The sequence below is a fragment of the Variovorax sp. 10L426 genome, from assembly GCF_056395305.1.
In genome coordinates this window covers 1-53,884 of record NZ_JBFTJF010000018.1, presented here as the reverse complement: position 1 = coordinate 53,884, position 53,884 = coordinate 1, and the positions used below count along the sequence as shown (strand labels likewise).

At 66.7% G+C, this 53,884-nt stretch carries 57 protein-coding genes and 1 pseudogene (1 of these 58 cut by a window edge); 32 read left to right on the top strand and 26 right to left on the bottom strand.

Annotated features, from left to right (window positions below; genetic code table 11):
* Together AC1DHL_RS23630 and AC1DHL_RS23625 are read left to right on the top strand one after the other, a co-directional pair.
* A protein-coding gene (locus tag AC1DHL_RS23630) for a YgiQ family radical SAM protein (protein WP_478163562.1) crosses the window boundary here: on the top strand, positions 1–1,131 show its end. It extends 1,218 nt beyond the left edge of the window; 1,131 of the gene's 2,349 nt are visible here — the last part of the coding sequence; its start codon lies off the left edge, out of view; its stop codon occupies positions 1,129–1,131.
* A gap of 38 nt (positions 1,132–1,169) precedes the next feature.
* Positions 1,170–2,072, top strand: a complete 903-nt coding sequence (locus AC1DHL_RS23625; RefSeq protein ID WP_478163561.1) for a hypothetical protein — start codon at positions 1,170–1,172, stop codon at positions 2,070–2,072.
* Here AC1DHL_RS23625 and AC1DHL_RS23620 read toward each other — a convergent pair.
* Positions 2,069–2,518, bottom strand: a complete 450-nt coding sequence (locus tag AC1DHL_RS23620; protein WP_478103770.1) for a universal stress protein — start codon at positions 2,516–2,518, stop codon at positions 2,069–2,071. The genes AC1DHL_RS23625 and AC1DHL_RS23620 overlap by 4 nt on opposite strands.
* A 273-nt stretch (positions 2,519–2,791) precedes the next feature.
* Between AC1DHL_RS23620 and AC1DHL_RS23615 the strand changes: the two genes are divergently transcribed.
* The 3 genes from AC1DHL_RS23615 to AC1DHL_RS23605 are packed head-to-tail and all read left to right on the top strand — an operon-like array spanning position 2,792 to position 6,127.
* Positions 2,792–3,811, top strand: a complete 1,020-nt coding sequence (locus AC1DHL_RS23615) for an aromatic ring-hydroxylating dioxygenase subunit alpha (RefSeq protein ID WP_478103769.1) — start codon at positions 2,792–2,794, stop codon at positions 3,809–3,811.
* A gap of 55 nt (positions 3,812–3,866) precedes the next feature.
* The gene (locus tag AC1DHL_RS23610; RefSeq protein ID WP_478163560.1) at positions 3,867–5,072 is read left to right on the top strand and encodes an ABC transporter substrate-binding protein; all 1,206 of its coding nucleotides are present in this window, start codon (positions 3,867–3,869) and stop codon (positions 5,070–5,072) included.
* Positions 5,069–6,127 carry a sugar phosphate isomerase/epimerase family protein gene (locus AC1DHL_RS23605; protein ID WP_478163559.1) on the top strand — a complete coding sequence of 353 codons (1,059 nt, stop codon included), beginning with the start codon at positions 5,069–5,071 and terminating at the stop codon, positions 6,125–6,127. Before AC1DHL_RS23610 ends, AC1DHL_RS23605 begins: the two co-directional genes overlap by 4 nt.
* Here the strand turns inward: AC1DHL_RS23605 and AC1DHL_RS23600 are convergent, their stop codons facing one another.
* Entirely contained in the window at positions 6,128–6,919 is a 792-nt protein-coding gene (locus AC1DHL_RS23600; RefSeq protein ID WP_478163558.1) for a TetR/AcrR family transcriptional regulator, read from the bottom strand.
* 217 nt (positions 6,920–7,136) lie between these two features.
* Between AC1DHL_RS23600 and AC1DHL_RS23595 the strand changes: the two genes are divergently transcribed.
* The gene (locus tag AC1DHL_RS23595; RefSeq protein ID WP_478103764.1) at positions 7,137–7,850 is read left to right on the top strand and encodes a hemerythrin domain-containing protein; all 714 of its coding nucleotides are present in this window, start codon (positions 7,137–7,139) and stop codon (positions 7,848–7,850) included.
* 3 nt (positions 7,851–7,853) lie between these two features.
* Here AC1DHL_RS23595 and AC1DHL_RS23590 read toward each other — a convergent pair whose 3' ends face one another.
* From AC1DHL_RS23590 to AC1DHL_RS23580, 3 genes are all read right to left on the bottom strand, one after another.
* Positions 7,854–9,215: a GAF domain-containing protein gene (locus AC1DHL_RS23590; protein ID WP_478163557.1), complete on the bottom strand. Its 1,362-nt coding sequence runs from the start codon at positions 9,213–9,215 to the stop codon at positions 7,854–7,856.
* 61 nt (positions 9,216–9,276) lie between these two features.
* Positions 9,277–9,783, bottom strand: coding sequence for a hypothetical protein (locus AC1DHL_RS23585; RefSeq protein ID WP_478163556.1), 507 nt, complete (start codon positions 9,781–9,783; stop codon positions 9,277–9,279).
* Between the two features lie 131 nt (positions 9,784–9,914).
* Positions 9,915–10,307: a LysR family transcriptional regulator gene (locus AC1DHL_RS23580; RefSeq protein ID WP_478163555.1), complete on the bottom strand. Its 393-nt coding sequence runs from the start codon at positions 10,305–10,307 to the stop codon at positions 9,915–9,917.
* 246 nt (positions 10,308–10,553) lie between these two features.
* Between AC1DHL_RS23580 and AC1DHL_RS23575 the strand changes: the two genes are divergently transcribed.
* The 4 genes from AC1DHL_RS23575 to AC1DHL_RS23560 all read left to right on the top strand — a co-directional run bounded on the left by AC1DHL_RS23575 (position 10,554) and on the right by AC1DHL_RS23560 (position 14,036).
* The gene (locus AC1DHL_RS23575) at positions 10,554–11,300 is read left to right on the top strand and encodes an NADPH-dependent F420 reductase (RefSeq protein WP_478163554.1); all 747 of its coding nucleotides are present in this window, start codon (positions 10,554–10,556) and stop codon (positions 11,298–11,300) included.
* Positions 11,297–12,589 (top strand): NTP/NDP exchange transporter, encoded by a 1,293-nt coding sequence (locus tag AC1DHL_RS23570; protein ID WP_478163553.1) that lies wholly within the window; start codon positions 11,297–11,299, stop codon positions 12,587–12,589. Before AC1DHL_RS23575 ends, AC1DHL_RS23570 begins: the two co-directional genes overlap by 4 nt.
* On the top strand, positions 12,586–13,485 hold the full coding sequence (locus AC1DHL_RS23565) for an aldo/keto reductase (protein WP_478163552.1): 900 nt from the start codon (positions 12,586–12,588) through the stop codon (positions 13,483–13,485). The genes AC1DHL_RS23570 and AC1DHL_RS23565 overlap by 4 nt, the downstream gene beginning before the upstream one ends.
* A gap of 65 nt (positions 13,486–13,550) precedes the next feature.
* Complete coding sequence (locus tag AC1DHL_RS23560; protein WP_478103754.1) at positions 13,551–14,036, top strand: hypothetical protein; 486 nt, start codon at positions 13,551–13,553, stop codon at positions 14,034–14,036.
* On the opposite strand, the gene AC1DHL_RS23555 is transcribed toward AC1DHL_RS23560, so the two are convergent.
* The 5 genes from AC1DHL_RS23555 to AC1DHL_RS23535 all read right to left on the bottom strand — a co-directional run bounded on the left by AC1DHL_RS23555 (position 14,037) and on the right by AC1DHL_RS23535 (position 19,038).
* Positions 14,037–14,630, bottom strand: coding sequence for a DUF2894 domain-containing protein (locus AC1DHL_RS23555; RefSeq protein ID WP_478163602.1), 594 nt, complete (start codon positions 14,628–14,630; stop codon positions 14,037–14,039).
* Between the two features lie 14 nt (positions 14,631–14,644).
* Positions 14,645–15,289, bottom strand: coding sequence for an OmpA family protein (locus AC1DHL_RS23550; RefSeq protein ID WP_478163551.1), 645 nt, complete (start codon positions 15,287–15,289; stop codon positions 14,645–14,647).
* Positions 15,289–17,379: a DUF802 domain-containing protein gene (locus AC1DHL_RS23545; RefSeq protein ID WP_478163550.1), complete on the bottom strand. Its 2,091-nt coding sequence runs from the start codon at positions 17,377–17,379 to the stop codon at positions 15,289–15,291. The genes AC1DHL_RS23550 and AC1DHL_RS23545 overlap by 1 nt, the downstream gene beginning before the upstream one ends.
* A 10-nt stretch (positions 17,380–17,389) precedes the next feature.
* A complete protein-coding gene (locus AC1DHL_RS23540; RefSeq protein WP_478163549.1) occupies positions 17,390–18,061 on the bottom strand; it encodes a DUF3348 domain-containing protein in 672 nt (223 codons plus the stop codon).
* 95 nt (positions 18,062–18,156) lie between these two features.
* Positions 18,157–19,038 carry a CoA transferase gene (locus AC1DHL_RS23535; RefSeq protein WP_478103748.1) on the bottom strand — a complete coding sequence of 294 codons (882 nt, stop codon included), beginning with the start codon at positions 19,036–19,038 and terminating at the stop codon, positions 18,157–18,159.
* Between the two features lie 101 nt (positions 19,039–19,139).
* Between AC1DHL_RS23535 and AC1DHL_RS23530 the strand changes: the two genes are divergently transcribed.
* The 4 genes from AC1DHL_RS23530 (at position 19,140) to AC1DHL_RS23515 (ending at position 22,944) form a co-directional block, all read left to right on the top strand.
* A complete protein-coding gene (locus tag AC1DHL_RS23530; protein WP_478103747.1) occupies positions 19,140–20,042 on the top strand; it encodes an SDR family oxidoreductase in 903 nt (300 codons plus the stop codon).
* A gap of 271 nt (positions 20,043–20,313) precedes the next feature.
* Positions 20,314–21,291, top strand: coding sequence for a hypothetical protein (locus AC1DHL_RS23525; RefSeq protein WP_478103746.1), 978 nt, complete (start codon positions 20,314–20,316; stop codon positions 21,289–21,291).
* A gap of 2 nt (positions 21,292–21,293) precedes the next feature.
* The gene (locus AC1DHL_RS23520; RefSeq protein WP_478103744.1) at positions 21,294–22,322 is read left to right on the top strand and encodes a hypothetical protein; all 1,029 of its coding nucleotides are present in this window, start codon (positions 21,294–21,296) and stop codon (positions 22,320–22,322) included.
* Between the two features lie 52 nt (positions 22,323–22,374).
* The gene (locus AC1DHL_RS23515; RefSeq protein ID WP_478103743.1) at positions 22,375–22,944 is read left to right on the top strand and encodes a hypothetical protein; all 570 of its coding nucleotides are present in this window, start codon (positions 22,375–22,377) and stop codon (positions 22,942–22,944) included.
* A gap of 35 nt (positions 22,945–22,979) precedes the next feature.
* Here AC1DHL_RS23515 and AC1DHL_RS23510 read toward each other — a convergent pair whose 3' ends face one another.
* The 5 genes from AC1DHL_RS23510 to AC1DHL_RS23490 are packed head-to-tail and all read right to left on the bottom strand — an operon-like array spanning position 22,980 to position 28,054.
* Positions 22,980–23,906, bottom strand: coding sequence for an EamA family transporter (locus AC1DHL_RS23510; protein WP_478103742.1), 927 nt, complete (start codon positions 23,904–23,906; stop codon positions 22,980–22,982).
* The gene (locus tag AC1DHL_RS23505) at positions 23,903–24,907 is read right to left on the bottom strand and encodes an SDR family oxidoreductase (protein WP_478103741.1); all 1,005 of its coding nucleotides are present in this window, start codon (positions 24,905–24,907) and stop codon (positions 23,903–23,905) included. Before AC1DHL_RS23505 ends, AC1DHL_RS23510 begins: the two co-directional genes overlap by 4 nt.
* A gap of 7 nt (positions 24,908–24,914) precedes the next feature.
* Complete coding sequence (locus AC1DHL_RS23500) at positions 24,915–25,835, bottom strand: bile acid:sodium symporter family protein (protein WP_478103739.1); 921 nt, start codon at positions 25,833–25,835, stop codon at positions 24,915–24,917.
* Between the two features lie 16 nt (positions 25,836–25,851).
* Positions 25,852–27,171, bottom strand: coding sequence for a flavin-containing monooxygenase (locus tag AC1DHL_RS23495; protein WP_478163548.1), 1,320 nt, complete (start codon positions 27,169–27,171; stop codon positions 25,852–25,854).
* Between the two features lie 43 nt (positions 27,172–27,214).
* Positions 27,215–28,054, bottom strand: coding sequence for an SDR family oxidoreductase (locus AC1DHL_RS23490; RefSeq protein WP_478103737.1), 840 nt, complete (start codon positions 28,052–28,054; stop codon positions 27,215–27,217).
* A 90-nt stretch (positions 28,055–28,144) separates the two neighbouring features.
* On the opposite strand from AC1DHL_RS23490, the gene AC1DHL_RS23485 reads away from it, so the two are divergent.
* The gene (locus tag AC1DHL_RS23485) at positions 28,145–28,933 is read left to right on the top strand and encodes an IclR family transcriptional regulator (RefSeq protein ID WP_478163547.1); all 789 of its coding nucleotides are present in this window, start codon (positions 28,145–28,147) and stop codon (positions 28,931–28,933) included.
* A gap of 22 nt (positions 28,934–28,955) precedes the next feature.
* Here AC1DHL_RS23485 and AC1DHL_RS23480 read toward each other — a convergent pair whose 3' ends face one another.
* Both AC1DHL_RS23480 and AC1DHL_RS23475 read right to left on the bottom strand, forming a co-directional pair.
* Positions 28,956–29,354, bottom strand: coding sequence for a DUF488 domain-containing protein (locus AC1DHL_RS23480; protein ID WP_478163546.1), 399 nt, complete (start codon positions 29,352–29,354; stop codon positions 28,956–28,958).
* Positions 29,355–29,390: 36 nt separating this feature from the next.
* The gene (locus tag AC1DHL_RS23475) at positions 29,391–31,229 is read right to left on the bottom strand and encodes a PhoX family protein (RefSeq protein ID WP_478163545.1); all 1,839 of its coding nucleotides are present in this window, start codon (positions 31,227–31,229) and stop codon (positions 29,391–29,393) included.
* Positions 31,230–31,305: 76 nt separating this feature from the next.
* Here AC1DHL_RS23475 and AC1DHL_RS23470 point away from each other — a divergent pair, with 76 nt between their 5' ends.
* From AC1DHL_RS23470 to AC1DHL_RS23395, 16 genes are all read left to right on the top strand, one after another.
* Positions 31,306–32,136, top strand: coding sequence for a crotonase/enoyl-CoA hydratase family protein (locus AC1DHL_RS23470; protein WP_478103732.1), 831 nt, complete (start codon positions 31,306–31,308; stop codon positions 32,134–32,136).
* Positions 32,137–32,183: 47 nt separating this feature from the next.
* Positions 32,184–32,402 (top strand): hypothetical protein, encoded by a 219-nt coding sequence (locus AC1DHL_RS23465; RefSeq protein WP_478103731.1) that lies wholly within the window; start codon positions 32,184–32,186, stop codon positions 32,400–32,402.
* 105 nt (positions 32,403–32,507) lie between these two features.
* A complete protein-coding gene (locus tag AC1DHL_RS23460) occupies positions 32,508–33,299 on the top strand; it encodes a GntR family transcriptional regulator (protein ID WP_478103729.1) in 792 nt (263 codons plus the stop codon).
* A 16-nt stretch (positions 33,300–33,315) separates the two neighbouring features.
* A complete protein-coding gene (locus AC1DHL_RS23455; protein ID WP_478103728.1) occupies positions 33,316–34,521 on the top strand; it encodes an ABC transporter substrate-binding protein in 1,206 nt (401 codons plus the stop codon).
* 18 nt (positions 34,522–34,539) lie between these two features.
* A complete protein-coding gene (locus tag AC1DHL_RS23450; protein ID WP_478103727.1) occupies positions 34,540–35,412 on the top strand; it encodes a branched-chain amino acid ABC transporter permease in 873 nt (290 codons plus the stop codon).
* A complete protein-coding gene (locus tag AC1DHL_RS23445; RefSeq protein WP_478103726.1) occupies positions 35,409–36,407 on the top strand; it encodes a branched-chain amino acid ABC transporter permease in 999 nt (332 codons plus the stop codon). The genes AC1DHL_RS23450 and AC1DHL_RS23445 overlap by 4 nt, the downstream gene beginning before the upstream one ends.
* Positions 36,400–37,179: an ABC transporter ATP-binding protein gene (locus AC1DHL_RS23440; RefSeq protein ID WP_478103724.1), complete on the top strand. Its 780-nt coding sequence runs from the start codon at positions 36,400–36,402 to the stop codon at positions 37,177–37,179. The genes AC1DHL_RS23445 and AC1DHL_RS23440 overlap by 8 nt, the downstream gene beginning before the upstream one ends.
* The gene (locus AC1DHL_RS23435; RefSeq protein WP_478103723.1) at positions 37,176–37,886 is read left to right on the top strand and encodes an ABC transporter ATP-binding protein; all 711 of its coding nucleotides are present in this window, start codon (positions 37,176–37,178) and stop codon (positions 37,884–37,886) included. Before AC1DHL_RS23440 ends, AC1DHL_RS23435 begins: the two co-directional genes overlap by 4 nt.
* A 40-nt stretch (positions 37,887–37,926) precedes the next feature.
* Positions 37,927–38,883 carry a tripartite tricarboxylate transporter substrate binding protein gene (locus tag AC1DHL_RS23430; protein WP_478163544.1) on the top strand — a complete coding sequence of 319 codons (957 nt, stop codon included), beginning with the start codon at positions 37,927–37,929 and terminating at the stop codon, positions 38,881–38,883.
* A gap of 5 nt (positions 38,884–38,888) precedes the next feature.
* Positions 38,889–40,166 (top strand): 3-isopropylmalate dehydratase large subunit, encoded by a 1,278-nt coding sequence (locus tag AC1DHL_RS23425; protein ID WP_478163543.1) that lies wholly within the window; start codon positions 38,889–38,891, stop codon positions 40,164–40,166.
* Complete coding sequence (locus AC1DHL_RS23420; RefSeq protein WP_478103719.1) at positions 40,163–40,669, top strand: LeuD/DmdB family oxidoreductase small subunit; 507 nt, start codon at positions 40,163–40,165, stop codon at positions 40,667–40,669. The genes AC1DHL_RS23425 and AC1DHL_RS23420 overlap by 4 nt, the downstream gene beginning before the upstream one ends.
* Positions 40,662–42,365: a hydantoinase B/oxoprolinase family protein gene (locus AC1DHL_RS23415; protein WP_478103718.1), complete on the top strand. Its 1,704-nt coding sequence runs from the start codon at positions 40,662–40,664 to the stop codon at positions 42,363–42,365. The genes AC1DHL_RS23420 and AC1DHL_RS23415 overlap by 8 nt, the downstream gene beginning before the upstream one ends.
* Positions 42,362–44,425 (top strand): hydantoinase/oxoprolinase family protein, encoded by a 2,064-nt coding sequence (locus tag AC1DHL_RS23410; RefSeq protein ID WP_478163542.1) that lies wholly within the window; start codon positions 42,362–42,364, stop codon positions 44,423–44,425. Before AC1DHL_RS23415 ends, AC1DHL_RS23410 begins: the two co-directional genes overlap by 4 nt.
* The gene (locus tag AC1DHL_RS23405) at positions 44,422–45,036 is read left to right on the top strand and encodes a cysteine hydrolase family protein (RefSeq protein WP_478163541.1); all 615 of its coding nucleotides are present in this window, start codon (positions 44,422–44,424) and stop codon (positions 45,034–45,036) included. Before AC1DHL_RS23410 ends, AC1DHL_RS23405 begins: the two co-directional genes overlap by 4 nt.
* 2 nt (positions 45,037–45,038) lie before the next feature.
* Complete coding sequence (locus tag AC1DHL_RS23400; RefSeq protein ID WP_478163540.1) at positions 45,039–46,514, top strand: FAD-dependent oxidoreductase; 1,476 nt, start codon at positions 45,039–45,041, stop codon at positions 46,512–46,514.
* Positions 46,447–47,310 carry an isocitrate lyase/PEP mutase family protein gene (locus AC1DHL_RS23395; protein ID WP_478163539.1) on the top strand — a complete coding sequence of 288 codons (864 nt, stop codon included), beginning with the start codon at positions 46,447–46,449 and terminating at the stop codon, positions 47,308–47,310. Before AC1DHL_RS23400 ends, AC1DHL_RS23395 begins: the two co-directional genes overlap by 68 nt.
* Before the next feature lie 7 nt (positions 47,311–47,317).
* Here AC1DHL_RS23395 and AC1DHL_RS23390 read toward each other — a convergent pair whose 3' ends face one another.
* The 5 genes from AC1DHL_RS23390 to AC1DHL_RS23370 all read right to left on the bottom strand — a co-directional run bounded on the left by AC1DHL_RS23390 (position 47,318) and on the right by AC1DHL_RS23370 (position 50,598).
* Positions 47,318–47,674 carry a hypothetical protein gene (locus AC1DHL_RS23390; RefSeq protein WP_478103711.1) on the bottom strand — a complete coding sequence of 119 codons (357 nt, stop codon included), beginning with the start codon at positions 47,672–47,674 and terminating at the stop codon, positions 47,318–47,320.
* A gap of 42 nt (positions 47,675–47,716) precedes the next feature.
* Positions 47,717–48,943: an MFS transporter gene (locus AC1DHL_RS23385; protein WP_478163538.1), complete on the bottom strand. Its 1,227-nt coding sequence runs from the start codon at positions 48,941–48,943 to the stop codon at positions 47,717–47,719.
* Positions 48,944–48,945: 2 nt separating this feature from the next.
* Complete coding sequence (locus AC1DHL_RS23380; protein WP_478163537.1) at positions 48,946–49,323, bottom strand: hypothetical protein; 378 nt, start codon at positions 49,321–49,323, stop codon at positions 48,946–48,948.
* Positions 49,320–49,733 carry a hypothetical protein gene (locus AC1DHL_RS23375; RefSeq protein WP_478163536.1) on the bottom strand — a complete coding sequence of 138 codons (414 nt, stop codon included), beginning with the start codon at positions 49,731–49,733 and terminating at the stop codon, positions 49,320–49,322. Before AC1DHL_RS23375 ends, AC1DHL_RS23380 begins: the two co-directional genes overlap by 4 nt.
* 118 nt (positions 49,734–49,851) lie before the next feature.
* On the bottom strand, positions 49,852–50,598 hold the full coding sequence (locus AC1DHL_RS23370) for a sulfite exporter TauE/SafE family protein (protein ID WP_478103706.1): 747 nt from the start codon (positions 50,596–50,598) through the stop codon (positions 49,852–49,854).
* Between the two features lie 97 nt (positions 50,599–50,695).
* Between AC1DHL_RS23370 and AC1DHL_RS23365 the strand changes: the two genes are divergently transcribed.
* A complete protein-coding gene (locus AC1DHL_RS23365; RefSeq protein ID WP_478163535.1) occupies positions 50,696–51,598 on the top strand; it encodes a LysR substrate-binding domain-containing protein in 903 nt (300 codons plus the stop codon).
* On the opposite strand, the gene AC1DHL_RS23360 is transcribed toward AC1DHL_RS23365, so the two are convergent.
* The 4 genes and pseudogenes from AC1DHL_RS23360 to AC1DHL_RS23345 all read right to left on the bottom strand — a co-directional run.
* Complete coding sequence (locus AC1DHL_RS23360; RefSeq protein ID WP_478103703.1) at positions 51,583–52,005, bottom strand: GFA family protein; 423 nt, start codon at positions 52,003–52,005, stop codon at positions 51,583–51,585. The two genes, AC1DHL_RS23365 and AC1DHL_RS23360, sit on opposite strands and share 16 nt — an antisense overlap.
* A 13-nt stretch (positions 52,006–52,018) precedes the next feature.
* Positions 52,019–52,651, bottom strand: coding sequence for a glutathione S-transferase family protein (locus AC1DHL_RS23355; protein ID WP_478103702.1), 633 nt, complete (start codon positions 52,649–52,651; stop codon positions 52,019–52,021).
* On the bottom strand, positions 52,635–53,507 hold the full coding sequence (yghU, locus tag AC1DHL_RS23350; protein WP_478163534.1) for a glutathione-dependent disulfide-bond oxidoreductase: 873 nt from the start codon (positions 53,505–53,507) through the stop codon (positions 52,635–52,637). Before yghU ends, AC1DHL_RS23355 begins: the two co-directional genes overlap by 17 nt.
* A gap of 123 nt (positions 53,508–53,630) precedes the next feature.
* A pseudogene (locus AC1DHL_RS23345) lies at positions 53,631–53,884 on the bottom strand (hypothetical protein); the annotation flags it as partial.

Here is a 53,884-nt window from a genome sequence, read left to right as displayed (position 1 = left end):
CACGACGGCGCGACCAAGATCCCGGCCTGGGAAATGATCCGCTTCAGCGTGAACATCATGCGCGGCTGCTTCGGCGGTTGCACCTTCTGCTCGATCACCGAGCACGAGGGCCGGATCATCCAGAGCCGCTCCGAGGATTCGATCATCAAGGAGGTCGAGGCAATCCGCGACAGCGTGAAGGGCTTCACCGGCACCATCTCAGACCTCGGCGGGCCGACGGCCAACATGTACCGCATCGGCTGCAAGTCGCCGGAGATCGAGGCGGCCTGCCGCAAGCCGAGCTGCGTGTACCCCGGCATCTGCCAGAACCTGAACACCAATCACGATCCGCTGATCAAGATCTACCGCCGCGCGCGTGCGCTCAAGGGCATCAAGAAGATCCTGATCGGCTCCGGCCTGCGCTACGACCTGGCCGTGCAGTCGCCCGAATACGTCAAGGAGCTCGTGCAGCACCACGTGGGCGGCTACCTCAAGATCGCGCCCGAGCACACGGAGCAGGGCCCGCTCACCAAGATGATGAAGCCGGGCATCGGCAGCTATGACAAGTTCAAGCAGATGTTCGAGAAGTTCAGCGCCGAGGCTGGCAAGAAGCAATACCTGATCCCGTACTTCATCGCCGCGCATCCGGGCACCAGCGACGAGGACATGATGAACCTCGCGATCTGGCTCAAGAAGAATGGCTTCCGCGCCGACCAGGTGCAGACCTTCTACCCATCGCCCATGGCCACCGCCACGGCGATGTACCACACCAACAGGAATCCGCTGCGCAAGATCACCCGCGAGAGCGAGACGGTGGACATCGTGCGCGGCGACAAGCGCCGCCGCCTGCACAAGGCCTTCCTGCGCTACCACGATGCCAACAACTGGCCCTTGCTGCGCGAGGCCTTGAAAGCCATGGGCCGCGCTGACCTGATCGGCAACGGCAAGCATCACCTGATCCCGACTTGGCAGCCGCTGACCGACGGCAGCTACCAGAGCGCACGACGCAAGAACTCGACCACCGTCGCGCTCACGCCGGTGAAGCCCGTGAAGGGCCGCATCCTGACGCAGCACACCGGCCTGCCGCCGCGCGATACCGGGGCGGGGCGCCCCAGGCCTTCTGCCGGCAAGCCGATTCGCAAGGGGCGATAGACCAGCGAAGGCGAAGCGGTTGCTGTAGGGTGTCGTCCATGAACAAGCCGCTCGCCGCGATCCTTCTTCGTATCGGTCTCTGGCTCTTGATGAGTGCCACGGCGCTCGGCGCAAACGCAGCGCTGGATGCAGGCTCGGCGCCGGCCATGCGCGAACTTCACCGCAAGCTCGGCGACCAGCTGGCCAACAGCCCCTTGAAGCGTCCCGTGGTCCTCGATTCGAAGGAGACCGACGGCGGATTGCAGGGCGACGTCTATGCGGTCGTGGACGATTCCATCGACGATGTTCGCCATGCGCTGGAGCGATCGTCTCAGTGGTGCGACATGCTGGTGCTGCACATCAACAACCGCCGCTGCCGCGCGGCTCGCTCATCGGGCGGAGACACCGTCACTCTCAGCGTCGTGCCGCGCTACGACAAGCCGATCGACCAGGCGTTCGAGCTGTCGTTCGTTCACCGGGTCGTGCATGACTCGCGCGACTACCTGTTGGTGGATCTGTCCGCCGAGTCGGGTCCCATGGGCACCAGCCATTACCGCGTTCTGCTCGAAGCCATTCCGCTCGCCGAGCGCCAGACCTTCCTGCACTTTGCCTATGCCTACGACCACAACATGATGGCAAAGCTCGCCACGCAGGCCTACCTCGCGACCTTCGGCAGCAACAAGGTGGGATTCACCGTGGTCGGCAAGACGCCGGATGGCGCGCCCGAATACATCCGAGGCCTGCGCGGACTGGTGGAGCGCAATGCGATGCGCTACTTCCTCACGCTCGACGCCTATCTCGATGGGCTCTCCGTGCCGCAGGCCGAGCGGGAAGACAAGCGCCTGAACAGCTGGTTCCAGTCGGTCGAGCAGTACCCGACGCAACTGCACGAGATCGACCTCTCGACCTACCTTGCGATCAAGCGCGAGGACCGACAACGCGACGCACAGGCACCGCGCTAGGGTCGCAGTACCAGCACCGGCGTGTGCGAGTGCGTCAGCACATGCAGCGTTTCGCTGCCCATCAGCAGGCGCTTGATGCCGCGCCGGCCGTGCGAAGCCATGACGATGAGGTCGCAGTGGTGGACGCGGGCGGCCTCGATGATGGCTTCGGACACCAGCTCCGACTGCATGACGATGGAACGACAGCTCTTCACGCCTTGCGCGTCGGCCTTCTCCTTGACCGCGTCGACCACGCGCTGCGCCTCGACGTCGGCCTGCTCCCGAAGGCGCGTGACCTCCATCTGGCTGAGCAGCAGCGAGCCTTCGAAATAGCTGGACGGGTACTGGTGAACGACCTTGACGGCAATGAGTTCCGCCTGCGTCAGGACGGCAAGGTCAATGGCGCTGGTCACCGCCACTTCCGACAGCTCGGAGCCGTCGGTGGCAACGAGGATGCGTTCATACATGGCGAACTCCCCCCGGGCGGGGACGCCCGCCCGCGTGTTCAGATTAGTGCGCCGGGAGGCGCCGGGCAAGGTGTGCCGTCGCGTCTAGACGGAATTGCCTAGTAACAAGTCCGGCGACCTGCAAAAACCCAACCCGGTGCAAACCCGGTGTCTCAGTGCACCGAAATTAAGTAGTCTCTCCATGAAAATGTAGAAGTTGCTTACTTTCCGTTGGCATGGTTTCTGCAGCGCACCGCGTCAAGCAACTTGCCGGCACCTTCCCGAGGACAGTTCATGACCGCCTATGCCTATAACGCCTGGTACCCGCTCGCATGGTCGCGAGACGTCGGACGCGACATCGTTGCGCGCCGGCTTCTCGAGGAGGATCTTGCCGTCTATCGCACCGAGGACGGCGTCGTCGCGGCGCTGGAGGATGCCTGCCCGCACCGGCTGGCGCCGCTGTCGATCGGCCGGCTGCGTGGCAATGCCATCGAATGCGCCTACCACGGCCTCACCTTCGATTGCGCCGGCCAGTGCGTTTCCGCGCCGGGCATGTCGCGGATACCGCCCAGCTTTCACGTGCGCAGCTATCCGACGGCTGAGAGCATGGGCATGGTCTGGGTGTGGATGGGGGACCCCGAGCGGGCCGATCGCAGCCAGGTTTTCCATTTGCCCGAATACGACGACCCCAGCTATAGCGTGGTCGAAGGCGATGCCTTGCTCGTTCAGGCCAACTACCTGAGCCTGGCGGACAACCTGTGCGACCCGACGCATGTGGTCTTTGTGCACCAGACAACTTTGGCGAGCGCGGGCCGCGAGGAGACACGCGTGCAGCACGAGCGCCAGGGCAACAAGGTCGTGACCTGGCGCTGGGTGATCGACGGTCCGTTGATTCCGGTCTTCGAGGGCTTGAAGGACTTCGGCGGGAACGTCGATCGCTGGCACTACTACCACTACCACGCGCCCAGCATCGCGGTGATCGACTTCGGTTCCGCGAAGACCGGCACCGGCGCACCCGAGGGCAACCGCGACAACTGCATCCAGATGTACGCCTGCCACTTCATCACACCGGTCGATCAACGCAGTTGCGTGCAGCATTGGCTCTGTCTGAGGAACTCGCCGTCGGACCCGGTCGTCGACGAGCGCCTGCGCAGCAACCTGCGGCTTGCCTTCAACGAGGACAAGCGCGTCCTGGAAGCGATCCAACGCAACGAAGACAAGCCGCGCCAGTGGCACCGCATTCAGCTCGGCCTCGACGGCTCGTCTATCAAGATGCGCCGCATCGTCGAGGAAATGGCTGCCGGCGACGGCTGAGCCGCGCTGCGTCTTGCTTCACGTCCCGCATTCCGCCCCAGAAAGGACCCCCGCGATGAAATCCCTCATTTCCGCCGCAGCCCGCGTGCTGGCCGCCAGTGTCTGCATCGTCGGTGCGCAGGCAGGCGCGCAAGGCACGATCAAGATCGGTGAAATCAACAGCTACAAGGCGCTGCCGCAAAACCTGGTGCCCTACAAGCAGGGCTGGCTACTGGCGCAGGACGAGATCAACGCGGCCGGCGGCGTGCTTGGCAAGAAGCTGGAAACCGTGTTCCGTGACGACAACGGCAACCCGGGCGACGCGGTTCGTGTGGCCGAAGAACTCCTCTCGCGCGAGAGCGTGGACATCCTCGCGGGCGTGACCTTGTCCCATGTCGGGCTCGCATTGACCGATTTCGCGAAGCAAAAGAAGGTCTTCTTCCTGGCCTCGGGTCCGTTGAGCGACAAGGTCGTCTGGGACAACGGCAACCGCTATACCTATCGCCTTCGCTCCGGCACCTACGCACTCGCCACGTCGGTGATCGGCGAGGCGGCAAAGCTGCACAAGAAGCGCTGGGCACTTGTCTACCCCAACTATGAGTACGGGCAAGCGGCCGCGGCGGCTTTCAAGGAAAACATGAAGAAGGCGCAGCCCGACATCGAGTTCGTGGCGGAGCAAGCGCCTCCGCTCGGCAAGATCGACGCCGGCGCCGTCGCGCAGGCGCTCGCCGATGCCAAGCCGGACGCGATCTTCAACGTGATGTTCGGCAGCGACCTCACCAAGCTCGCCCGCGAAGGCAAGACGCGAGGCCTGTTCGAGGGACGCGAAGTGGTCAGCCTGCTGACTGGCGAGCCTGAGTACCTGGACCCGCTCAAGGGCGACGCCCCGGAAAACTGGATCGTGACCGGCTACCCCTACGCCAACATCGACACGCCGGAGCACAAGGCATTCCTGGCTGCCTACCAGAAGAAGTACAACGACTATCCGCGCCTGAACTCCGTGGTCGGCTATGCAACGGTCAAGGCCATTGCTGCGGGAATCCAGAAGGCGGGCTCGACCGATACCGAGAAGCTCATCACGGCCTTCAAGGGCCTGCAGTTCGGCTCGCCCTTCGGGCCTGTCGTCTTCCGGCCCCAGGACAACCAGTCGACGCTGGGTATCTTCGTGGGGCGCACGGCGGTCAAGGACGGCAAGGGCGTGATGCCCTCAGGCGTCTACTTCGACGGCGCGAAGCTGCAGCCGTCGGATGAACAGATCCGCAAACTGCGCAACCCCTCGTGAGCGCGACGCTTCCGCCCATCGGCTGCAACGGTCGCGGCGCGCAGGCCTCCTCGATCGCGTCGCCCGTTTCGCTCAATGAGGCGCCGGTCGAAGAGCAGTTCAGGCTCGTCCGCGAGGCGGGTGCGTTCGATTTCTTCGACCGGCTTCCGATGCCCGGGCAGGTGGACGACTACTTGCGTTGCATCGAGCGCTACGCGCTGCCGGTTCGCACCGCGAGCTGGTTCTATGCATTGGGGCGCGACGAGGGGCTGCTGGCCGAGAAGCTTCGGCTTGCGGGGGAGGTGGGTGCCGAGACGCACAACATCATGCTGTACTGGCACGACGCGAAGGGACGCCCGATCGAAGACCGCGAGGTGGTCGACTTCTACCTGCGCGCTTACGACGAAGGCATGGCGCGGGGGATCGAGCCGGCTTTCGAGTTCCACGTCAACATGTGGAGCGAGGACCCGCGACGGGTCGCGCCGGTTGCGCGGGCGGTGCGGGACCGCGGCATTCCATTCCGCTTCACGCTCGACTACAGCCACGCCATCTTCAAGATGGGCAACGCCGAGGAACTGGCGATCTGCGGGCTGACCGAGGATGTCGCGGCGGGGCGTGCCGTGCTCGACCCGTTCCAGCCCGGCAATTTCGTCGACCAGTGGATCGAGATGGGCATCGTGCGTTGGCTCCAGCTGCGCAGCGTGGCGCCGAACGGACCGCGCAATCGCTGGTCGATCAGTGATCCGACCGACGCGGTCGCGGCCGTGCCCGAGCATTCGATCTTCCCCTACCGCAGCGGCGAGCCCGGGCGCGGCATTCTCTATCCGTTCGCTGCGCCGGCTGACGGCGAATGGCATTCGCACTGGGATGAAAGCAAGCTCGACTGCACCAAGGAAGTGGTGCGCAAGGTGCTCGCCTACCACCGCAGCCACGACGATTCCCCGTTGCGCTGGATCACGACGGAGATGATCAACCTGCCCGACTACGCGCACAACGCGCGCTTCTCGCTGATCGACCAGAACGCGGCGATTGCGCGCTTCGTTCGCGAAACGTGGGCGCAATCAGGCGCTGCCTGATCACTTTCCGTTCGAGGCCGGCTTTCGCTTCGGCTTGGCGGGCGCTTTGTCGGCGCGTGGCAATGTCGCAGCGGCGGCCTCGGGCGACAGCATGGTGAGCACGACATCGCAGATGTGGGCTCGCCATGCCGCGCGGCGCGGGCGGCTCATCAGGTCGGCACCGAGCCACGCGGAACAGGTGTACTGGTTCGACAGGTAGAAGAAGCCGAGCGACATGATCGTCATCAGCACATGCTCGGAAGACACGTCGCGTCGGAACACGCCCTTGGCCTGCCCGCTCTCCAGCAGCGTCTGGACCGTCTCCACCAGAGGGAGGGTGACGCGTTCGACCTGCAGCCACTGACGGATGTGCTTGCCGCGCAGCAGGTTTTCGTTCATCAGAAGGCGGACCAGGTTCGGGTGCGAAAGATAGTGGTCCCACGAGTGAAGGACCAGCTGGCGGATCCCTTCGACAGGATCTTCAGGCGTCACGAATTCGCGCTGGGCGCCGATCATGCCTTCGTAGATTTTTGCAAGCACTGCCTGGTAGAGCCGCTCCTTGTTGCCGTAGTAGTAGTACAGCATCCGGTCGACCGTGCCGGCCGCCGCGCTGACGCGCTCGATCCGTGCGCCTGCAAAGCCGTGCTCCGCGAATTCCTCGATGGCCGCTTCGAGGATGCGCGTCTCCAGGAGGTCGGTGCGCTCGCGCCGCAGGCGCCGGCGGGTCGGACCGCCTTCCTCGGCAGAAGGGACGTCGTCCGCTCGCGTCGCGCGGCGGCCGCTGCGAGCGGCTGAAGGTGATCGATCTGACACGCTGGGGTTGCTCCGGTCCGTCAAGGCATATGCACAGCGCCCATTCTCTCGCATGCCTTCGACCGAACCGTACGTTCGGGATAGATCGAAATTTAAGGTTTGCTGAGGGATTGCTTAAGCATTTCTTAGCGGCGCGCGAAGCGTCGAATTCCTAGACTTCTTTCCCAGCAGGAGGGCGCATGGGGCGCCAGCCGCTGAACCGAAAAGAAGGACTCCCATGAACATCGATCCGCGCGAAATGCGCCAGGTCGCGGCGGTTGCAGCACCCCGCGTCGATCTCTACGTCGGCATCCACAAGGCATTGCGCGCGCTGATGGCCGACAACCTGCTCGCGCTCGGGCGGATGGATTGCGACGACGCGCTGGAACTCGCGCAGGTCACGCAGCGCGTCCTGCAACTGCTGGAGATCTGCCGCTCGCACCTGCGCCACGAGAACGACTTCGTGCACACCGCCCTGGAAGCCCGCGCGCCGGGCTCCAGCGGCCAGATTTCGCACGAGCATCAAGAGCACGTCGAAGCCATCGAGGCGCTGGCGCGGCAGACCACGGCGCTGCTGCAATGCGACCCTGCCTCGCGCGCCGAAGGCACGCTCGCGCTGTACCGCGCGCTGTCGCTGTTCATCGCACACAACTTCGAACACATGCACGTCGAGGAAACGGCGCACAACGCGGTCCTTTGGGCGCGTTACACGGATGCCGAACTCGAGCAGATCCATGGCGCGCTCGTCGCCTCGATTCCGCCGGAAGAGATGATGTTCATCGTCCGCTGGATGGTGCCTTTCATGAACCCGGCCGAGCGAACCGCCATGCTGAGCGACATGCGCGCGCATGCTCCGGCACCCGCGTTTGCCGCGGCACTCGACGTAGTGCGTCCGCACCTCACCGAGCGCGAGTGGGCCAAGCTCGCAGCCAGCCTCGGATTGCCAGGGTGAATGTCACCCCGCGATTTCGGTGAGCGCGACGGGCCGTTCCACCCGCAGGCTGAAGCGGCCGCGCCCGGTTTTCTCGAGGCGCAGATGCGGACTGTTTTCCGCGAGGCGCCGCTGCAGCAGCACCAGGCGCGCTTCCAGGTTGTCCGAGAGATCGGGCAACTTGATCGCGGGATCGAGCCGAAGCTCGCGGTTGGTGAACTCGGTGCGGCCCTGCTGCGCGTATTCGCGCAGCAGCTTGCCGAGGATGGCGCCCGCCACGCCCTTGATGAGGTAGCTGTCGCCGATGAAGACGCTGTTGTTCGCGAGGTAGTGGCGCACCGGCATCGGCGCGCCGCTGGCGGACGCCACGGCGGGCGGCGCCGGTTCTTCCGGTGTCGAGGCCGGTTCATCGGCGGCGCGCAACAACTCCAGCGCCGCGCCCAGGTGGCCGGCGATGGCGACCAGCGCGTCTTCGTCGTCGAAGCCGAAGCGCATGTCGAGCGGGCTCTCGACGAACAGTGCGCCCAGCAGACGCCCACCCGAGACGATGGGAACGGCGAGCTGGCTGTGCGGCTCGGGCAGGCCGGGAAACGGAATCTCCGTGTCGAGGACGATGCCGGGCTCGATCTCGCGCAGGCTGCTGCGCATGGCATGGCTGTAGCTGGCCGCATTGGTCATGTGGCCGATGCGAACCGGCGTGCGCTCGCGCGCGGCCACCCCGATGACCCCGTGACCGATCTCGATCTCCGAGCCGACGCCGGAGGTCGCGTACCCGCAACTCGCCACCGTGTAGAGGCGTTGCGTGGCCGAGTCCAGCATCAGCACCATGGCGTGCTGCACGTCGAGGTGATCGTTCAGCGCCGCGAGCACGGATTGCAGCAGTTCGTCGGTGGCGCAGCAGGCCGCGAGCCGCTCGGCCGACCGGCGCACGCCCGCGAGCAGCCCGTGCCGGAGCGGAGCCGGCGCGAGGCGTTCACCTTCCAGGCCTTCGATGGACTCGACTTCATACACGTCGGACCCCCGCAGCTGGAACACGCCCGCCATCCCCGAATGCGAGGCAATGCCTGCGAGCTGCGCCTTCATCCGCTCGAACAGCGGGCCATGGGTCTCGGTCCGCAGGTAGCGCAGGTGCAAGCGGTAGTACCCGGCGGTGGCCGGATCGATCAGCAGCACGCCGGCGCAGGGATTGGCGAGGATGTTCTGCCGCGTCTTGTTGAAGAACTGGAACGACAGCGCGACATGCCGCTCGTCCACGTAGTAGACCTGCGAGATGTATGCGACGTTGGGTGTGCCGTCTTCCGCGCAGGTCGACATGATGGCCGGGACCGCGCCTTCGAAGCACGAGCGGATGGCGTGCAGCGAGAGGGGCGGTCCGGTTGCGCTCATTGCGTAACCTCCGTGCTCCGCACTGCGGTGCGAGCTTGCTTGGGGCGGCCCGGCGCGGCGCTCATGAGGCGGCCGTCGCGGGCAGGGCGCTGCCGGCCTTGGGCCCGGGGGTTTGGTCGAAGGCAGCGTCGGGGCGGAAATACACCGCCACCAGGTCGTCCAGCCTGAACGCCAGCACCGTGTGGACGAAGGGGAGGTCGCAACCGACCAGGCTCAACTCGTGTTCCATGGATTTCAGGTAGCGCCGCAGGACCGGCAGATCGCCTTCCTCGGCGCCGCGGAGTTCGGCCTTGCGAGCCTTCACCTGCACGGTGCGATGGCTCAGCGGCTCGCTGAACACCACGGCGACTTCGCCGGTCGCGGCGACATCCTGCAGAAGCTGCCTCGCGTGGGTGCGTGAGACGAACACGGTGATTTCCGTTCCGTCCGGCGAGATGCTCGTGCCGACCGCGCGCATCACACTGGGTCGACGCGCCGCATTGCGCGAAGCGACGTTGGCGGAGACCCCCTTGTCGATCAGCGCGATGTGCTCGGGGCTCAGCAGAGGACGGGAAAGTGTGTCGGCCATGGCGGAGGATCGGCGGAGACCGGCATTTTGATTCAAAAGTTCGCATTTTGCGGCACGGATTCCGTGCCGGCCCGACCTGCGGGCTGTGCGTGCGACCGGGCCTCAGGTCGAGCGGCGGATTCCCGGCGCCCTTACGACAAGCGCACGAGCCGGGCGGCGGCGGGCCGGCGCGACGGAATCAATGCGCCTTGCGGCGTGCTTCGCATGCGACGGACCACAACCGCCATCAGCGGCGGCGCCGGGGGTGTGGGTGTGGCGTCCTGGCGCTTCGATACCCCGATGTCGCCGAGCGCCTTCTGCAATGAAGCCTCCAGTTGCAACGCCCGTTCGGTCGGCAACAGGCGCGGCCCGTCCCGGAGCAGCAGAGGGTCGTCGAAGATGACCCGGAGGCGGTCGAGCGCGGCCCCGATCACGTAGGAAGATCGCTTGAGCCGTGCCGCCGTTCGCGAGACGCTGCGCTCGTCCATCAACGCGCTGAACACGTGCAGCAGGTAGGTGTCGAAAGGGTCGTTGGAGCGTGACATGGGCGTTCGCCGCACAGCGATGGTGCCTCGGCGCACCGGCGCCAGTCGCCGGCGGGCCCCAAGGCAGGTTTTGCCGTGCCGCTGGCGACGACCAAGCGATTGGCGTGCCATGTCGCGGTTTCCGATTTCTTTCGGTTTCTTACGCCAGACTGAGCGGCTTCCGGGCGGACTTGCACGACCGGGTCCGGCGGAAGATGATGCCTTGCGAGCCGGCCTCCCCTGGTTCGCCGGACGCAGGAGGTTTCGATGGCACGACATCCATCCCCCGATCGCACCCGCCGCGGACTGCTGACAGCAGGCGGCGCCTGGGTCGTTTTTTCGGCGATGCAGCCGCGCTTGGCACTGGCGCAGGCGGCATCGGGCGGCATGCGTATCGGCGTCATCGGCTCGGGGCACATCGGCGGCACGATCGGCGGACTCTGGGTCAAGGCCGGACATCCGGTGATGTTCTCCTCGCGCCATCCCGAGGAACTCAAGGACCTCGTCGGCGGCCTCGGCTCGCTGGCCAGCGCAGGCACGGTGGCGCAGGCGATCGCCTTTGGCGACGCACTGTTCATCGCGGTGCCCTATGGTGCGCTGCCGCAAATCGGCAAGGACTACGGCAGTTCGCTCAACGGCAAGGTCATGCTCGATGCCTGCAACGCCGTGGCCTCGCGCGACGGCACGGTGGCGGACGAGGTGGAGAAAGAGGGCATCGGTGTGGTCTCGCAGAAATACCTGTCCGGCGCGCGGCTGGTGCGCGCGTTCAACACCATGTCCTACATGATCTTCGCGCGCGAGGCCCACCGGCCCGATCCGAAGCTCGCGATCCCGATCGCCGGCGACGATCCGGAAGCGGTCAAGGTCGCCGCGGGACTGGTCAAGGATGCAGGCTTCGACCCGGTGGTGGTCGGCAAGCTGGCCGACGCCCGGCGATTCCAGCGCGGTGGGCCCGGCTACGGGCAATCGGTGAGCGCGGCCGAACTCAGGCAGAAGCTGTCGCTGGCGCCATGACGCCGGTCCAGCGCTGGCTGCGGCGGGCGGTTCCGGCGACGCCGCAGGAATTGGCGGCGGCGCTCTGGTCCTTCGGCTACTTCTTCGCGCTGCTGGCCGGCTACTACGTGCTGCGGCCGTTGCGCGACCAGATGGGTATCGCGGGTGGCACCCGCGCACTGCCGTGGCTCTTCACCGCGACCTTCGTGACGCTGCTGGTCGCGCAGCCGCTCTATGGCGTGCTGGTGGCGCGGCTGCCGCGGGCGCGCTTCATTCCGATCGTTTATCACTTCTTCGTGCTCAACCTGGCGCTGTTCTGGCTACTGCTGGAGATGGGCATCGCGCCGGTGATCGTGGCGCGCGTGTTCTTCGTCTGGGTCAGCGTCTTCAATCTGTTCGCGGTCGCGGTGTTCTGGTCGTTCATGGCGGATCTGTTCACCAGTGAGCAAGGCAAGCGGCTGTTCGGATTCATCGGCGCTGGCGGCACGGCCGGCGGCCTGCTGGGGCCGGTGATCACGATTGCGCTGTCGGTGCCGCTGGGGCCGCACAACCTGCTGCTCGCGGCCATCGTGTTCCTGGAGATCGCCGTGTTCTGCGCCTATCGCCTGGAGCGCAGCACCGGGTCGCCCCAAGGGCAGCGGCGTGACGAGCGCCGCGTCGGCGGCAGCGCCTTCGCAGCGCTGTCGGGGCTGGTGCGGTCGCCTTACCTGCTCGGCGTCGGCGCGTGGGTCAGCCTGCTGTCCTTTGGCGCGACGATCCTTTATTTCGTCCAGGCCAATGTGGTGTCCGCAACCGTGCACGGCGCTGGCGCGCAGACGCGGATCTTTGCCAGCATCGATCTGATCGTCGGGCTTCTGACCCTGGCCACGCAGGTCTTCGCCACCGGCAGGTTCATTCAACGCTTCGGCACCGGCGTGGCGGCGGCTGCGTTGCCGGCGGTGTATGTCGTCGGCTTCCTGATGCTGGCGTGGATGCCGGGCCTGGCCGTGGTGTTCGTGTTCCAGGTGACCCAGCGGTGGATGAATTTCGCCATCGCCAATCCGGCGCGTCAGGTGTTCTTCACGGTGGTCGGGCGCGAGGAGAAATACAAGGCGAAGAACATGATCGACGTGGTGGTCTATCGAGGCTCAGACGCGCTCTACGGCTGGGTCTTCGACAGCCTGCAGGCGATCGGACTCAAGATCGGCGCCATCGCGTTGTGCGCGGTACCGGTGGTGCTCGCGTGGCTTCTCCTGTCGACGGCGCTGGGCCGCACGCAGGAGCGTCGCGCAACCTTCCAGGGCATCCGCGCGCAAGGGGATCTGCCATGAAAACAGGGATGACACGGCGAGGTTTTTCCGCGCTGGCGGCGGTGGCCCTGGTGCCGCAAGCCGCATTCGCGCAAGACAAGGAGGCAGCGCTCATCGCGCGCGCCATTCCGTCCACGGGCGAACTGCTTCCGGCGGTCGGTCTCGGCACCGCGAATGTGTTCGACAGCGATGACGCCCGTACGCGCGATGCAGCGACGCAGGTCGTCCGGACCTTGCTCGACGCCGGCGGACGGCTCGTCGATACGTCGTCCGTCTACGGCGATGCCGAACAGGTGCTGGGCCAGGTGATGACGGCCGGCGGATGGCGCGACAAGGTCTTCGTGGCGACCAAGCTCGAGGCGCCGGACGCGGCGGAGCTGGCGCGCTCGCAGAAACGGCTCGCGACGCAAAAGATCGACTTGCTCCAACTCCACAACGTGCGAGATCCGCACCAGTCGCTCGCCCAATTCAAGGCCTGGAAGGCGCAGGGCGTGTGTCGCTACATCGGCATCACGTCCACCTCGCATCGCGACTTCGCAGCCATCGAAGCCGTGCTCCAGCGCGAAAAGCCGGACTTCGTGCAGATCGGCTACTCACTGGACGACCGCGAAGCCGAGGCGCGCATCCTGCCGATGGCGGCGGAAGTCCGGGCCGGCGTGCTGACCGCGCTGCCTTTCGGTCGCGCCAGGTTGTTCCGGGCGGTGCGCGGCAAACCGGTTCCCGACTGGGCGGCGGGGTTTGCCGGCAGTTGGGCGCAGTTCTTCCTCAAATACCTGCTGGGCGACACGCGGGTCACAGCGGTGATTCCGGGCACCTCCGATCCGGCGCACATGGCGGACAACCTCGGCGCCATGCGGGGGCGGCTCCCTGACGCCGAGCAGCGTCAACGTATGGTTGCTTTTATCCAGAACCTCTGACCGTCGCGGCTGAAACTTGCGGGCGGCGCCGAAAGTCGAACAACGACATTCGGCGGAGGTTCGCCATGAAGCGTCTCGCACTGGCCTTGATGATGGCCGCCTTGGCTGGCGGCGCAACGACTAGTCTTGCCTTCAACGGCGGCATGCAGGGAGGCGGTGGCTTTCACGGGGGAGGCCGGGGTTCGGCCGGCGCGGTCCGCGCGGTGCCCGGGGGCGGCGGGTTTTCCGGGGGACAGCGTGCTGTGGTCGTGCGTCCCGGATTTCCTGGAAATCCCGGTTTTGTTCGCCCCGGTTTTGGCCGCCCGGGGTTTGTGGGTCCGGGGTTTGTTCGCCCAGGGTTTGGTCACACGGTTGTTGTTCGCCCCGGCTTTCCGTTCCGGCCAGGGTTTCCGGTACGGCGCTTCGCGGTCGTAGGTGGGCCGGTGTTCTTCGGGCCGCCGCCCGTGGTTTTCGTGAGCAGCGGCGTCCCTGCCCTCTGGTATTGCCAGAACCCGATCGGCTATTTCCCGTCTCTCCAGGACTGCCCGGTGGGCTGGATCCAGGTGCAGTAGTCAGCTGGATCGGCTTCGAGCGCTTTTCTTCTGGCTCTCGCCACGCGGGACTTCCGCGCCCATGGCGTTCGCCTGATCGAGCCAGGACAAGGCGTCGACGTACGCCATGAACCGGTTCAGGTATTCCGGTGACAGGTCGCGCATCAGCGTGAGCGAGCGATGCACGAGGTGGTGGGAGTTGAGGGGGCCGGCGTTGTCCGGCACTTTCGCCAGTGATTGCGTCAGCCGACGATCGGCGCTCAGCTTCGACCAGGTGCTCCTGAAGTAGCTGAGCGTCTTCAACTCGGGAGAAGCGGGGAGCCCGTGAAGCACGTCGCCGTGCGGCGGCGCATGCCGGGCGATGTGGTCGACGAGTGCGGCGAGCGGTCCGCGAGCCGGCGGAGTCTTCTCTTTCTGCGCTGAAGTGTTGGCGACCGCACCTTGGGTCTTTTCGAGATCCTCGCCGTACGCCGCCAGCAGCTTGGCCACCTTGTCATCCAGGATGCGCCGCGCTTCGCCTTGATGGGCGGCGGCGCGGGTGACCATCGCCTCGATGAACCGAAAACGCACGGGATCGAAGCGATCGTCGCCGCGCTTGCGCCATGCCTCGATCATCGCGGGGTCGTTGCTCACGGCGCCTTCGTGCTCGTGTTCGTCCGCTTCGGCGTCGGCGCCATCTCCACACGGCGATTCTTCGCTCGTCCGTCGGCATCGGCGTTCGACGCCACTGCCTGCTCGGAACCGAACGCAGCGGCAAAGACGGAGGACGAGGGGATGCCTTCCTCGATCATCGTGCGCGTGACCGTCAACGCGCGTTGCGCCGAGAGCTCCCAGTTGTCGGCGAATTGGCGGTTGCCGCCCCGTACCTGGCGGTCGTCGGTGAAGCCGCTCACCATCAGGATCTCTTCGCGCGACGCGAGGTAGGCGGCCAGCGGAGCCGTGAGGCTCTTCAACAGTTGGCGGCCTTCGGGCTGCAATTCGGCGGAGTTGACGGCAAACAGCACGCTGCCGCTGATGCCGATGCGGCCGTTGTTCAGCGTGACGCGGCCTGCCGCCAAGGGGCCCGCCAATGCCTTTTCGAGTGCCTGCAGGCGCTGGGCTTCGGCCTGCTTCTGCTTGAGTTCGGTTTGCAGCTTGTTGGTGAACTCCAGTTGCATGCCGATCGCGCACACCAGGATGAGCACGAAGGCCCCCAGCAGACCCGACATCAGGTCGCCGAAGACGGCCCACACGGGCACCGTCGGCTCCACGCCGGCGTCGAGATCGTCCGTCATCACGCTTCGCTGCCCACCGCCGCGCGGTTGCCCGCGATCTGCTGCAGATCTTCGACGATCTGCTTCTGCGACATGATGCTCAGGTCGATGACTTCACGGGCCTGCGCCACGTAGTAGTCGAGCTGTTCGTCACTGCGCGCAATGGACTTGCCGAGCGCACCTTCGATGCGCTGCAGATGGGCCACCAGCTTGTCGTTCGATTGGCTGAAGAGCTGCACCGCCAGACCGAATGCCTCGCCCAGGCTCGCCACTTCGACGGCGCTGCCGGTGATCTGCGCGGCGACGCCGGCCATCTTGTCGGTTTCCGCGTCGATCTTGTCGGTGAAGCGGGTGCCGACGCGGTCCAGCAGGTCCGCCGATGCGCCGACCAGTGCGTCGATCGCGGCGCGTTGTTCGGTGGAAGCGTGGTTCACGGCACCGAGCAGGGTCTCCAGCGTTTCGAGAATGCGGCTGCGCTCTTCCAGCATCGTGTTGTCGCGCGCCATGCTGTCCGACAGCTTCTGGCGCAGTTCGGCGATCACTTCCGCCGCCGCCCGAGGCGCTTCGGAGGCTACCTGCATCAGTTGGGCGATCTCGGCGATCGTGTTCTTCGCTTGCACTTCCGTCTGTGAGGAGATATCGCGCGCGGTGTCGGCCAGCGTCTTGCAGATCTCCTGCTGCTGGCTTTCGGTGCGTGCGCCCGCTTGCTGCCACTCTTGCTGCAGCGACACGGCCATCGCTTCGAGCGCCTGGGTCCAGGCTGCCAGCCGTTGCTGGTCGCGCGACGCCACTTCCGTCTGCAGGTCCGTGTGCGCCTGAGCGACTGTTTGCAGCAGTGACGCCGAATGTTGCTCGAAGGTGGCTGCGGCGGTTGTCAATGCGCGATGCGTGTCCCCGGACAGGTTATGGCTCACGCGCTCTTGCTGTTCCAGGGCGCTTCGCCATGTGTTCGACACGCCCTCGACAGCGGTTTCGAGGTGGGCGGAAACGCTTTCCACCAGCGATGCAGAACGTTGTTCGAAGGTTTCGGTGAACCGGTCGAGCGAATTGCGCAAGTCATTCGATTGCGCCTCGCTTGCTCGCTTGTGATCGGCGAGCGCTGATTTCCAGATGTCTGCCACGTCGGTCGTGCTGGTCTCGAAGCGGGACGACAGCCCGTCGAGCTGACGCTGCACGCTTTGCTCGATGGTTGCGTTCAACGAGGCCGCCTCGCGCGCGATCCCGGCCATTGCGGCTTCGACCACCGGCTGGAAAGTCGCGCCGGCCACGCGGGCGCTTTCGGTCAGGCTCTGTTCCAGCGAGCGGCTGACGGACGACGCCAGACCGGCGTACGCGGCCTCGGCCTTGCCATGGAAGTCGTCCTGGCCCGAGATCAGGCGTTCGTTGAGCGCATGGCTCTGGCGCTCCATCGTCGCCATCATGAGTTGCAGCCGGTCGACAAGCGCAGGCATCGCCTGGCTCTGCTGCTGCAGCAGCTTGAAGGACTCTTCGCGTTGATGGGCCAGGGAGAAAACGCGCAGCGTGGTGGCGATCCGTGTGTCGAGCATCTGCGCGGCCTGCAGGCGGTCGCGCCGGCAGAAGGCGGAGAGGAGGCCCAGCATCGCGGACGCTGCCACGCCCGCGACGGAGGTGCCGAACGCCAGCCCCAGGCCCTTGACGGGCGCAGCCAGCGAGGAGCGGATGGCTTCCAGGTCCGTCGCGCTCTCCAGTGCGGAGCCGGTGCCGTTCAGCGTGACCACCATGCCCAGGAAGGTGCCCAGCATCCCGAGCAGCACGAGGAGACCTGCCAGGTACGGCGTCAGGGCCGGGCCGGGCAGGCCGACACGCTCGCCTTCGATGCGAAGGCGCACCGCGTTCCGAAGGGAAGGGTGCAGCGCGTCGAGCCAGTCGCCCAGGGTCGACGGGGGATGAGACATGCCGGTCACCGCATGCGTCAGCGTGGCCGTGGCCTGGTGGAAGCGGCGCAGTTCCAGCGCGCCCATCAGATAGAACGCGCCGACGAGCACCGTGACGGCCAACGCCAGGGGATTCGAGCCGATGTATCCGGTGCCGACCCAGCACACGGCGGCCAGGCCCACGAAGAAGGCAGCGTAAGAAAGAAATCTGTTCATGTCGGCTTGGTTAGCTCGATCGAAGGGTTTCGAGCAGCCCCTCGATCGGTTGAAATCGAATATCCAATTCGGCGAGCAGCACGGCCTGCATGTTCTTGCGGAACACGTCCTGCCACGCTTCGGGCGGGGCTTCGTCGTCGGATTCCGCCTGTTGCCGAGCAGCCTGCCGCAAGCGCTTGAAATGCTTTTCGAGCAATCCCGGCACGGTTGCGAGCAAGCGGTGCTCGTGCGCGTCCAGCGCGTGTTCCATGACGGCGTCTACCGCGGCAAGCTGGGCGAGGGCGGGCGACCGGGCCGCGAGCTTCGTCCGCAGACGACCGCGCAAGGGCCCGATGGCCGCTTCCATGGCCTGTTGCCGCGCGAGATAGCGCTGCCGGTATGGCGCAAAGTCGGCCGCGAGCGCGCTGCCTTCGGTGATGGCGTTCACCAGCGAGGCGCGAACGCGGGCGCATTCGCCTTCTTCGGCGCTCGAGAATGTCGATACCCCGGCGGACGCGGTCGCCGGGCTGCCATTCAGCGCTGCGGACAGCGAAATGGCGTCAGTCCAACTGACCCAATGACTCAATCGATCCGCGAAAGCCTGTCTGGATTCGGGAACGTTGATGTCGGTCAGTCGAGCGAGCAAGCGAGTGAGCGCCGAGCCGGTGAATCCTGTGCGCCGAGACGCTTGCACTTGCACCATGCTGCCAATTGGGAAAACCCGGCAGTCTACACTGGTCAGTTACCCGGGAAGGCCCGTCCAGAGTGCCAAGGCGGGCAATTTCTGTATCAATCCTGTCAACCGGCCAGTGTGAGCAGCGGCACATCGCGCTCGCGCGCCATGGCTTCAAGTTCGGCGCGGGTGCGGGTGCCGATCCAGCGCGTGATGGCTTCGTGCGTTTCAGGGGCAGCCATGTTCGACGATGGCGGCAACCCAGCGGCTTCGCTGAGACGCGCGGCGAAGTGCGGCTCCAGGGCGGCGACAGCCACGCGCCCGTCTGTGCAGCGGTAGACGCGGTAGCCCGCATGGGCGCCGCCGACCGCGCCCGTAGGCTTCGTCAGCCCCCAGGCATGGGGCAGCGCCAGCCAGTCGGCGGCGGCATTGAGCGCGACTTCCAGGTAAATCCCCGGGGTGTGTGAGGCGCCGGTGCGCAACGCAGCTTTCAGCACCGCCTCGCTCCCCAGGAGCGCGCCGCCCATATCGGCATACAGCGTCGGCGGCAACTCCGTGCCGGTGACGAGGCCGCTTTCGGCGAGATAGGTGAGGTCGTGTCCGGGTTCTTCGGCGCGCTCGCCGGGCGCGCCGACGATCGCGACCTGCGACAGTCGCGGGTGCCGTGCATGCAAGGCGTTCCACGCCAATCCGAGCTTGGCGAGCGCCGAGGGCCTGAACGACGTGAGCAGCACATCGGTGTTTTCGAGTGTGCCGTGCAGTTGCCGCTGCCCGGCTTCGGTCTTGAGGTCGGCGACTTCGATGGTCACGCCCTCATGCAGTGCCGCGTAGGCGGTGGGGTTGTAGTGACCCATCGGATCGCCCGACGGTGGTTCGAGCTTGGTGCAGGTGGCGCCCATGGCGCGGCAGCGCATCAGCGCGGCAGGTCCGGGGAGGTTGAGCGCAAGGCTCAGCACGCGAACGCCGGCCAGCGGCGCAAAGGTCTCTGGAAATGAAGCAACGGACATGGGTGGATCCTCGGGCAATGTCGCGTGGGAGCTTACCGGCTTGCGGCGTCCGATCTACGATGCGTGTTCCACAGATCCAACCATTCGACAAGGAGACACGCATGTATCAGTCCGATCTCATGGCCGGTCAGCGCATTCTGGTGACCGGCGGCGGCACCGGCCTCGGCCGCGCGATGGCCGAGCGCTTCCTGGGCCTGGGTGCCGATGTCGCGATCTGCGGCCGGCGCCAGGTGGTGTGCGAGGAAACCGCGGCCGAATGGCGCACGCAGTTTCCCGAGCGGCGCGTCGACGCCTTCGGCGTCGACATCCGCAATGCGCAGGCGGTCGATGAGATGGTCGAGAGCCTGTGGCAGTCCGGCGGGCTGACGGGACTCATCAACAACGCGGCGGGCAATTTCGTCTCGCCGACCGAGGCCCTGTCGCCGCGCGCATTCGATGCGGTCGCCAACATCGTCTTCCACGGCAGCTTCTATGTGACGCAGGCCGTCGGCAAGCGCTGGGTGGCTGAGGCGAAGGAGGGCAAGTGGAAGGCCGGCGACCCCTATCGCAGCGTGATGAGCATCATCGTGACCTGGGTCGACAACGGCAGCCCGTATGTCGTGCCGTCTGCCATGAGCAAGGCGGGCATCGAGGTGATGACCAAGTCGCTGGCGGTCGAGTGGGCGCGCTACGGCATCCGACTCAACGCCGTGGGACCGGGTGAGATCCCGACCGAAGGCATGAGCAAGCGCCTGAACCCCGGTGAAGAGCCCGGCGCGCGCAGCAAGGCGCTCAACCCGATGGCGCGCACAGGCCGCATGAGCGAACTGCAGAATCTTGCCGCCTTCCTGATGGCGCGTGGCCAGTGCGATTGGCTGACCGGCCAGAGCATCATGATGGACGGCGGCGGCGCGCTGGCAACCGGCGGCAACTTCTATGAGTTGCGCCAATGGAGCGACGCCGACTGGCAAGCGGCACGCGAACGCATCGAGGCGCAGAACCAGAAGGACAAGGCACAGCGGTAGCGAGAGCGGCATCAGGCAGAATGCGCGCGAGGCCGCTCGCGAATTTCCGCGCTGACGGAAAGAGCGACCTCAAGCCGAGTGCGTGTAGGCCCGTGCATGAACGGCCGGGCCGTCGCGCGAGGACAGGTGCGATCAGAACCTCAGGGAGCAAGTACATGGCCACAAGAGCCAATGCATTGAAATATCTCCGCGCGGCCACCGCCGTTGCAGGGCGCGATTCGAGCGATCAACGACAGCCCGTTGAGCCCATCGTCCGACCCGCATACCGACGATGACCGCCGCCCGACCCCGGTGGCGCATGCGTTGGTGGTCTTGGCTCTTGCTGGCGGTCTCGCTGGCGGTTGTACTGCCTACGCTGGCCTTGGGCGGCTACATCGCCTTTCAGCTCAATCGCCAGTACTTTCCGCGATTTGATTTGCCGGCCTTTGATGCGGCCAAGGCTGCTCAACTCACGCCCGAGAAACGGGCGGCCTATGAGCAGGAGCTTTTCGGCGAACTGCTTCGATGGAATATGGGCAGCCGTCGATATCCCAACAGAGACGACTTCATCCGACGCGAACAGCGTTGGCAGCAGATGGCCGATGACGGTTTGGAATTGGCGCACATCACGCTCAGCGTGCTCAGGCCGTCGAATTTGCAGGTCTACGCGTTGTCGGGGCCCATGAAGCGGCTGGAGGCGTTGGCCGAGCATGGGGATACCGGGGCCATGTGCTTGATGACCGGGCTCGTTGTCAGGGCCGCGTCCACGCTGAGGATCGATGGCTACGCCCCCCTCTATAAGAAATGGCTCGAGCGTGGCGCGGAGTTTGGTCATCCCGAATGTCTGATGCAGTTGGGAGGGCGTCTTCTGTTGGGCGTTGATGGCTATCCCCAAGACATTCACCGAGGCCTGAGCTTGGATTTCGCTGCGCGCCGCGCCGGCTATGCGAATGATGCGAGCGCGTTGATTCTGTATTTCATGGGCCTTGGGTTTGCCGATCCGCAAGATGTGCGGCGCCTGTACGACGGAAAACCAAGTCCTGCCATTTCCTTCGCTGCGTACAAGGATCTCGCAAACGTGCGGCGGTTGTATTGCTGGACGCAGATCGAAGGGCAGTCCAGCATCACCGATGTATCCAGCTACTGGCTGAAAAGCCTTCGGCGAGAAGCCGTGCGCACTGATCGGCCCGAACTGGCCGCTCTGCACGACGAACTTCAAGGCAAGCACTACAGCTTGCAAGATTGCGTAAACCTCGGAACGGGAGAGTAAAAATGAGCACTTCGCAACTACCGCAATCGCGCCGGGAACAACAGCGCAGTGAGTGGGCCGCGCGGGCGGTTCAACTGGATCAGAGTTACGAGGCGGCCCAGATCGCCAGGGCCAGCACGAAGTGGGTTGCGGCGAAAGAACCATCTTCAGAAGCCGCCGCCGCCCATGCCCAAGCTGGCCGCGCCGAACTCGCCGCTGCAAAGGCTTACAACGACTTCCTCGAAACCGGCTCGACGGCTTACAAGCTGTCGCAAGACATCGCCGGTCGGCTCAAGTCTGGCGGCGATCTAATGAGCGCGTTGGAGCGCCACGCACTGCAGATCGAACAGCGCAATCTGGAACAAGTCTCCATCGAGTTCCAGAATTTCAAGAGCGAAGCTCAACTGGCGCCCATATTTGCCGCGCCCGTCTACGCCGACAACAAGATCTACAGCGTTGATGGTTCGGTCCGTTGGGACCCATCCACCGTCACGGGCCAACTGGGAAGCGCCTGGGATTCGGTCAAGCGAACCCTCCCCGAGCTCGCCCACGCGCCCTTCACGCCGGAGCAGCAAGCCAAAGCCTGCGAAAACGTCCTCGATGTCTTTGCCGGCGCCCTCATCGGAAAAGCGCTGCCCGCACCCGGCTCCTGGTCCTTTCGTGAACGCGAGGTCTGGAATCAATTGGCCGGCCGTGGGTACCCCTCGAACGATTCTCCCAGCGCAAGGACCTGCCGCCTGATCTATCCGCCCGGCGGCGCGCCCGAGCACCTGCAAAAGTACGGCATCGGGCAGCCGCAAGCCAACCCTGGCGACGATGTTTGGACACGGGTCGATCGCATGCTTGAAGCCGGCAAGGCCGGTGACTGGGCCACCTTTCGCACGCATACGCAGGCACTGGCGGCGATGCCGGCCGCGCAGGAAATGACGGCGCAGGCCAAGTCGACGGTGGATCAGCAGGAGCAGCAGGCCGCTCTTCAGGCACAGGTGGCGCAACAGACAGCCGCGCAGGCGCAACAGCAAAACCATCCCGTCATGCGCATGACGCACTGACGACGGTGCAACTCAGAACACACAACAGAGCAGAAAGAGGTAAGGGAAGTTGATGCAACAAGACGAATTGGCGCAGCGCTTCGCCAAGGTCGCGGCGTTGATGGAGCAGTTCGAGCGCAACTGCGTGGCGATCGATCAACGCCTGCATTCGCTGGCCGAAGGGATGCAGGGTGCAATGCAGCAGCTGCCGGTCGTTGTCGGGCAGGCGGCCGACCGTTCATTGCAGATGTTGCCCGGCCGGGTGATGGACAAGGTGCAGGACGGCCTGCAGCGGCCGGTTCAGGTCTATCAGCAACAACTGGACACTGCCGGCGGCGAGATCAGGGAGGGGGCGCATGCCTTGGCCCGTCAGCTCCAGCGCATGGAGCAATTGCACCGTTTGCTGATCTGGAAGGTTGTCGCTGCCACGGTGGCTTGCCTAGTCCTGCTGTTCGCGGGTGGTCTCTGGCTCTCGATGCACTACGCCGGTGTGATTCGAGAGAACCAGGTGAGCGCCGATTTGTTGAAGGCTTACAACGCCGCTGATGTCGTCGTCTGCGGTGGTCGCCTGTGTGCGAACGTGGACCCCAAGGTACGCCGCTACGGGAGCCAAGGCGAATACTTGCCTGTCAGATCGCGTTAAAGCGGTCGGTCGCGGGTGGATGCAGCAAGGCAGTCTCAGGAGAGCGCACGTCGAGTCATGACCAGGGCCTGCTTTGCAATCCCCTGGTTGATCACCAGCCCGAACAGTACCGCCGTCGTACCGACCCACTGCGCCGGGCTCGGATGTTCGCCGAAGCTCACCGCTGCGGCAGCCAGCCCGACGACTGGCACGAGCAGGGAGAACGGCACCACGCGGCCCGCCGGGTGGCGCTGCAAGAGGCGCGTCCACATCGTGTAGGCCAGCAGGGTCGCGAACCAGGCGAGGAACAGCACTGCAATCACGGCAGGCAGGTCGAGTCCGGCGAGCTGGCGCAGCACGGTCGAGGGACTGGTCATCGCTGCCGCAAGCGCAAAGAAGGGCACGATCGGCACGAGGCTGCTCCACACGATGAAGCCGAAGGGGTCGTAGCCCGGCGCGGAGCGCACCGCAAAGCGCACCACGATATTGGAGGTGGCCCACATCAAGGCAGCCGACAGCGTGAGCACGAAGCCGATCAAGGTCATCTGCCCCGGTCCGTCGCCGTGTGCGGCGGCGATCAGCAGCAGCCCCGCGAGCGCGACGGCCAGGCCGAGCCATTGGCTGGGGCGCGCCTTCTCGCCGAGCAGCGGCGCCGCCAGCAGCAGCGTGAAGAAGGCTTGCGTCTGCATCACGACCGAGGCCATGCCGGCCGTCATGCCGAGTTGCAAGCCGAGGAAGAGCAGCCCGAACTGACCGAGCCCTTGTGCGAGCCCGTAGGCCACGAGGTAGCGCCAAGGCAGTGGCGGCCGGCGCACGAACATCAGGAGCGGCAACGATGCCACCGCGAAACGCAGCGCACCGAGCAGCATGGGGCTCAGGTCGCGCAGCCCGATCTTCATCGCGACGAAGTTCACGCCCCAGATCAGCACCACGCCCAGGGCGCGTCCGAAGTCGCCGCGGCTGAGGCCGGCGGCCGCCGTCACGCGGCGACCCGGCGCTGCGCCTTTTCGTCTGCAGCGCGCGCGGCCTTGAAGGCGAGGAAGGCTTCGAGGCTCGTCTTGCGCGGCACGTAGCCGAAGTCGGATTTCAACCGGGCGTTGCACAGCACCGGCCGGTAGCGCAGGAAGTCGAGCTGCTCCGGCCCGTAGCGCGTCACGCCCAGCCGCGAGCCGATCGAGAGCGCGAGTCGCAGCAGCGGCGCCGGCAGGACCAGCATCGGCTTGCGCAGGATCGACGCGATCTGCGGTAGCGTGATCGCGCCGTCGCCGGCGACGTTGAAGCAGCCGGCACGACCGGTGGTGATCGCGTGGATCACGCAGCCCGTCACGTCCTCGTCCCAGATGAAGACGAAGGGGCTGTCGCTGCCGCGGATGGCCAGGATGCGCGGTTTTTCGAACAGCGCGGTGATCTGGTTGCGCACGCTGGCGCCCAGGATCGTGCCGATGCGAAGCACCGTCTGGCGCAGCGCCGGATGCGAGGTGCGATAGGCGGCGAGCATTTCTTCGACCAGTCGCTTGTGATGGGCGTAGGCGAAGGCGTGGTTGCCGCGCAGCGCGGTGTCTTCGCAGATCCACGCGGGGTTGTCCGCGTGGTAGCCGTAGGCCGCGCCGCTGGAAGACACGACGATGTGGCCCACGCCGTTCGCGATGCAGGCTTCGAGCACGTTGCGCGTGCCGAGTACGTCGACCGAGTACTCGAACTGGCGCGTGCTGTCGGGGCCCGGCGTCACGATGGAGGCGAGATGGATCACCGTGTCGATCGCGTGTTCGCCGAGCGTGGCGCCGATCTGGGGCGTGCGCACGTCCTGCACGGCATAGGTCACGCCGGGCACCTGGCGCGATGCCGGCACCTCGCGGACATCCAGCGCGACGACGTGCTGGATGTCGGGCAGCCGGGCGAGCGCGGCGACCACCGTGCGGCCGAGAAAACCGTCGGCGCCGGTGACGAGCACGCGCCGTGCCGCGATGGGCTGGGAGACTTCCATGGGTGATTCAGGCCGAACGCGCGGCCGCAGTAGACAGGGGGCGACGCGCCCACCAGGCGGCGAGCGCAAGGCCCGCAACGATATCCCAGAAACCCCAGACGCCGGCGACAACCGCCATGCCGCCGAGGCCACCGAAGAAGCTGAAGATCAGGACCAGACCGAGGCCCGAGTTGCGGATACCGACCTCGAAACTCACGGCGCGCCGGTCGTATTCCGACACGCCCGCAGCCGTTGCACAGGCATAGCCGGTGCCGAAGGCCAGCGCATCGTGCAGCACCACCGCGAGCAGCACCAGCCCCACGTAGTCGAGGAAGTAGCGCCAGTTGCCGGCAACCGCCGCGAGGATGAAGCCGATCAGGCACACGAAACTCAGGATGCGTACCGGCTTCTTGATGCGATCGGTGAGCCGCGGCAGCCAGTGGCCGAAGGCGATCCCGATGACGAAGGGCGCGCCGATGATCGACACGATGTGCACCACCATCTCGGCCGGATCGAGCGCGATGGTTTTCAGCAGCGGCGCCGCCGTCGGATGCATGCCGCCCCAGAACGCGAAGTTCAGCGGCATCACCACGATCGAGATCAGGTTGGAGATCGCCGTCATCGAAACCGACAAGGCCACGTTGCCGCCGGCACGGTGCGTGAGGATGTTCGACACGTTGCCCGGCGGGCAGCAAGCGACCAGGATCATGCCGAGCGCGATGCTGGGCGAGGGCTTGAGCAGCAGCGTCAGCACGAACGTGACGGCCGGCAGCACGATGAACTGCGCCGCGATGCCGCTCGCCATGGCCACGGGCATGCGCATCACGCGCTTGAAGTCGGCGACGCGCGTGTCCAGCGCGATGCCGAACATCAGGAAGCCGAGCACCGCGTTCAGCAGCACCAGCGACGCGGGGTTGAAGTTGAGGCGGACCTCGTCCACGGGGAGCATCGGCGGTTCCTTCGGGTCAGGCCAGCGCGGCGGAGGCTTCGCGGATGGCGCGGCGGTAGCTGTCCTTGTGGACGTAGTAGGCCATGCGTTCGAGCTTCAGGTACTTGTAGCCGCCGGAGAGGTCGGGGCTCGGCCCGGCCTTCGCTTGCTTGAGCGCAGCCGCTTTCGGGTTGCCCTGGGACTGCGCCTTGAAATAGCGCGCCACCAGTTCGGCCTGCTCGTAGCGGCCCTGCCAGCCGATGCCGCTCGCCTCGATCATCCCGAGCACGGCCAGGTTGTCGAAGCCCGGCGCGAAGATGTTCAGGTAGAGACGGGGCGCCATGCCCTGCCAGTTCAGCCAGGCGCGGTCGATGAAGGGGTAGTGCAACTTGTAGCCGGTCGCGCACAGGATGAGGTCGTAGTCGCGCGCGCTGCCGTCCTTGAAATGCACCGTGTCGCCGTCGAGCCTCGCAATGTCGGCGCGCACGCCGATGTCGCCGTGGCCGATGTGATGCAGCACCAGCGAGTTGACCACCGGGTGCGATTCATACATGAGGTAGTCCGGCTTCGGAAAGCCGAAGCGCACGGGATCGCCGGTGAACCACTGCAGCACCTTCGCGTCCATCCGCTGCTTGATCCAGGCCGGCAGCGGGCGCTTGCCGCCGAGCGTGTCGGCCGGCTTGCCGAAGATGTACTTGGGCACGAAGTAGTAGCCGCGGCGCACCGAGATGTCGACGCTCTTCGCGTAGTGCACCGCATCGACCGCGATGTCGCAGCCGCTGTTGCCTGCGCCGACCACCAGCACGCGCTTGTCCTGGAACAGGCTCGCACGCTTGTAGGCCGAGGTGTGGAGCAGTTGGCCGTTGAAGCGGCCCTCGAAGCGCGGCATGCTCGGCTCGGACAGCGTGCCGTTGGCAATGATCACGCCCTTGTAGTCGGCCGTCTCGATGCGGCCGTTGCCGGCGTCGACGCTCACGCGCCAGAGCGTCGAGGCGCTTTCGGTGACGGGCTCGATGCGGATGACTTTCGTGTTGAAGCGGAAATGCTGCCGCAGTCCGAAGTGATCGGCGAAGTCGCTGAAATAGCGCCGAAGTTCGGCATGGCTCGGATAGTCGGCCACGGTGTCTGCCATCGGGAACTCGACGAATTCGGTGGTGCGCTTCGACGAAATGAGGTGTGCCGACTGGTAGACCGTGCTGCGCGGGTTGTCGATGTTCCAAAGGCCGCCCACGTCCTCGTAGGCCTCGAAGCCCTGGAAGGGGATGCCTAGCTTTTGCAGATTGCGCGCGCCGGCGAGTCCCGACGGGCCGGCGCCGATCAGGGCGATTTGCTGGTGAGTGGGCACGGGTGCAGACACAGGATGGCTCGCAAGAAAAAGCAGGGTGGTGAAGAACACGCGCTCAGCGCGCGGAAGTCTCGGGGTCGGATGCCTGGGACGTCGACAGTCCCGGAATGGGTGTCGAGCCCGGATCGCCGGCGCGCGGCTTGCGGGGTTGCCGCAAGAGCAAGGCGTCGTGCCATGCGTCAGGCAGGAGGCCGAGCGCCTTGGCGAGCCAACCGAGACGACGGGGCAGCACGAGCTGCTCGGTGCCGCGCGACATCGCGCGCAGGATGGCCGATGCAGCATCGTCGGGCGCCATCAGGCCCGGCATCGCGAAGCGGTTGCCGGCCGTCAGGGCCGTGCGCAAATAGCCGGGATTGACGGTGCACACGCGCACGCCGCTCGGACGCAATTCGGCGCGCAGGCTTTGCAGGTAGCGAATGAGGCCGCCCTTGCTGGCGCAGTAGGCACCATTGCCGGGCAGGCCACGCTGCCCGGCGAGGCTGGCGATGCCGACCAGGGTGCCGCAGGCGCGGGCGCGCATCGGCGCCACGAAAGGCTGGAAGGTCGTGGCGACGCCGAGCAGGTTGATTTCGAGAATGCGCCTGAACACCGCCAGGTCCGAAGCTTCCGCCGTATCGAACCCGCCGGCGACGCCCGCATTGGCGATCACCGCATCGGGCACGCCGAAGCGGTTCATCCAGTCCCGCGCCATCGATTGCATCGCGACCGCGTTGCTCACGTCAGGCGTGTAGACCGCGCAACGGTCCGGCGCCGGGGCTGCCAATGCATGGAGCGCTTCCTTGTTCAACCCGACCAGCGCGACCTTCGCTCCGCGTGCGAGCGCCTGGGCCGCCAATGCGCTGCCCAGGCCGCCGCACGCGCCGGTGATCACGATGTTGTCGAAGGAAAAAGTCATGGACCCGTTCGTTTAAGGGTTGCAGCTTAACGAAATTCGGTCAAAATCTCGAATTAATTACCGAATTCGTCTCGATTTTCGAGATTTCTAATGGATTATCCCGACCCCCTGACCTGCGAAGAGGCCGAATCCGCCGCCACGCCCGGCCTGCGCCTGCTGCAGTTGCTCGAACTCGTCGCCGGCGAGGGCGAGCCTCAGGGCCTCAGTGACATCGTGCGCATCAGCGGGCAACCCAAGCCTTCCGTGCACCGGATGCTCCAGCAACTGGAGCACGGCGGCCTGCTGGCGCGCGGCAGCGACGGGCGACGTTACGCCATCACGCCGCGCCTGATGCGTTTCGCGGAGACGGTGCTTCGCGGAAGCACGGCGACCGGTGTCCGCCACGCCGTGTTGCGGCAACTCGTGGCCGATGTCGGCGAAACCTGCAATCTCACGGCCCTGTCCGGCGCGGAAGTGGTTTACCTCGACCGCGTCGAGACCGCGTTTCCCTTGCGCCTGGATCTTCGGCCCGGCTCCCGCGTGCCGCTGCATTGCTCGGCGAGCGGCAAGCTGTTCCTGGCGCATCTGCCCCGCGTGCAACGCGACCGGCTGCTCGAAGGGCTTCAGTACGCGCGCCAGACACCCCACACCTTGTGCACCCGCGAGGCATTGGAAGCCGAGCTTGACCGGATCCGGCGCGAAGGCCATTCCGTGGACGCCGAGGAGTTTATCGAGGGGCTGGTGTGTGTCGCGGTGCCGGTACGCGACGAGCCTCATGGCCCGGTGCGATGCGCCGTGGCCTTGCAGGCGCCGGCCGTCCGCATGTCGCTGCCGGACGCGCTGCAGCAGTTGGACAAGCTGCGCACGGCCGCGCAGGCCATCGCCAGGGCGACGCGCTGAAGGGCGCGTTCAGGCGGCAGGCTCAGTCGGCGATGTCGGCGCCGCGCTGCGCGAGCAGGGCGCGCAGGAATGACCGGTGGCAACGTGCCTCATCTTCGCAGTAGCAGCCGACGAACAGCGCGGCCTGGTGCGACAGCGCCGCCAGCAGGTCGAGACTGCGGCTCGCGTCCGCCTCGCCCATTTCACTCTTGAACTTGCGGCCGAACGCGGCCCACTGCGCCGGCACACCTGAGGCCTGGGCGGCTTGCGCCATCTTCATCGTCTCGACCGAAGGCGCGAGGTTGGGGTACCACACGTCGTACCAGTTCCGGGACGCGAACTCGGTCTTGGGAACGCCGCGCGGTGGGCGTCGCACGGTGCCGATGCGGAGACCCTCGCCGGGTGCACGGTCGCTGCCGAGTCGGACGATACGGATGGCCATTGCTTGCTCTTCCTCGATGGGCTGGGAGATTCGGATTCAGGTTCCGACGATACCGCCGTCGCGGCGCCGCACCACCACGGTGGCCGATCGCGGGCGGGCGCTGCCGGGCGAGGCGCCGTCGGGCCATGCGCTGTTCGGCACGCCATCGACGCGTACCTCGCCCGGATGCTGGATGTTGACGAACAGGCTGCGGCGGTCCGGCGCCACGACGCAGCCCGTGATCTCGCACCCGCCGGGACCGACCAGGAAGCGCTTGATGCGCCCGCTTGCCGGGTCGGCGCACAGCATCTGGTTGTTGCCGAACGCGGTCATCGGGCCCTTGCCGATGTCGGGGCCGCTCATGTCGGTCTGGATCCACAGCAGGCCACCGGCGTCGAAATGCAGGCCGTCGGGGCAGCCGAAGATGTCGGCCTCCTTGCTCGGGTAGCGCACGCCTGCGGCGGGCATGGCGGGGTCGCCCGCGAGCGCGAAGTGATCCCACGCGAAGGCGGTGCTGCCGGCATCGCGGCCGTCTTCGCGCCAGCGCAAGATGCCGCCGAAGATGTTGTCGGCGCGCGGATTGGCCGCGTCGGCGGGCGGCTTGCCGGGTTGACCGCGCTGGCTGTTGTGGGTGAGCGTGACGTACACCTCGCCGGTGGCCGGATGCACGGCGATCCATTCCGGGCGATCCATCTTCGTGGCGCCGACGATGTCGCCGGCCATGCGCGCATGGATCAGCACCTCGGGCTGGTCGGCGAAGCCGCTATCCCGGTCGACGCCGTTGTGGCCGTGACGGAGTTCGAGCCACCGGCCACGGCCGTCAGCGTCGAAGCGCGCCACGTACAGACTGCCTTCGTCGAGCAGGCGGCTGTTGGCCGCGGCGCCGCCGGGGCGGACCTTGTCGCGGCTCACGAACTTGTAGACGTATTCGAAGGCCGTGTCGTCGCCCATGTAGACGGCGACGCGGCCGTCCTTCGTCAACCTGCAAGTCGCGCTTTCCTGCCGCTTGCGACCGAGGGCGGTGCGCTTGACGGGCGTGGAAGTCGGGTCGAAGGGATCGATCTCGACCACCCATCCGAAGCGGTTCGCCTCGTTGGGGTGGCGCGTGAGGTCGAAGCGCTCGTCGAAGCGCCAATAGTCGGTCCATGAAGATCCGCCGACGGTGCCGTAGCGGCGCTGTGCCTCGGTGGCGCGGGCGGCGGACGACTTCGGTGCGCCGAAATAGACCTGGAAATTCTCCTCGCAGGTCAGGTAGGTGCCCCAGGGTGTGACGCCCATCGCGCAGTTGGCAAGGGTGCCGAATACGCGGTCGCCCTCGGGGTTGCCGGCGGTACGCATCAGCGGGGTGCCTGCCGCCGGGCCGGCAATGCGCATCGGGGTGGCGCCATGCACGCGCCGGGCGTAACGCGACGGCAGCACCTGGCGCCATCCCGCGGGGGTGAGTTCGACCTCGATCACCGACACGCCCATCGCGCGCAGCGACTTGCGGACCTTCTCCGCCGTCCAGGGCGGCACGCCGTCGGTGTGGAGCAATTGATCGTCGGTGTACTCGTGATTCATCACGAGCAGCCCGCGATCGGCGTGGCCCTCGAGCGCGAAGAAGTGCATCCCGTCGTGGTGCATCCCGGCCTGGACCGCCTGGTCGGCCGCGCTGTTCGATGCATCGGGCGCGAACGCCGGCATGGAGCCCGCGATGCCGGTCGGCGAACCCCACGGATAGAGCACCTGGGCTTTGTACTCCGGCGGCACCGTGACGGCATCGCGCAGCGTGGCTTCGACGGCGGTGAAGCCGAGGCGACCATCGCTTGCCGGCACTGTGGCGGATGCTTCGCGCAGCAGCGAAACGACCGCGGCCGCGGCGCCCGACTGGAGGAACTGGCGACGGTCGAAGGGCATGGTGAAAGTGTTGACTGAGCGACAGCGCGATCATCGCCGAGCGCCCATACTTCAGGCAAAACCAGGAGACCTCCGCATGAACGACCGCATCGAATCCATCCGCCACGCCGACGGCGTGGTCGAACTGCACATGGCCCGCGCCGACAAGATGAACGCACTCGATCCCGCGATGTTCGATGCGCTGATCGACGCCGGCAGCCGCCTGCGCGACGACGCCAGCGTGCGTGCCGTGGTGCTTGCCGGGCGCGGCAAGGCCTTCTGCGCCGGGCTCGACATGCAGTCCTTCGAGCGGATGCAGCAGCAAGGCGGCGGCATCGTGGGTGAATCTTCCGTCGGCAAGGACCTGGTCGAGCGCACGCACGGCATTTCCAATGCGGCGCAGTACGTCGCCATGGTCTGGCGCGAAGTGCCGGTGCCGGTCATTGCGGCGGTGCACGGCGTTGCCTTCGGCGGTGGCTTGCAGGTGGCGCTGGGTGCCGACATCCGGCTGGTCGCGCCGGGCACCAGGATGTCCGTGATGGAGATCAAGTGGGGCCTGGTGCCCGACATGGGTGGCATGGTGCTGATGCGCGAACTGGCCCGCAACGACATCCTGCGCGAACTCACCTTCACCGGCCGCATCTTCTCGGGCGAAGAGGCGGTGGGTCTCGGTCTTGCCACGCGGTTGGCGGCGGAGCCGCTGGCCGAAGCGCTGGAAATGGCGCGCGAGATCGCGCAGAAGAGCCCCGACGCGATCCGCGCCGGCAAGCGCCTGCTCAACGCGGCCATGAACCACAGCGCCGCCGAACTGCTGCTGGCGGAGTCGGTCGAGCAGAAGGCCCTGATCGGGAGTGCCAACCAGGGCGAAGCCGTGCGCGCCAACATGGAGCGCCGCGCGCCGCGTTTCAGCGATCCGAAGCCGCTGTAAAGCCACTGGAAGGCGTCCGGCGGGCAGGCATACTCCCGTCCGTGCCCATGACCCTTCTTCATCGCCTGGCAGCGCAGGAGCTGCCCATTGCCGTCACGACCGGCGCCCAGGTCGACGCCGTTCGCGTCTTGAGCCTGGCCGGCCACGTGAAAGCGACGATTCCCAAGCCGATCCGGACCCTGGACGGCTACGAACAGCCGCCGGCCATCGTCAACGAGATCACCTCGCTGGGGCGCAGCATGCTCAGGCGGTTCCCGATCCGCTAGCGTTTTGCCCCAAAAGGGGCGCGAGGCTGCGCCGCCGCAGGGCGGACAGTTCGCCCGCAAATGTCCTATTGACGGAACAAAGGAACGCCGTGACCATCGGGACCCATGTCCCAGATGCCGCTGCCCAAGTACCACCAGATCTATCTGCTGTTGTGCGAGCAGCTGGCTGAAGGCCGCTTCGCCGATGGGCTGCCGGGCGAGTTCGCGCTGATGGAGGAATTCGGCGTGGCCCGCGTCACCGTGCGGCGCGCCCTCGAGAAGATGGCGGCCGACGGCCTGATCTCGCGCGAGCCCGGCCGCGGCACGCGTCCCATCCGTGCGCCGTTGGCCCCGATCGCGGAGGGCGGGCAGAGCGTGCAGCGGGCCAACCTCGGCGGCCTGCTCGAAAACCTCGTCAGCATGGGTTTGCGCACCTCGGTCAAGGTGATCGACGTGCAGACCGTCACCGCTTCGGCCAGTGTCGCCGCCGCCCTGCAATTGAAGCTGGGCGACGCCGTGCAGAAGGCGGTGCGCGTGCGCTCGACGCGCGAAGGGCCGCTTTCGCACATCACCACCTACGTGCCCGCCGACGTCGCGCGCCAGTTCGGCCGCCGCGAGCTGGCGCGCAAGCCGATCCTCGTGCTGCTCGAAGAGGCCGGCGTGCGGGTCGGGCGGGCGCACCAGACCATCACCGCCAAGCTGGCCGACGCCACGCTGGCGCAGCACCTCGACGTGTCCGTCGGCTCGGCGCTGCTGGCCGTGCGGCGCCTGGTCTACGACGCCAACGAGCGGCCGGTGCAATGGCTGCACGGGTTGTACCGTCCCGATCGCTACACCTACGAGATGCAGTTGTCCCGCGTGGGCGGCATCGACGCCAAGGTGTGGGTCAGCAAAGAGCTTTCAGCGCAATTCATCTAACCAACGAGGAGTCCCCATGGAAAATCGCCGCCGCTTCCTGTCGCAGACCGCCGCCATCGGCACGTCGCTCGCGTTTCCGCTCGTGGGGGGCGCGCAGCCCAAGCCCGTGCGCGTCGGCGTGCTGCACCCCGTGACCGGCGCGCTCGCCTATTCGGGCCAGCAATGCCGGCTGGGCGCGCAGATGGCGATCGAGGACATCAACCAGGCCGGCGGCATCAAGTCCCTGGGCGGCGCGAAGCTGGAGGCGATGCTCGGCGACGCGCAGTCGCAGCCGCAGGCCGGCGCGGCCGAGGTCGAGAAGATGAACGAAGCCGGCGTCTCGGCCATCGTCGGCGCCTTCGCGTCGGCGATCTGCCTGGCGACCACGCAGGCGGCGGCCAAGTACAACCTGCCGCACGTGGTCGACGTGGGCGTGGCCGACCAGATCGTCGAGCGCGGGCTGAAGAACACCTTCCGCTTCGGCCCCGGCTACAAGAAGTCGACCGAAGTGGCGATGGCCAACCTGCTCGTGCTCAACAAGGCCGCCGGCAGCCCGGCCAAGACGGTCATGATCATTCACGAGGAATCGCTCTTCGGCACCGGCACGGCGCAACTGCTCTCGCGCGAACTGCCCGGCTATGGCTTCGAAGTGAAGGAAGTCGTGAAGCACGCGAACCCGACGCGCGACTTCAACAACATCGTGCTGCGGATGAAGTCCATCAACCCGGACATCGTGATCCCGGCCAACTACTACAACGAATACGCGCTGCTGGTGCGCACGATGCAGCAGCAGAAGGTGCAGCCCAAGGCGATCTTCTCGGTGCTGGGCGGCGCCGCGTCGAGCTACAAGTTCGTCAAGGAGTTTCCGGAAGCGGCCAACGGCATCATCGACTGCAACCACTGGTTCAATCCCAAGGACAAGCGCTCGGCGGAACTGCGCAAGCGTGTGGAGGCCAAGGGCCAGTTCTTCAGCTACGAGGTCTTCATGACCTACACCGCGATGGCGTTGCTGGCCGATGCGCTGGAGCGCGCCAAGTCGAGCGACCGGGCCGCGATCATCGACGCGCTGGAGAAGAGCACCTTCTCGAATCACATCATGCCGTACGGCCCGACCAAGTTCGTCAACGGCCAGAACGAGGGCGCGCAGCCGCTCATGACGCAAGTCGTGAAGAACGACATCAAGGTGATCATCCCGCGCGAGTTCCGCGAGGTGGAGCCGCTGTTCCCACTCCGGGCAGCCTGAGCACCGCAGATCAGCAGGATGCTCGACTTCAGCATTCTTTTCCCGTCGGTGCTCAACGGCCTGACGACCGGCGCGGTCTACGCCTTGATCGCGCTGGGGCTCACGCTGATCTACGGCGTCTTGCACATCATCAACTTCGCGCACGGCGCCTGCCTGATGCTGGCGCTATACGCGGTGTACTTCCTCAAGGAAAGCTGGGGGATCGACCCTTACCTTGCCTTGCCGATCGTGGTGCCGGGCATGTTCGCGCTCGGCTATGGCCTGCAGCGCATCGTCATCAATCGTGCGGGCCATGGCAAGGACGAGAACATCCTGCTGGCCACCCTCGGCATCGCGATCGTGATGGAGAACCTTGCGCTGATCTTCTTCAAATCGGACACACGCAACATCGACACCGCCTATTCGCTGAGCACGGTCGCCATCGGCCCCGCGATGATCGCGGTGCCCAAGCTGGTGGCCTTCGCGGGTGCGCTGGTGGTGTCGGCGGTGCTGTTCTGGATCATGGGCCGCACCGACCTCGGACGGGCCATCCGCGCCGTCGCCAAGGAGAAGGAGGGCGCCAAGCTCATGGGCATCGACGTCGATCACGTCTATGCAGTGAGCTTCGGCATCGGCCTGGCCTGCCTCGGCGCGGCGGCGTGCTTCCTGCTGCCGGCGTACTACGTGAACCCGCAGGTGGGCGGCGGCTTCGTGCTGGTGGCCTTCACCATCGTGGTGCTGGGCGGCATGGGCAGTTTCGTCGGCGCGCTGATCGGTGGCTTCCTCGTCGGCGTGGTCGAGTCGCTCGGCGGGCTCGTCCTCGGTGAGTCGCTGGGGCAGATCGGCATCTTCGCGATCTTCATCGGCGTCGTGCTGTTCCGGCCCGAAGGCATGTTCGGAGCCAAGGCATGAGCGGTTCGAACATATCCAGCGTCGGTTTGCGTCATCTCGGCGGCATCGCGCTCTTCGCGGTCGTGGTGGCGTGCGTGCCGCTCGTGACTTCGTCAGGCGTGGCGCTCAACTTCGTGATGATGGCCCTCTATGCGACGTTGATTGCGCAGGCGTGGAACATCCTCGGCGGCTTCGGCGGGCAGTTCTCGTTCGGGCATGCGCTCTTCTTCGGCACTGGCGCCTACATCCAGGCGATTGCGCAACTGCAGGGCGGCATCAACGCCTGGGTCGCGTTGCCGATGGCGGTGGCGGGCAGTGCGCTGGTCGGGCTCTTCGTGGGTGCGCTCACGTTTCGCTATGGACTCAAAGGTTCGTATTTCGCGCTCGTGACCCTGGCCTTTGCAGAAGTCTTCCGCATCGTGGCGTTGTCGGTGCCTTTCACCGGCGGTGGCGTCGGGTTGATGGTGCCGCTGCGCGAATCGGCGGCCAACCTGCAGTTCGCATCGCGCAGCGGCTACCTGTGGGTCGTGCTGGCTTTCGTCACGGCCGCCTTGCTGGTGACCTGGTGGCTGCGCAACGGCCGCTTCGGCGCCTACCTGCAGGCCGTGCGCGACAACGAGGATGCGGCACGCGCGGTCGGTGTCGACCCGTTCCGCATCAAGCTCGCGGCCATCGGCATCTCGGGCGCCTTCATGGGCGCGGCGGGCGCGTTCTACGTGCAGGTGTTCCAGTACATCGATCCGGGCATCGCCTACGGTTCGGGCACCTCGGTCGAGGCGCTGGTCGCGGCCATCGTCGGCGGCATGGGCACGCTGTGGGGACCGGTGCTCGGCGCTGCGGTGCTGCATGCGCTGTCGGACTTCACGCGCAATCTCTTCGGCGAATTGCCGGGCATCAACATGGTGATCTACGGGACGGTGCTGGTGCTGATCGTGATCTTCCTGCCGCGCGGCATCGCCGGCATCGGCCTGTCGGTGCGGCAGCTTTGGGCAGGGAAGGGGAGCCGCCATGACTGAGCCTCTGCTGGCCCTGAGCGGCATCTCTCGCTCCTTCGGCGGATTGAAGGCGGTGCAGAACGTCAGCCTCGCCGTACGCGAGGGCAGCCTCAGCGCGTTGATCGGCCCGAACGGCGCAGGCAAGACCACGCTCTTCGCGCTCATGTCGGGCTTTCTGAAGCCGGACGCCGGCACCGTGCGTTTCGCGGGGCAGGACATCACGGGGCGCGATCCGCATCGCAATGCCATGCTGGGCATGACGCGCACCTTCCAGATCGTCAAGCCCTTCGCGGCGCAGACGGTGCGTGAAAACATCGCGGTCGGCGCGCACCTGCACGTGCGCGGCAGAAGCGAGGCGCTGCGCCGCGCGGAAGAGGTCGCGAGCCGCGTGGGTTTGGCCGCGCAACTCGACAAGCCGGCCTCCGATCTCACCGTCGCCGCTCGCAAGCGGCTCGAACTGGCACGCGCGCTCGCGACACAACCGCGACTGCTGCTGCTCGACGAAGTGCTCGCCGGGCTCAATCCGCAGGAGATCGCCGAGATGATGCCGGTGGTTCGCGGCGTCGCCGACGGCGGCGTGACCGTGCTGATGATCGAGCACGTGATGCAGGCCGTGATGAATCTCGCGTCGCATGTCTGGGTGCTCGCGCAAGGGCAACTGATCGCCGAGGGCAGCCCGGCGCAGGTGACTTCGAACGACAAGGTGGTCGAGGCCTACCTCGGCCACGGCACCGCCGCACGGCTGCGCAAGGCCGCGGCCGGAAATACCGCTGCGCAAGGAGTCGCGGTATGACGTCGCTGCTCGATATCCGCGCGCTGCGCGGCGGCTACGGTCGCGTCGAAGTCCTGCGTGGCGTCGACCTGCAGGTCAATGCGGGCGAGATGGTCGCGCTGCTCGGCAGCAACGGCGCAGGGAAGTCGACGCTGAACAAGATGGTTTGCGGCCTCTGCCCCGCCTGGAGCGGCACCGTTCGCTTCGACGGTCAGGACCTGAGCGGCGCGCACTACCGCGAAGTCGTCAAGGCCGGGCTCATCCAGGTGCCCGAAGGCCGCAAGGTCTTTCCGAACCTGAGCGTGCTCGAAAACCTCGAGCTTGGCTCCTTCACGCGCGCCCGCGAGCGCCGCGCCGCCAATCTCGACAAGGTGTTCGGCATCTTCCCGCGCCTGAAGGAACGCATCCGCCAGCACGCCGGCACCATGAGCGGCGGGGAGCAGCAGATGCTCGCCATCGGCCGCGGCCTGATGGCGGAGCCGGTGCTGCTGATCCTCGACGAGCCTTCGCTGGGCTTGTCGCCGCTGCTGGTCGAGGAGATGTTCACGCTGATCCGCCAGCTTCGCGACGGCGGACTCGCCGTGCTGCTGGTCGAGCAGAACGTCGGCCAGTCGCTGGAGATCGCGGACCGCGCCTATGTGCTCGAAAACGGCAGCGTGCGCTTCTCGGGTCTTCCGCAGGATCTGCTGGGCAGCGACGAGCTGCGCCGCGCCTATCTCGGCCTTTGAGCCGCAATTCAACGTTCATGCACAAGGGGGCAACAACATCGTGAAACGCAGAGACATCCTGATTTCGTCCATCGCCGCCGCGCTCGCTGGCGGCGTGCAAGCGCAGATGGGCAACGTGCCCGTGCGCATCCTCGTCGGTGCGCCTGCGGGCGGCTCGACCGACACCCTGGCCCGCACGCTGGCTGCGAGCATGGGCCCGGCCCTCGGCAGGCCGGTGATCGTCGAGAACCGCGCCGGCGCCGGCGGCAACATCGCGGCCGAGGCGGTCGCCAAGGCGGCGCCCGACGGCAACACGCTGCTGATGAGCTTTACCAGCCACGCGATCAACGCCACGCTCTATCCGAAGCTGCCTTTCGATCCGGTCAAGGACTTCACGGCGCTGACCTGCGTCGCGACGTCGCCGTCGATCCTGGTCGCGCATCCCTCGGTGCGGGCGAACAACGTGAAGGAGCTCATCGCGCTCGCCAAGGCAAAGCCGGGCGAACTCAACTTCGCCATCGGCTCCGTCGGCTCGTCGCTGCACATGGCGGGCGAGGCCTTCAAGATGCAGTCGGGCGTGGAGATCGTGAACATTCCCTATCGCGGCACCGCGCCGGCCGTGCAGGACCTGCTTGCAGGCCAGGTGCAGCTGATGTTCGCCGCCGTGGGGAATGTGCAGCAGCACATCCAGGCCGGCAAGCTCAAGGCGCTCGGCGTCACTTCGGCGAAGCGGCTGCCTGCGTTTCCGGACGTTCCAGCCATTGCGGAAACGCTGCCGGGCTACGAATCCAGCGCCTGGTTCGGGCTCTTCGGGCCGGCCCACATGGCGCCCGATGTGACGCGAAAGATCAGCGACGCGGCCCGCCATGCGATCAAGCAGCCCGAGATGCAGCGCCGCCTCGAAGCCGAGGGGGCCATCCCCGTCGGCAACTCTCCCGAGGAGTTCGGCGCCTTCGTGCAGAGCGAGATCAAGCGCTGGGCCAAGGTCGTGAAGTTCTCGGGCGCCAAGCCGGAGTAAACGCCATGGCTTCCGAACGGACTCCGGCCCAGACCCTCGCCCAGAAGCTCATCGCGCGTGCGAGCGGGCGCGAGCGCGTGTCCGTGGGCGAGATCGTGACCTGCGCCGTGGACATGGCGATGTTCCATGACTCCTCCGGCCCGCGTCGCCTCCAACCGATGCTGGAAGAACTTGGCGCCCAGATCTGGGACCGCTCACGCGTCGTGCTCGTGATGGACCACTACGTGCCCGAGCGCGACGACGATTCGCGCCGCATCGTGCGCATTGCGCGCGACTGGGCCCGCGAGCAGCAACTGCCGCATGTCTACGACAGCCAGGGCATCTGCCATGTGGTGGTGCCGCAGCATGGGCACATCCGCCCCGGCATGCTGTGCGTGGGCGGCGATTCGCATTCGCCCACGGGCGGTGCGTTCGGCGCCTACATGTTCGGTGTCGGCAGCACCGAAATGCTCGGCGTGATGGTCACCGGCGAGATCTGGCTGCGCGTGCCCGAGACCATCCAGATGTGGTGGGACGGCGCGCTGCCGACCGGCGTGACCGCCAAGGACATGATGCTGCACATGATCGGCCGCTTCGGCATGAACGGCGGCCGCTACCAGGCGGTCGAGTTCGCCGGCCCGGCCGTGAAGGCGCTGTCGATGCAGGAGCGCATGACGCTGTCGAACATGAGTGCCGAACTGGGCGCGCAGGCCGGCTTGATTGCGCCTGACGCCACCACCGCCGCGTTTCTCGCCGAAGCCGGTGCGCCCGATGTCGACATGGCGCCGTGGTTCACCGACGACGGCGCCGAGATGATGCGCCATCGCTTCGACGCGACCGCGCTGGAACCGCACGTCGCCGCGCCGCACAGTCCCGCCAATTCGCACGGTGTGAGTCGCTACGCGGGCACGCGCGTGGACGTGGCCTACATCGGTGCCTGCACGGGCGCCAAGCTCGAAGACCTGCGCGCCGCGGCCCAGGTGCTGCGTGGTCACAAGGTGGCCTCGGGCGTCCGCCTGATCGTCGCGCCCGCCAGCATCCGCGACCAGGAGCAGGCGCGCGAGGAGGGTGTCTTGCAGGTGCTGATGGATGCCGGCGCTGAGCTCTTTCCGACCGCGTGCGGCGCCTGTTCGGGTTACGGCGATCCGATGGGCGACGACATCACTGTCATTTCCACCACCGCGCGCAACTTCAAGGGCCGCATGGGCTCGGCAACCGCGCAGGTGTACCTGGGCTCGCCCTACACGGTGGCCGCGTCCGCGCTGCATGGCCGCATTGCCGATCCGCGCGAGGTGCTCGCATGACCGTTGCCACCATGCACCGCGTCTGGCGCCTGGGTGCCGACATCGATACCGACCTGCTCGCGCCCGGTCATTCGATGAAGCACGGCATCGACCGCATCGCGCAGTACTGCCTCGAATCCGTCCGGCCCGAATTCGCCCGCGAGGTGCAACCGGGCGACGTCATCGTGGCGGGGCCGAACTTCGGCATCGGTTCGTCGCGCGAGCAGGCCGCGGCCGTGCTCGTTCACCTCGGTGTGAAGGCGGTGATCGCGCCTTCCTACAGCGGGCTGTATTTCCGCAACGCGTTCAACGTCGGCCTGCTGCTGCTGACCTGCCCGCAAGCCGAGACGCTGCGCGAGGGCAACCACGTTGTCATCGACAGCACGCTTCCTGCCGTGATTGCGCCGGATGGCACCCGCCTGGCCTGCGAGCCAGTGCCCGGCTTTCTCATGGACATGGTCCGCGCCGGCGGATTGATGAATCAGTTACGCCAGCGCGCTGGCAAGGAAGCAACCGATGTCTGAGCCTTCACACGTGACCGCGATCGACCCCGTCACGCTCGCCGTCCTGCGCGGCCGCCTCGAACAGGTGGCCGACGAGATGGACGCGACGCTCTACCGCAGCGCGTTCAATCCCATCATTGCCGAGGCGCACGATGCCTGCCATGGGCTTTACGACGCCACCACCGGCGACACGCTGGTCCAGGGCAAGTCGGGGCTGCCTGTGTTCGTCGGCGCCATGGCCTTCGCAGTGCGCGCGACGGTGGCGGCGGCCGAGCCGCGCGGCGGCATGCGCGACGGCGACATCTGGATCAGCAACGACGCTTACGACGGCGGCACGCACGCGAACGACTTCAAGCTGGTGCGGCCCTTCTTCCGCAATGGAAAGCTCTATTGCCACATGGCGTCTGCCGCGCACTGGCACGACGTCGGCGGCGCGGTGCCCGGCAACTACAACCCGGCGGCCACCGAGTGCTGGCAGGAGGCGGTGCAGATTCCGCCGGTGCGCATCGTGCGCGACGGCGTGCTCGACCGCGACGTGCTCGCCATCCTGCAGGCCAACACGCGCCTGCCGGACAGCCTCTGGGGCGACCTCAACGGGCAACTCGCCGCGCTGGAACTGGGCGCCCGGCGGCTGAACGGCCTGCTCGACGAATACGGCGACGATCTCGTGCTGAGAGCGCTCGGCGAGCTGCGCAGCCGTGCGTTGCGCCTGATGCGTTCGCACATCGCCTCGCTGCCGGACGGCCACTACAGCTTCGACGACGTGCTCGACAACGACGGCATCACCAATGACCCGCTGACCATCGCGCTGGACATGACCGTCGCCGGCGACCGGCTGCTGCTCGATTTCTCGCGCACCTCGCCGCAGTGCGCGGGGCCGGTCAATATCTCGCGCGCCACGGCCATCGCGGCCTGCTATGTCGCGCTCAAGCATCTCTTCCCCGACGTGCCGGCGAACGCGGGTGTGCTCGACGCGGTGGACTTCGTCATCCCCGACCGGCTGGTGATCAGCGCCGAACGGCCGCGCCCGGTCGGCGGCTACACCGAGACCATCCTGCGCATGATCGACGTGATCTTCAGCGCCGCGGCCAAGGCTGATCCCACGCGCGCCGTGGCACAGGCCTACGGCACCATCAACGCGCTGTCGATCGCGGGTCACCGCAGCGACAAGGGGCGCGAGGGACAGCGTTGGGTGATGTTCAGCTTCTTCGGCGGCGGCCATGGCGGGCATTCGGGCGGCGACGGGCTCTCGCACGGCAACGCGCCGATCTCCACCGCGACGATTCCGCCGCTGGAGATTCTCGAAGCGGCGTATCCGGTGCGCTTCACCGAATGGTCGCTGCGCGCCGATTCGGGCGGCGACGGCCAGTACCGCGGCGGGCTCGGCGCGGTCTACGAGATCGAGCTGCTGGAGAAGGAGGCCGAAGTATTCGTCTTCGGTGAACGCGGCACCTCGCCGCCCAAGGGCATCGCGGGCGGTGGCGCGGGCGCGGTCAACGTCTTCCGCTACGAGAACGAGGGCGCATGGCACGAGCCGCCGATGGTTTCGAAGATGCGCGGCATCCAGCTCGTTCGCGGCGAACGCGTACGGCTCGAAACCCCCGGTGGGGGCGGGTGGGGCAGCGCGTCCGAGCGCCAGTCCGAACAGCGTGAACGCGACCGGGCCATGGGCTACGTGACCGTCACCACCGACCCGAAGAAGAAAGCGTCCGAATGACATCCCCAGGAAAATCCTTCGAATCCCTTGTCGTGGGCGTCGACGTCGGCGGCACGTTCACCGACCTCTTCGTGCTCGACGAAGCCAGCGGCACGGCGCGCATCGTCAAGGTGCCGTCCACGCGCGGTGAAGAAGCGCGCGGCTTCATGAACGGCGTGGGGCGCGTCGCTGACTCGGCGGCGGCCATCGCCACCATCGTGCACGGCACCACCGTCGGCACCAACGCGCTGCTGGAGCGCAAGGTGGCGCGCACCGGCATCATCACGACGCGCGGCTTTCGCGACGTGCTGGAGATGCGCCGCCGCGACCGGCCGCAGACCTGGGGCCTGCGCGGCAGCTTCGTGCCGGTCGTGCCGCGCGACCTGCGGCGCGAAGTGAACGAGCGCGTGCTTGCCGACGGCACCCTGCACACGCCGGTCGATCTCGACCAGGTGCGCGCCGAGACACGGGCATTGCTCGCCGAAGGCTGCGAGGCGGTGTGCGTGTTCTTCATCAACACCTACGCCAACCCGGAGAACGAACGGCTCGCCGTCGCGGCGGTGCGCGAGATCTGGCCCAACGCCCACGTGACGTCGGCCAGCGAAGTGCTGCCCGAGATTCGCGAGTTCGAGCGCTGTTCGACCGCCACGCTCAATGCAGCGTTGCAGCCGGTGGTGGGCGGCTATCTGTCGCGCCTCGAATCCGACTTGCGCGATCAAGGCTTCGCCGGTGAACTCCTGGTGGTGCAGAGCAACGGCGGCGTGATGTCGCGGCAGACGGCGAGCGACCTGCCGGTGCGCACGGCTTTGTCGGGGCCTGCGGCGGGCGTCATCGCCTGTGCAGCCATCGCGCGCGCGGCCGGCTTCCCGAATGCAATCACGGGCGACATGGGCGGCACCTCGTTCGACGTCTCGCTGGTCGCCAACGGCGAGGCTGCACTGGCCGCGCAGACGGCGATCGAGTTCGGCATGGTGATCCGCTCGCCGATGATCCAGATCGAGACCATCGGCGCGGGCGGCGGTTCCATCGCCTCGGTGGATGCAAGCGGCATGTTGCAGGTCGGCCCCGAGTCGGCAGGCAGCGTGCCAGGGCCGGCCTGCTACGGGCGGGGCAACATGCGCCCCACCGTGACCGACGCCAACGTGCTGCTCGGCCGCATCGCGGCCGACCGGCCGCTGGGCGGCGGACTGCTCGCGGCGCTCGATGCCGAGAAGTCGCGCCAGGCGATCGACGAGCATGTGGCGCGGCCGCTCGGCCTCGATGTGCACGCGGCCGCAGAGGCCATCCTGACAGTGGCGAATGCGCGCATGGCGGGGGCCATCCGGCTCGTGTCGATCGAACGCGGCCATGATCCGCGACGCTTTGCCTACATGCCCTTCGGCGGCGGCGGTGCGCTGCATGTGTGCGCCATGATGCGCGAGGTCGGCGTCGGCACCGGCATCGTGCCGCGCTATCCAGGTGTGACCTCGGCGTTGGGTTGCGTGATTGCCGACATGCGGCACGACGCGGTGCAGACCATCAATCGACCGCTTGCAGAACTCGACGTGGATGAACTTCAGCGGCGCATCGACGAACTGGCCGCCGGTTGCCAGCGGCGCCTGGATTCCTCGGGCGTGCGCTTCGACGAAGTGCGTGAGATCGTCGCGCTCGACATGCTTTATGCCGGCCAGACGCACACGCTGCCGGTGGAACTGCCAGACGCGCGCAGCAAGCCGCTGACGGCAGATTCGATCCGCACCGCGTTCGAGACTGCCTATACCTTGGCCTTCGGCCGTGTGCTCGACGGCATTCCGATCCGTGTGATGAACCTGCGCTATGCGCGCATCGGCGTGCGGCCCAAGTTCGATCTCGCCGTGCTTGCGCCGGAAGGCGCGGGCAGCGTCGAGCCGCTCGGCACGCAGCGCGTGTTCCATGACGGGCAATGGCACGAAGCGCTGCGCTACGCGCGACTCGAACTGCCCGTGGGGACGCGCATCGACGGACCCGCGATCCTCGAACAGGCCGACACCACCGTGTGGCTGGAGCCCGGCTTCCACGCCGAAGTCGACGCGCACGGCAACTTGCTGGCGAGGCTGTCATGAGCGGCGGTGCATCGATCCCGGCAGCGAAGACGGCGCTCGTCATCATCGACCTGCAGAACGATTTCCTCGATCCCAAGGGCGCCTATGCGCGGGGCGGCGACACCAACCCGCCTGCGCTGTTGCTGCCCGCGCGCGTTTCGCAGGTGGCGGCGGCGCTCAAGAGCGCGGGCGGCATGGTCGTCGCGAGCCAGTTCACCCTGTGGCCGGATGCCAAGGGCGAGCCCATGGTGTCGACGCATCTCAAGGCCTTGCGGCCGTATCTGCGCAAAGGCGATTTCGCGCCCGGAAGCTGGGGCCAGGCGAACGTCGATCAACTCGCAGGCCTGATCGACGTCACAGTCAGCAAGGTCGCGTATTCCGCCTTCTTCAACACGCAACTCGACTGGGTGCTCCGCCGCGCCGGCATCGACACCGTGGCGGTGTGCGGCATCGTGACCAACGGCGGCGTCGCCAGCACCGTGCGTGACGCCCACATGCGCGACTACCGCACGCTGGTGCTGGCCGACGGCTGCGCGGCCTTCGGTGAAGAGCGGCACCAGACTTCGCTGGCCGACATGCGCAATGTGGCCGAGGTCACGGATGGCACAGCTTTCGTGCGCGCATTGGCATGACCATGGTTGAGTCTTCGCGCCGTATCCGGCGCACCTCCGCCATCGATGCCGAGGTGCATGTCGGTGTGGCGATCGTCGGCGGCGGCGCCTGCGGGCTGACCGCCGCGCTGATGCTGAGCGATGCCGGCGTGGATTGCGTCGTGCTCGAACGCGATGCCGTGCCGAGCGGTTCGACGGCGTTGTCGTCGGGCTTCATTCCCGCGCCCGGCACCCGCGTGCAGCGTGCACATGGCGTTGTCGATGACAGCCCTGCACGCTTCGCGGCGGACATCCAGGCCAAGGCGCACGGGCGGGCAAGCCCGGTGCTGGTCGATGCCTACGCGCAGGCCGTCGGTCCGGCGATCGATGTGCTCCAGGAGCGGCACGGCCTCGACTGGATCCTGCTCGATGGTTTCCTGTATCCCGGCCACGGCGTGCATCGCATGCACGCGCTGCCGCAGAAGACGGGCGCCGCCCTGATGGCGAGCCTGCAGGCGGCGGTCGAAGCGGCCGGCATCCCGGTCCTGACACAGGCGGTCGTCGACACGCTGGTGCTCGACGACGCCGACCGCGTGCTCGGCATCGAATACCAGAGGCCCGATGGGCATCGCGAATTGCTGGGCTGCGATGCGCTGCTTCTCGCCTGCAACGGCTTCGGCGGCAATTCAGCCATGGTGCGGGCGTTGCTGCCCGAGATGGCAGAGGCCAGCTTCGGCGGCCACGTCGGCAACGACGGCAGCGCCATCCAGTGGGGCGCGGCGCTGGGGGCGCGGTTGCGCGACCTCGGCGGCTACCAGGGGCACGGCTCGTGGGTCACGCCGCAAGGCGCGTTGATGTCGTGGGCCGTGATGATGGAAGGCGGCGTGCAGATCAACCGCGAAGGGCGGCGCTTTCACGACGAGACGCAGGGCTATTCCGAAGCAGCCGTGCACGTGCTCGCACAGGCCGGCGGCATCGCGTGGAATGTGTTCGATACGCCGCTGCTCGCGCTCGCGCGCGGCTTCCCCGATTTCTGCGAAGCCGAGGCAGCCGGAGCGCTGAGGCGATGCGACACGGCGGCCGATCTGGCGGCGTGCATCGGCTGCGACGCTGCCGTGCTGGAGCGGACGCTCGCGGCGATGCAGGACAAGTCGCCACTGCCTGATGGACGGGTTTTCAATCGTGCCCTGACCGCGCCGTTCTTCGCGGTGAAGGTGACTGGCGCGTTGTTCCATACGCAGGGCGGCCTCGACGTCGCGGGCGACATGCGCGTGCTGCGACAGGACGGCACACCCTTCGCCAATCTGCTCGCGGCCGGCGGCGCGGCGGGCGGCGTGTCCGGCGACGAAGTCTGGGGCTATCTCTCCGGCAACGGACTCCTGAGCGCCGTCGCGGGCGGCTACATCGCGGCGCACACGGCTGCGGCGCTCATTCATCCAACGGAAGCATCCGATGACAAGCAAGACATTCAAGACGCGCCTCACCTCCAACGACATCGTGCTGACGCCGGGCGTCTATGACGCGCTGAGCGCGCTGGTGGCCGAGCAGGCCGGTTTCGAGGCGCTGTACCTTTCGGGCGCCTCGATTGCCTACACGCGCCTGGGCCGGTCGGACATCGGCCTCACGACATTTACCGAAGTCGCCGACACGCTCGCGCGGATCACCGAACGCGTGAATCTGCCGGTGATCGTCGACGCCGACACCGGCTTCGGCAACGCGCTCAACACGCAGCGCACCGTGCGCGGCTTCGAGCGCGCCGGTGCGGCGATGGTGCAGATCGAGGACCAGACCTTTCCGAAGCGCTGCGGCCATCTCGACGGCAAGGCGGTGGTGCCCGAGCGCGAGATGGTCGGCAAGCTCAAGGCGGCGCTGGACGCGCGCGCGTCGAGCGACACCCTCATCCTTGCGCGCACGGACGCAGTCGCGGTCGAAGGCCTCGACGCCGCACTGGATCGCGCCGAGGCCTATCTGGCCTGCGGCGTGGACGCGCTCTTCATCGAGGCGCTGCGCTCACCCGAGCAGATGGACGCCGCGTGCGGGCGATTCGCGCAACGCGTGCCCTTGCTGGCCAACATGGTCGAAGGTGGCAAGACGCCCATCCAGGACGCGGATGCGTTGCAGGCGCACGGTTTTCGGATTGCGATCTTTCCGGGCGGCACTGCGCGCGCGGTCGTGCACACGCTGCAGGGCTACTACGCCAGCCTGCACGCGCACCGGACCACCCAGCCGTGGCGTTCGCAGATGCTGGATTTCGATGCCCTGAACGAAGTCATCGGCACGCCGGCGCTGATGCGGACCGGCAAGAAGTACGAATAGCGCCGTCTCAGGTGCAGCGCGCGTAAACCAGCGCCAGATAGTCGGCGTGCTTGCGCAGCGCTTCGAGCTGCTGCAGCGTCGAGCCCGTCACGCGGTCAGCCGGGTCGAACTTCACGCTGCCGTCCGGCAGCAGGACGAAATGCGTCTTCCCCTGGGGCGCGCCCGGGCGATTGCCGGCATTGACGTAGCCGCAGCCGGCGCCCGTGGTGCGGTTGAACTTCACGCCCGAAAAGCTCGTGAAGCCATCCGGAAGCTGCTTTCGAACGTTCGTCTCGACTTTCCAGACCGGCCAGTAGAACCACCACACTGCAATGCTGCTGACGAAGAGCGTGACGCCGGCCAGGATGGATACAAGTGCTCGCATGGGCAACACTCCTTCCGAGGACGATGCAAAAGCTGAAGCCTATTAGTACTTTGGTTTCTTTTCAATACGTATTGATGCGGGTCCGGTGCGCCAGCGCGCGACCACCAGCGCCGCCAGGCAGAACACTGCGCCTGCACGAAAGGTCGCCGCAGCGCCGAAGGCGTCCCACAGCAGTCCCGCCAGCGTGCTGGCGACCAGCATGGCGATGCCGCTGACCAGGTTGAACACGCCGTAGGCGGTGCCGCGCAAGTCATCCGGCGCGGTGTCCGCGACCATCGCGGCGAGCAGTCCCTGCGTCATGCCCATGTGCACGCCCCAAAGGGCCACGCCGCCAAACAGCGCGAACTTGTTCGGGCCGCTGGCCAGCACGAGGTCCGCCGCCAGCAGCATCACGAGGCCGAAGCCCAGCAAGCGGCGGTGACTCATCCGGTCCGACAGCTTGCCGAACGGATAGGCCGAAGCGGCATAGATCACGTTCATCGCCACCATCACGAGGGGAACGAGGGCCGGCGGGATACCGGTCTGCTGCGCGCGCAGGACGAGAAATGCCTCGCTGAATCCCGCCAGCGTGAAGATCGCGCCCACGCCGACGACCCACCAGTACGCGGCCGGAAGCCGCTTCACGTTCTCGCGCCGGACCGGATTGACCCGTTGGCGGATCTGCGTCTGCGCGGGTTCGTGCAGCCCGAAGAGCAGCAGGAGCACGGCGAGAAAGGCCGGCACCGTCGCAACCCAGAACACCGCCTGGAAATCGTTGGCCCACAGGAGCATCAGCCCGACCGCTACACAGGGGCCGACGAAGGCGCCGACCGTGTCCAGCGACTGCCGCAGGCCGAAGGCGGCGCCTCGCAAGTCCTCGGGCGCGATGTCGGCGACCAGGGCATCGCGCGGCGCGCCGCGGATGCCCTTGCCGAGCCGGTCCAGCAGCCGTGCGGTGACGATGCCCCCGAGTCCCGTGCTGAGCGCGAACAAGGGCTTGCTGAGCGCGCCGAGCCCGTAGCCCGCGACAGTCAATGCCTTGCGCCGCCCGAAGTAGTCGCTGAGTACGCCGGAGAAGACCTTGACGATGAGCGCGACCGATTCGGCGAGCCCCTCGATGATCCCGACGGCCAGCACGCTGGTCCCGAGCACCGTCACCATGAACATGGGCAGCAGGCCGTGGATCATCTCGGACGAGACGTCCATCAGCAGGCTGACGAAACCCAGAACCCAGATGCCGGCGGGAATCCGTCGCAGCGTCGAGGCTTCGTCGCTGGCGAGCGATGTCAATTTCAGTTCCGGACGATCGCGTAGGCAGCGACGCCGGCCACGACGGCGGTTCTGCGCGCGCTCTCGCGGGCGCGCATCTCGTCGTCCCAGCGACGGCGATCGCACTCCCAGCTGTAGCCCGTGGCCCACAGGCAGTCGGCGTAGCGCTGGTCGGCCCGGTTCCGCGCCGCCGAGCCTGCGATCCCGCCCGCGACGACACCGGTGACGACGCCTGCTCTTCGCGCGTCGCGCCGGTTGTCCCAGTCGTTGTGCCAGTGGTTGTTCCAGTTGTTGTGGTGGCGATGACGGCTGCCGTGGCGTTGCGCATCGCTCTCGCCAGCGGCCAGCGCCAGCAGGATCACCGCGCAGCGCGCGAGGGTGAGGGCAGGGGAGATTTTCATGGCTTGACGATCAGGTCGACCAGCAGCGTGTGGGTCGGGTCGGTGGCGGCAGCGCATTCCTTGCCGAGCTTGGCGACGTTCACCTCCACCCATTCGCGCGTCAGCTTGCCGACCTCGGCGCCCTTGCGGCCGGTGAGATAGCCATGGAGCCAGACCATCCCGGTGCCGATGTAGTCCTGGGCGTCCACGGCCGTTCGCTTCTGCGCGGCCGTGGCGTTCTTTGCGGGCGTCACCTGCGCGGCTGCCGCGTTGAAGTCTGCACAGGAGAGGGTGGACGAGTCGTCCGCCAGTGCGTCCGGGGCGGGCGCGGCCTTGGACGTTTGGGCCATCGCTTCCGTGGATGTGCCCGTGCATGCGATCGCGCCGATCGCGATCATGCCCGCCGCTGCCAGTTTGCCGAAACGCTGCATGCCTGCTCCTTGGGTCGGCGCGCCAGCATTCGGGTGCGTCCGTGCCAGGAGATGCTAGAAAGGTAATCCGCAACGCGCAACCTGTTCATCTTGCGGCCGATTTGGCCGCGGCGCGGCGTCATCCTCGCGCGACCATGTAGCCGCCCAGCAGCGCGAGCCCGATGAAGAAGCAGCGCCTGAAGAGCCGCACCGACAGTCGGGATCGCACCCATTGGCCCGCCGCCATGCCGCACAGCGCCGGCAACAGCATCGCGACCGACGCGCCTGCGAGCGGCATCGAGTAGCCGTGCTGGCCGGCCAGGGCGACGGCGAGCGCCAGCGTGGATGTCGTGAACGACAAACCCATCGCCTGGATCAATTCGTCGCGCGAGAGGCTCAAGGCCTGCAGATAGACCACTGCCGGGAGCACGAACACGCCGGTGAGGGCGGTCACCGCACCGGTCAGCGCGCCCGTCAGTGGGCTCAGCCAGCGTTCGCTGTCCGCCGATACGTGCACGCTTCGACCGAGCAGACCCCAGGCGGCATACGCGGCGAGGGCCACGCCGAGGGCGATGGTCGCGCCCGCGCCGGCCGGTGCACCGAACCACCACGCGCCCGCCAGCGTGCCAGCGACGACGCCCAACTGCATGCCGCCGAGTCGCCGCGCGATCGGGGCCACGGACGGCCAGGGTCGCAATTGCCAGACATTGGTCACCAGCGAGGGCACGATCAGCAAAGCCGCGGCTTCGGCCGGCGGCATCCACAGCGCGAGGAGCGCCATCGACAACGTCGGCAATCCCAGCCCGATCACGCCCTTGACGACGCCGGCGAGGACGAAGACTGCGGCTACGAGGGCCCATACCGCGAGACTGTGAGAAGAAAACATGCCGCCAGTCTCGCGAAAATGAACGCCGCCGAAAATGCGGATCTCATGGACCCATCCTCAGGCGTGGACTGAGGATGGCTGTGCTACCTTGCGGCCCATGCGTTTCGATCTCACCGACCTGCGGCTCTTCGTCAACATCGTCGAGAACGGCACCATCACCGGCGGCGCCGTGCAGACGCACATGACGCTGGCTTCCGCCAGCCAGCGCGTGATCGGCATGGAGGATTCGCTCGGCACCCCGCTATTGCTGCGCGCCAAGCAGGGCGTGAAGCCCACCGAAGCCGGCCGCACGCTGGTGCACCATGCGCGGCTCGTGTTGATTCAGATGGAGCGCATGCGCGGCGAACTGAGCGAATACGGAACAGGGCTGAAGGGCCACGTGCGCCTGCTTTGCAACACCTCCGCCATGACCGAGCACCTGCCCGAGGCCCTGACCAGCTTTCTTGCGCGCAATCCGCGCGTCTCCGTCGACCTGGAGGAGCAGCCCAGCATCGACATCGTGGACGCGGTGCGTGCGGGCCTTTGCGACATCGGCATCGTCTCCGACGCGGTCGATGTCGAGGGCCTGCAGCACTTCATGTTCCGGCGCGATGATCTGGTGCTGGTGGTGCCGCGCGGTCACCGGCTCGCACGTCGGCGTCGTGTGACGCTCGCGGAACTGGTCGACTGCGAGTTCGTGGGCCTGGCGGAGGGCAGTCCGCTGGAGGCGCATATCGCGCTGCATGCGAGGCGGCTGGGCAAGCGGCTGGTCTATCGCGTGCGCGTGCGCAGTTTCGAGGGCATGTGCCGCATGGTCGAGCAGGGCGTCGGCGTCGGTATCGTGCCGAAGGCCGCGGCGGACCGATGCGCCGAGCCGATGAAGACAAGCCGGATCGCGATCACCGACGCGTGGGCGGCGCGGCATCTGCTGGCATGCGTTCGCCGCGAGGACGAGCTACCGTTGAATGCGCGGAGGATGCTGACGCACTTGCTGGCGGATGCGCCTCAGGAAAAAAACTGAACGTCGGCGATCCAGTTGCGTTTTCGGCGTGCCAGTCGCAACGCGAGGCTCTCTCCGTCGAAGGACGTGGGCGTGCGGCGAAGAAGGGATGGGTCCACGTTGTCGAACGTATTCACGTTCACGACGGCGTAAGTGTGGTCATCGATCGTGCTGGTCACCAGGGGCACGACGCCGCAGCGGGCGCAGACATGGAAGTCGGCCGTGCGTGTTCCGAAAAAGTACCTGGAAACAAGCGAGGGGTCGGCCACAGTCACGCCGAGCGCACCGCCGGGGTTCGAAGTCCAGACACCGCCGTGCCGGGTGCAGAACGAGCATCCGCACGCACGCGCCGGAATTTCCGCAGGATCCGGCTCCCAGGTGAGCTTGAAGGAAATGTTGCCGCAATGACAACCGCCTTTGACGATCATTTGCGTGCCCTCCCTAGAGTGACATCGGCGCCCGTTGCGCCATGGCCGACCGCCAGCGCAGCAGGTGCGGGTGCTGTTCGCCCGGCTTGACCTTGATCACGCGCGCGAAGTCGACGGCCACCACCGCGGTGATGTCGGCAATGCTGAGTCGGTCCGTGGCGATGAAGTCCCGGTCGGCCAGGCGGTCGTTGAGGGTGACGAAGAACTGCTGCGCCTTGGCCAGGCCACGCTGCGCCAGTTCAGGAATCTGCGGATAGTCCACCGGCCCGGGCAGCGCCCGATTGGCCAGGGCGGGTGCGCTGTTGCGCAAGGCCTCTGCGATGGACAGCAGTCCCTCGAATTCGATGCGCCAGTTCCAACTGGCGATCTCGGCCTTTTCCTGGGGGGTGCGTCCCAGCAAGGGCGGTGCCGGATAGCGTGCCTCGAGGTAGGCCGTGATCGAAGCGTTGTCGGTCAGCAGCAGCCCCTCGTCGGTGTGCAGCACGGGCACCGTGCATTGCGGGTTCACCTTTCGAAAGGCGTCGCCGAGTTGCTCGTTGTTTCTCAGGTCCACCTGGACTGTTTCATGGGCGACACCTTTTTCGGCGAGAAGGATGCGAGCGCGGCGCGGGCTCGGTGCCGTGGCGCAGTCATAGAGAGTGATCATCGTCGGTGCCTTGCGTATCGAAATCTGCGGCGTCATGGCGCTCGTGCAACTGGCTGGCCGGTTGGCCCCAGGTGCGGTTGACCATGCGGCCGCGCTGCACGGCGGGGCGCTTGGCGATCTGGTCCGTCCAGCGCAGGACGTGCTTGTATTCCTCGACCTGAAGGAACTCGCCTGACTCGTAGAGCTGGCCTTTGACGAGCGTGCCGTACCAGGGCCAGATGGCCATGTCGGCGATCGAATAGTCGTTCCCCGCCAGGTACGGCTTCTCCGCGAGATGCCGGTCCAGCACGTCGAGCTGACGCTTGACCTCCATCGCGTACCGATCGATGGCGTACTCGATCTTGGTCGGTGCGTAGGCATAGAAGTGGCCGAACCCGCCACCGAGGAACGGCGCACTGCCCATCTGCCAGAACAGCCACGACAGGCATTCGGCGCGCTCCGGAACACGGGTCGGAAGAAAGGCCCCGAACTTTTCGGCCAGATGCAGCAGGATCGCGCCGGATTCGAACACGCGCACCGGCGTCGGGCCGCTGCGGTCCAGCAGGGCCGGGATCTTGGAGTTCGGGTTGATCGCCACGAAGCCGCTGCCGAACTGTTCGCCTTCATTGATCCGGATCAGCCAGGCGTCGTACTCGGCGCCGCGATGGCCCAGTTCCAGCAGTTCTTCCAGCATCACGGTGACCTTGACGCCGTTCGGCGTGGCCAGCGAATACAACTGCAGCGGATGTCGACCGACCGGCAGGTCCTTGTCGTGGGTCGGCCCCGCGATCGGTCGGTTGATATTCGCAAAGCGGCCGCCGTTTTCCTTGTTCCAGGCCCAGACGGTGGGCGGCGTGTACGGGGACGAATCATTCATGCAGTGATCTCCAGGCAAGGTGCAGGGGACTGTACGGGTTTGGGTTCGTCCTTGCAGGCGCATCCGCGTTTCCAAAAAAAAAGCCCGCACGGGGCGGGCTTTCTTGCTTGGCAGGCGCAGGCGTCAGGGCACGTTGGACGACGTCATCTGGAAGGGCTTGCCGGGCAGCGTCAGGGCGCCGCCGTATTCGGCCACGCTGCCGCTGATCGGGCATCCGTTGGGCGCCGGGCAGGCGCCGCCGTCGGAGAAGACCACCGGCCCGTAGCGGTAGCTGCGGATGGCCTTGCCGGCGTAGTCGGTCACGTTCACCAGGTTGTTCGAGTAGCTGCGGATGGCCTTGCCGGCGTAGTCGGTCACGTTCACCAGGTTGTTCGAGT

What these genes read in the sequence shown, in the direction of transcription:
- AC1DHL_RS23400 (WP_478163540.1), top strand. Translation starts at nt 45,039, where the DNA reads ATGGTTGAGTCTTCGCGCCGTATCCGGCGCACCTCCGCCATCGATGCC.
- AC1DHL_RS23540 (WP_478163549.1), bottom strand. Translation starts at nt 18,061, where the DNA reads ATGGTGCAAGTGCAAGCGTCTCGGCGCACAGGATTCACCGGCTCGGCG.
- AC1DHL_RS23550 (WP_478163551.1), bottom strand. Translation starts at nt 15,289, where the DNA reads ATGACGGACGATCTCGACGCCGGCGTGGAGCCGACGGTGCCCGTGTGG.
- AC1DHL_RS23440 (WP_478103724.1), top strand. Translation starts at nt 36,400, where the DNA reads ATGACTGAGCCTCTGCTGGCCCTGAGCGGCATCTCTCGCTCCTTCGGC.
- AC1DHL_RS23485 (WP_478163547.1), top strand. Translation starts at nt 28,145, where the DNA reads ATGGATTATCCCGACCCCCTGACCTGCGAAGAGGCCGAATCCGCCGCC.
- AC1DHL_RS23470 (WP_478103732.1), top strand. Translation starts at nt 31,306, where the DNA reads ATGAACGACCGCATCGAATCCATCCGCCACGCCGACGGCGTGGTCGAA.
- AC1DHL_RS23355 (WP_478103702.1), bottom strand. Translation starts at nt 52,651, where the DNA reads ATGATCACTCTCTATGACTGCGCCACGGCACCGAGCCCGCGCCGCGCT.
- AC1DHL_RS23405 (WP_478163541.1), top strand. Translation starts at nt 44,422, where the DNA reads ATGAGCGGCGGTGCATCGATCCCGGCAGCGAAGACGGCGCTCGTCATC.
- AC1DHL_RS23570 (WP_478163553.1), top strand. Translation starts at nt 11,297, where the DNA reads ATGACGCCGGTCCAGCGCTGGCTGCGGCGGGCGGTTCCGGCGACGCCG.
- AC1DHL_RS23615 (WP_478103769.1), top strand. Translation starts at nt 2,792, where the DNA reads ATGACCGCCTATGCCTATAACGCCTGGTACCCGCTCGCATGGTCGCGA.
- AC1DHL_RS23410 (WP_478163542.1), top strand. Translation starts at nt 42,362, where the DNA reads ATGACATCCCCAGGAAAATCCTTCGAATCCCTTGTCGTGGGCGTCGAC.
- AC1DHL_RS23415 (WP_478103718.1), top strand. Translation starts at nt 40,662, where the DNA reads ATGTCTGAGCCTTCACACGTGACCGCGATCGACCCCGTCACGCTCGCC.
- AC1DHL_RS23380 (WP_478163537.1), bottom strand. Translation starts at nt 49,323, where the DNA reads ATGAAAATCTCCCCTGCCCTCACCCTCGCGCGCTGCGCGGTGATCCTG.
- AC1DHL_RS23520 (WP_478103744.1), top strand. Translation starts at nt 21,294, where the DNA reads ATGAGCACTTCGCAACTACCGCAATCGCGCCGGGAACAACAGCGCAGT.
- AC1DHL_RS23465 (WP_478103731.1), top strand. Translation starts at nt 32,184, where the DNA reads ATGACCCTTCTTCATCGCCTGGCAGCGCAGGAGCTGCCCATTGCCGTC.
- AC1DHL_RS23375 (WP_478163536.1), bottom strand. Translation starts at nt 49,733, where the DNA reads ATGCAGCGTTTCGGCAAACTGGCAGCGGCGGGCATGATCGCGATCGGC.
- AC1DHL_RS23595 (WP_478103764.1), top strand. Translation starts at nt 7,137, where the DNA reads ATGAACATCGATCCGCGCGAAATGCGCCAGGTCGCGGCGGTTGCAGCA.
- AC1DHL_RS23535 (WP_478103748.1), bottom strand. Translation starts at nt 19,038, where the DNA reads ATGTCCGTTGCTTCATTTCCAGAGACCTTTGCGCCGCTGGCCGGCGTT.
- AC1DHL_RS23530 (WP_478103747.1), top strand. Translation starts at nt 19,140, where the DNA reads ATGTATCAGTCCGATCTCATGGCCGGTCAGCGCATTCTGGTGACCGGC.
- AC1DHL_RS23580 (WP_478163555.1), bottom strand. Translation starts at nt 10,307, where the DNA reads ATGTCACGCTCCAACGACCCTTTCGACACCTACCTGCTGCACGTGTTC.
- AC1DHL_RS23500 (WP_478103739.1), bottom strand. Translation starts at nt 25,835, where the DNA reads ATGCTCCCCGTGGACGAGGTCCGCCTCAACTTCAACCCCGCGTCGCTG.
- AC1DHL_RS23560 (WP_478103754.1), top strand. Translation starts at nt 13,551, where the DNA reads ATGAAGCGTCTCGCACTGGCCTTGATGATGGCCGCCTTGGCTGGCGGC.
- AC1DHL_RS23365 (WP_478163535.1), top strand. Translation starts at nt 50,696, where the DNA reads ATGCGTTTCGATCTCACCGACCTGCGGCTCTTCGTCAACATCGTCGAG.
- AC1DHL_RS23420 (WP_478103719.1), top strand. Translation starts at nt 40,163, where the DNA reads ATGACCGTTGCCACCATGCACCGCGTCTGGCGCCTGGGTGCCGACATC.
- AC1DHL_RS23475 (WP_478163545.1), bottom strand. Translation starts at nt 31,229, where the DNA reads ATGCCCTTCGACCGTCGCCAGTTCCTCCAGTCGGGCGCCGCGGCCGCG.
- AC1DHL_RS23610 (WP_478163560.1), top strand. Translation starts at nt 3,867, where the DNA reads ATGAAATCCCTCATTTCCGCCGCAGCCCGCGTGCTGGCCGCCAGTGTC.
- AC1DHL_RS23490 (WP_478103737.1), bottom strand. Translation starts at nt 28,054, where the DNA reads ATGACTTTTTCCTTCGACAACATCGTGATCACCGGCGCGTGCGGCGGC.
- yghU (WP_478163534.1), bottom strand. Translation starts at nt 53,507, where the DNA reads ATGAATGATTCGTCCCCGTACACGCCGCCCACCGTCTGGGCCTGGAAC.
- AC1DHL_RS23460 (WP_478103729.1), top strand. Translation starts at nt 32,508, where the DNA reads ATGTCCCAGATGCCGCTGCCCAAGTACCACCAGATCTATCTGCTGTTG.
- AC1DHL_RS23445 (WP_478103726.1), top strand. Translation starts at nt 35,409, where the DNA reads ATGAGCGGTTCGAACATATCCAGCGTCGGTTTGCGTCATCTCGGCGGC.
- AC1DHL_RS23525 (WP_478103746.1), top strand. Translation starts at nt 20,314, where the DNA reads ATGACCGCCGCCCGACCCCGGTGGCGCATGCGTTGGTGGTCTTGGCTC.
- AC1DHL_RS23575 (WP_478163554.1), top strand. Translation starts at nt 10,554, where the DNA reads ATGGCACGACATCCATCCCCCGATCGCACCCGCCGCGGACTGCTGACA.
- AC1DHL_RS23545 (WP_478163550.1), bottom strand. Translation starts at nt 17,379, where the DNA reads ATGAACAGATTTCTTTCTTACGCTGCCTTCTTCGTGGGCCTGGCCGCC.
- AC1DHL_RS23425 (WP_478163543.1), top strand. Translation starts at nt 38,889, where the DNA reads ATGGCTTCCGAACGGACTCCGGCCCAGACCCTCGCCCAGAAGCTCATC.
- AC1DHL_RS23360 (WP_478103703.1), bottom strand. Translation starts at nt 52,005, where the DNA reads ATGATCGTCAAAGGCGGTTGTCATTGCGGCAACATTTCCTTCAAGCTC.
- AC1DHL_RS23555 (WP_478163602.1), bottom strand. Translation starts at nt 14,630, where the DNA reads ATGATCGAGGCATGGCGCAAGCGCGGCGACGATCGCTTCGATCCCGTG.
- AC1DHL_RS23505 (WP_478103741.1), bottom strand. Translation starts at nt 24,907, where the DNA reads ATGGAAGTCTCCCAGCCCATCGCGGCACGGCGCGTGCTCGTCACCGGC.
- AC1DHL_RS23435 (WP_478103723.1), top strand. Translation starts at nt 37,176, where the DNA reads ATGACGTCGCTGCTCGATATCCGCGCGCTGCGCGGCGGCTACGGTCGC.
- AC1DHL_RS23620 (WP_478103770.1), bottom strand. Translation starts at nt 2,518, where the DNA reads ATGTATGAACGCATCCTCGTTGCCACCGACGGCTCCGAGCTGTCGGAA.
- AC1DHL_RS23480 (WP_478163546.1), bottom strand. Translation starts at nt 29,354, where the DNA reads ATGGCCATCCGTATCGTCCGACTCGGCAGCGACCGTGCACCCGGCGAG.
- AC1DHL_RS23625 (WP_478163561.1), top strand. Translation starts at nt 1,170, where the DNA reads ATGAACAAGCCGCTCGCCGCGATCCTTCTTCGTATCGGTCTCTGGCTC.
- AC1DHL_RS23455 (WP_478103728.1), top strand. Translation starts at nt 33,316, where the DNA reads ATGGAAAATCGCCGCCGCTTCCTGTCGCAGACCGCCGCCATCGGCACG.
- AC1DHL_RS23390 (WP_478103711.1), bottom strand. Translation starts at nt 47,674, where the DNA reads ATGCGAGCACTTGTATCCATCCTGGCCGGCGTCACGCTCTTCGTCAGC.
- AC1DHL_RS23370 (WP_478103706.1), bottom strand. Translation starts at nt 50,598, where the DNA reads ATGTTTTCTTCTCACAGTCTCGCGGTATGGGCCCTCGTAGCCGCAGTC.
- AC1DHL_RS23450 (WP_478103727.1), top strand. Translation starts at nt 34,540, where the DNA reads ATGCTCGACTTCAGCATTCTTTTCCCGTCGGTGCTCAACGGCCTGACG.
- AC1DHL_RS23395 (WP_478163539.1), top strand. Translation starts at nt 46,447, where the DNA reads ATGACAAGCAAGACATTCAAGACGCGCCTCACCTCCAACGACATCGTG.
- AC1DHL_RS23590 (WP_478163557.1), bottom strand. Translation starts at nt 9,215, where the DNA reads ATGAGCGCAACCGGACCGCCCCTCTCGCTGCACGCCATCCGCTCGTGC.
- AC1DHL_RS23515 (WP_478103743.1), top strand. Translation starts at nt 22,375, where the DNA reads ATGCAACAAGACGAATTGGCGCAGCGCTTCGCCAAGGTCGCGGCGTTG.
- AC1DHL_RS23585 (WP_478163556.1), bottom strand. Translation starts at nt 9,783, where the DNA reads ATGGCCGACACACTTTCCCGTCCTCTGCTGAGCCCCGAGCACATCGCG.
- AC1DHL_RS23565 (WP_478163552.1), top strand. Translation starts at nt 12,586, where the DNA reads ATGAAAACAGGGATGACACGGCGAGGTTTTTCCGCGCTGGCGGCGGTG.